The sequence below is a fragment of the Weizmannia sp. CD-2023 genome (assembly GCF_036225245.1).
GTDB classification, from domain to species: domain Bacteria; phylum Bacillota; class Bacilli; order Bacillales; family Bacillaceae_C; genus Weizmannia; species Weizmannia faecalis.
Genome location: NZ_JARTJQ010000028.1, coordinates 1 through 57,671 on the forward strand (window position 1 = coordinate 1; position 57,671 = coordinate 57,671).

Consider the following 57,671-nt stretch of genomic DNA (forward strand, 5'->3'; position numbering starts at 1 on the left):
CGCTTTCCGGATTGATCAGCCTGTTCAGCGAATTCGTCGTAAACCCGCCCGGATTGCCCTTCGCAAGTTCCCCGGCAACTTTTGCATTGAAATACGTACCGAATACAGCGGAACCCGCCGACTGCCCGAGATTCCGGAAAAATGTATTCGAAGCCGTCGCCGCCCCGCGCAAAGACCAGTCCACCGCCGACTGAACCGAAACGAGCGAGATCGTCATCACAATCCCGAACCCGAACCCGGAAATGGCGGAGAAAACGTAAAAACTCCATTCCTGCGTTCCCAATGAAAACAAGCTGAGCCAGGCAGTGCTTCCCAAGATGAAGGCCATCCCCGTTAAAAACGCCAAACGGTCCCCGTATTTCAACTGAAGCCTTCCGCCGGCAAAAGAGCCGAGCATCCACAGGACAGGGCTCGGTGCCAGCATAAGGCCGGAAAGCGTTGCGCCATGCCCTTCAAGCCCTTGGATCCACATCGGAATATACACGTTAATCCCCATCAGAACAGCACTGCCCAAAAAACAAACCAGATTTGAAACCGAAATGGCCCGGACGTGGAACAACGAAAGCGGCATTAATGGATCCGGATGCCGGTACTCAATCCATATAAATAAACCAAGGAGAATGACACTACCAGCTAATAATCCTATAATCACCGGGTTTCCCCAATCGCTTGTATCCCCGCCTTTTTGTAGGGCGTAAAGCAATGCAAGCATCCCGGCGGAAAAGGTGGCAGCCCCCCATACATCAATTGCATTTTCCGTTTTTTCCACCTGCTCATGTAAAAACAGGATGACCATCAAAACGGAAATCAGACCAAACGGCAGATTGATGAAAAAGATCCAGTGCCAGGTGAGCTGGTCGACAAAGAAACCGCCGAAAAGAGGCCCGATGACACCGGCAATGCCCCATGCCGCGCCCATAAACCCGAGCATTTTCGCCCGTTTTTCATGCGGATAAATATCGGCAACAATGGTATTCGTAACCGGCATGATCGCCCCGGCCCCGATTCCCTGAATGGCACGGAACACAATCAGCTGGCCCATCGAACCGGCGAGCCCGCACAATGTCGAACCGGCAAGGAAAACAACGGTGCCGGCCGTGAAAATTTTTTTGCGACCGTACAAATCCGCAAGCTTCCCGAAAATTGGAACCGTTACTGCTGAAGTGAGCAAATAAATGGCAAATACCCAGTTCATCACGCCGATCCCTTTCAGGTCGCTCACAATCCGCGGCATCGCGGTGCTGACAATCGTCCCCTCAATGGCTGTTAAAAAGGTGGCCACAAACAGGGCGATTGTGACCGCCTTGACATTGGTTTGTTTCATAAAAAGTCCTCCATGATTTGTTCGTTCTGCACTTTTTCTAGTATATATCAACTTGCCGCGGAAAAATAGATTTCTAGACTCAGGAAAGAATCTGCATAAAAAGAAATCATTTCCCCATAATAAAGATTGACATCTGACACATCATGAATGATAATTGGTATAGACAACTATATAAATTTTAAAAAAGAGGTGTTTTCCGTTGACGGAAAAAGTGCTGATCCACAGCAATCTTTATACAGGGAATGAACATATTGCAGACGGATTTATCCGGTTTACAGATAAAATCATTGAAACCGGCAAAATGGCAGATTACCGGCCGAAAGCAGGGGAAGAAGTGATCGACGGGAAAGGGATGACAACTATCCCGGGCATGATTGATGTCCATATCCATGGCGGCTATGGCATTGATGCGATGGATGCCGATCCGGAGGCGCTCGTTACATTAAGCCAAAAGTTGCGGCAGGAAGGGGTGACTTCCTTTTTCGCGACAACGATGACCCAGGATTACGGAAAAATCGAAGCCGCCTTGCGCGCCGTTAAAGTGGCAAAAGAAAAAGGGGGCACAACGATCGAAGGCATTCATCTCGAAGGGCCGTTTGTTTCGAAAAAAAGAGCGGGGGCCCAGCCGCTTGAATATATTAAGGCGCCGGACACGGAACTGTTTTTAAAGTGGGTTGAAGCTTCTGGCAATCTCATTAAGCTTGTCACCTATGCCCCTGAAAATGAAGGTGCACGGGCATTTGAAAATGTGATGATTGAACGCGGCATCGTGCCTTCCATGGGCCATTCAGATGCCGTCCGTGCTGAACTTTTACAAAGCAAGGCAACACACGCGACCCATCTTTATAATGGCATGCGCGGCCTGCACCACCGCGAGCCTGGCGTTGCGGGGCATGCGTTGCTGTCGCCTTATGTACAAGTTGAACTGATTGTTGACGGTATCCATGTGCATCCGGATATGGTGAAGTTCACGTATGAAATAAAAGGGCCGGAAAAAATCTCCGTCATTACTGATGCGATGCGGGCGAAAGGGCTGCCGGACGGGGAGTCGGAGCTCGGCGGCCAGAAAGTGCTGGTGAAAAATGGGGAAGCCCGGCTTGAAAATGGTGCGCTTGCCGGCAGCATCTTAAAGATGGACGATGCATTCCGCAACATTATGAAATTTACCGGCTGTTCGATTGCAGAAGCGGTACAGATGACTTCCGTGAACCAGGCGCGCGAGTTTGGCCTCGAACAAAAAGGAAGTCTCACGGCCGGGAAAGATGCCGATTTTGTACTGCTGGATGAACAATTGCAAGTGAAAACAACGTATCACCTTGGAGAGCGGGAATAACGCGCACAGACTGGTGTGAACCAGTCGCGCGATAAAAAAAGTCTTACGGCCAGGAAAGATGCCGATTTTGTACTGCTGGATGAACAATTGCAAGTGAAAGCAACGTATCATCTTGGAGAGCGGGAATAACACACACAGACTGGTGTGAACCAGTCGCGCGATAAAAAAAGTCTTACGGTCGGGAAAGATGCCGATTTCGTACTGCTGGATGAACAATTACGAGCGAAAGCAACGTATCACCTTGGAGAGCGGAAATAACCAGTCGCGCAGTAAAAGAGTCTTACAACCAGTAAAGATCTGGTAAAAAAACATATCATCTTTGAAAGCGGGGATAAAAATGGATGTGCATATTTTTAAAACAAGCGATGAAGCAGCAAAATACGCCTATGAACTGATCGAAAAAGGGATTCGGGAAGGGCAAATCCGCACGCTCGGGCTTGCAACGGGCGGCACGCCGCTGAAGCTGTATGCTTACATGCGGCATGCCGGACTGGACGTTTCAAACGTTACCACTGTGAATCTTGACGAATATGTGGGCCTCAAAGATACCGATGAACACAGCTACCGTTATTACATGGAAAAAGAACTGTTTTCGCATATGAATTTTAAACAATCGTATCTGCCTGATGGAACGGCGGAAGACCTCGAAGAAGAATGTGCAAGGTATGAAAGAATTTTAAAAACGCATCCGGTCGACCTACAAGTGCTCGGCATCGGTAAAAACGGGCACATCGGCTTTAATGAACCGGGCACTTCCTTCGATTCCAGAACCCATATTGTCGAACTGACCGAATCGACGCGGGAAGCAAACCGGCGCTTTTTCGAAAGAGAAGAAGATGTGCCGGATCGCGCCCTTTCGATGGGGATTGCTTCGATTATGGACGCGAAAAAAATCGTACTGCTGGCATTCGGCAAAAGTAAGGCTGAAGCGGTCCGCAGCATGATCAAAGGGCCGGTGGACGAAGCCTGCCCGGCATCCGTTCTGCAAATGCATCCGAATGTCGTTGTCGTTGCCGATGAAGATGCCGCTTCTTTGCTGGAGGATGCCGGGAAGCGCCATGATTGACAAAACCTCCCCGATCCCGATTTACTTTCAAATTCAGGAAGAAATCCGGAAGAAAATCAGGGAGGGGGAATGGAAAACAGGCGAAGCCATTCCGTCTGAACGGGTGTTAAGCGATCTTTTTGAAGTGAGCAGAATGACAGTCCGCCAGGCGGTACAAGGTTTGGTGGATGAAGGCATTTTAATGAGAAAACGGGGAAGCGGCACGTTTATCAGCGAACATAAGGTGGAGCAGCCTTTGGAAGGGCGGATGAGTTTTACGCGGCTGATGGAAGAGCGCGGGATGAAAGCTTCGAATAAAATCGTGGCGTTTTTTGAAAGGGAAGCCTCCGTGCAGGAAATGGAGGCACTCACGCTGAAAGAGCCGGAAAACGTTCTTCATATCGAGCGGCTCCGCTACGGGGATGAGATCCCGATTGTATTCGAATCGATCATCACCCCGGCAAGGATTGCGGCAGGGCTTACTGAAGAAAAATTAAACCGTTCTTTCTACCAGTTTCTTGAACGGGAAAAGGGATTGCGGCTCGGAAAAGGGTACCAGACAATCGAAGCCGTTGCGGCGAGCGCACGGCTGGCAAAACTGTTAAAAGTGGCCCCGGGTTCACCGGTGCTGTCCATTGAACGCGTGACTTCGCTTTCAGACGGTACACCGTTTGAATATGTCAAAGCGCAATACGCCGGCAGCCGCTTTAAATTTTATATGTAAGAAGAATCAAATCGGGGCAAGCCGGTTCAGATGCAAAAAAACCGCGGAAGATCCGCGGTTTTTTTGGTTCAATTTATAGAACATTAATAGAAACGTTTATAGCTGTCAAAATGGGATTTCCAGTACGTGTAGCCGACAGAAGAAACAGATACGCCATCGGAATTCGCGGCGATAAACCGGCCGCCGCCGAGATAGATACCAACATGCGTGATCGCGCTCGGATTGGTTCCATACGTGCCTTCAAAGAAGACAAGATCTCCTGCCTTTGGGCTGTTCACATAGTAAGAACGGTTATAAAGGCCTGCTGCGGACATGCGGGAAATGCTGTACCCGGCTTTTTTGTATACATAATAGATAAAACCGCTGCAGTCAAATCCGGACGGGCTCGTACCACCCCAAACATACGGCGTGCCGATTAAGCTGTTCGCAATGCTGATTAAAGAAGATACAGAATGGGTACTGCCTGAAGTTGTATCGACTGTTGTGACCGATTTGGAAGAATCGGACGGACTGCCGGTTACTTTCAGCTTCTGGCCGGCATAAATCAAGTCGGAACTCAGATTGTTCAAAGATTTAAGCTTACTGACGGTGATTCCGTACTGTTTGCTAATGCCGGACAATGTGTCTCCGCTTTTTACCGTGTATGTAGCCGTAGCCGTGGAACCGGAACTGTTTGAACTTGCAGCGCCTGCCGTTCCCGATGTGGAGGAACCGGATGAGCTGCTACCGGTTACTTTCAGCTTCTGACCGGAAAAAATCAAATCGGAACTTAAATTGTTCAAAGATTTTAGCTTGCTGACAGTTGTCCCAAACTGTTTGCTAATGCCGGATAATGTGTCTCCGCTTTTTACTGTGTATGTAGTCGTGGAACTGGAACTGCCGGTTGAACGCGAACTGCTGCTTGAACTGGACGAGGAAGCGGAATCTGCCCCTTTGGAAACAGCCAATACGTCACCGGGATGGATCAGCGATGAAGAGAGCTTGTTCCAGCTCATTAAGTTTGAAACCGATATGCCGTGGTTTAAGGCAATCGTGCTCAATGTATCCCCCGGCTTGACCGTGTACGTTTTGGCAGAAGAGGATGGGGCCGAAACAGAACGGGCCGAAGCTTTTGCCTTGGACGCTGAAACGTTCAGTACCTGGTTCGGGTAAATCGTGTCAGATGCCAAATGGTTGGTTGATTTCAATGCATCAACGGACGTATTATACTTCTTTGCAATTTTCCAGAGGGAATCCCCTTTTTGGACTTTATATGTCTGGGCAAATGCCTGCGATGTAAACGAAGTGGCCAGAATGGTTGTAGCGGCAACAGAAAAGACAGTTTTCTTTCTCACACTCGTGTAACCTCCATTTATATTTTTATCTCTCTATTTAACATTCTATCAAAATTTTTTCACAATGGTACCCCATTTCGGCATTTTATAGGAAAAGATTGCACTTTTTTCCAATGAAAGCGGCAGAAATAGCGAAATTTGTTAAGATACCCCGGAAAATTGAGGGTCTCCCTTAACCTAGAGCGCGACTACGTTAAGATATCCGCAAAAATTTTCTCGCTTCCTTAACATAGAGTGCGTCTACGTTAAGATACCCGGCAAAATTGAGAGTCTTTCTTAACATAGAGCACGTCTACGTTAAGATATCCATAAAAATTCCGCGTCTTCCTTAACGTAGAGTGCTTCTATGTTAAGATATCCGGCAAAATCGAAGGTCTTTCTTAACCTAGAGCGCGACTACGTTCAGATACCCGTAAAAATTCCGCGTCTTCCTTAACATAGAAGCGTTCTATGTTAAGATACCCGGCAAAATCGAGGGTCTTCCTTAACCTAGAGTGCGTCTATGTTAAGATATCCGTCTGCTAAATCATTTGATCGGCAAATTTTTCCTGCATTTGTTCGGTTTTTGCCCGGAACTGCTCCGCCTGGGCAGCCGCTTCATTGAGCGTTTCTGCAATTGTATGATGGTCATTCGTTAAGCTTTCGATCGTCGCCGACATTTCTTCTAGGCTGGCGGAAGTTTCTTGAATGATGGCCGCGAGTTCGCTTGATGCGCCTTCCACGCCATGCGCCTTTTCGGTCACTTTTTTGGACAACGTATCGAATTCTTTAAACTTCTCAACCTGTCCGTTTAACGTTTTTAATAGTTTACGGAAATAGGTGGTTACATTTTGGCTTGATTCCGCTGTCGTCAAAATTTGTGTGCTGCTTAATTCCAGCTTATCCCGTGCCGCCGCGTTGCTCTGGTTCAAATCAGCCAAATTATGGTTAATTTTTTCGGTGGTTTCGTGTGTCGTTTCCGCAAGGCGCCGGATTTCATCGGCAACAATCGAAAACCCGCGGCCTGCTTCCCCAGCGCGGGCCGCTTCAATCGAAGCATTCAGCGCAAGCAGGTTCGTCTGTTCTGTAATTTGTTTGATGCTGTCGGTGAACGTATTCGTTTCTTCCACTTTTTGCGTTAACACTGTAAATGTGTTGTTCAGCTCCATAATCGTATCTACCACATCACTGATTTCAAGCGTTAAATTTTCTACCGCCTTTTCACCGGCTTTTGCCGTTTCCTGTGCTTCAAGCGATTCGTTTGTCAGTTCACCGGACATTTGTGTTAAAAATTCCATCGATTGCACCGTATCTCCGGCGTGTCCGGCAATTTGCGTAATCTGCTCACTTTGGGTTACACTGCCTTTAGAGATTTCATGAACGGCGGACTTCATTTCGTTTTGGGCATGTAAATTGGTCTGAATATTGTCGTTCACATTGGAAACGCGGTCAAGAATCTCCGCCATTTCCTGCCGGTAAGCCGAGCCTTGATCTTCCATGGTTTGAAGGGTTTTCTTTATGGATAAAAGAAAAGAATCCATCAAATTTTGATGCAGGTAGATCATGGCGTATAATAAAATTGCGGTTAAAACATAGCAGAGCAAAGCGGTCGGGACCAGGTTATGAATGAGGCCCGAATCGGCGGCCGGCACCAAGTAGCTGGCAAGAAATCCGGCAATGCCAAGACCGGCTCCGATAAAGAAAAGGACATTTTCAAACTGCAATGCCGCATAAGCAAGCAGAAAGAAAAACAAAATGTCTACGGAAAAGCTGTTTTGAACAAAAAGGGTGGCATATATTCTGAACAAATAAGAAATGATGACGCTCGCATAAGAAAACAAGCGGAATTTTTTCATGGCGCGCCCGAGTGTAAAATACAGTGCCAGAAGAACAACGATTTCCACGCCGTACAGGACAGCCATTCCGGCCTCTTGTTTGTAAAGATATGTTACAAAAACGACCAGCAGGGCAACAAGCAGGGTAATAAACATGAGAAGACTTTTTTTGCGCATGTTGTCTGCTTTTAACTGTGTAATGATGTCCACGTTCTTACCTCCAAATCTAGTTCTTCTTATCTAACACAAATGTAACACAAAAACCGGCAAACTTCTCCATTTTTTTCTCAAAAGGTGGAAACTTGCCGGTGTCAGGGAGGAGATTTTTTGAGGAAGTATGTATTTATCATCGGTTTGCTGCTCGGGGTTTTGGCGGCCCTTGCCGGTTGCGAAAAAACGCCGACACCGAATGAACGCCTTGCAGATTATGTAAAAGCATGGAAGCAGGAAAAATTTGCGGAAATGTACCATAGTTATTTATCGGCTTCCGCAAAAAATACGTATGCGAAAAAAGATATGGCGGACCGGTACAAAAAAGTGTACGGGGACTTGAATGTTTCAGATTTAAATGTTTCATACCAATCGTTGGATAAAGATGCCTATAAAAACAAAGAGAAAGTTACCGTGCCGGTCAAAATTTCGTTCCAAACCTCAGCCGGCAAAGTCGCCTACAAGGATAAAGTGGCGCTTGTAAAGGAAAAACGGGACAAAAAAGAAAACTGGTATGTCAATTGGAAGCCGGATCTTATTCTCCCGCATTTGGCCAAAGGGGATACGATTAAAGTGTCCGACCAAAACGCTGTCCGCGGGGAAATTTTGGACCGAAACGGAAAAGCGTTGGCCAAAAACGGCAGCGTGTACCAAATCGGCGTCATTCCGGAACAATTGAAAGGGGATAAACAAGCGGATATACAAAAAGCTGCCGGCCTGCTTGGCATGTCAGCGGACGAAATCAAACAAAAAATGGATGAGGACTGGGTGCAGCCTCATTTGTTTGTCCCGTTAAAAAAAGTCCCGATGGAGAAAAAGGATCTCGTGAAAAAAGTTACATCCATCCCGGGCTTTTCTTCGCAAACGGTTGGTGCCCGCGTTTATCCTTATGGAAAAGCCGCTGCGCATTTAACCGGTTATATCGGTGCGATCACTGGCGAAGAACTGAAAAAACTGCAAAAGAAGGGCTATACTGCGGAGAGTGTAATCGGCAAGCGCGGGCTCGAACAGTTGTATGACCAAAAGCTCCGCGGCCAGGCAGGAGAAAAAATTTACATCGAGAAGCAGGACGGCAGCACCTATACCGTTGCTGAGCAAAAAGTGAAAAACGGCGAGAATATCAAAGTCACCATCGATGCCGAATTGCAACAGAAAATTTACAATCAAATGAAGGGGGATGCCGGCACGGCCGCGGCCATCCATCCCAAAACGGGTGACGTGCTTGCCCTTGTAAGCACGCCTGCTTTCGACCCAAATGATTTTATTTCAGGCATGTCTTCTTCCGCTTACACGAAACTTGAAAAAGATCCGGATAAGCCGCTCATTAACCGGTTTGCCCTAACGTATGCGCCGGGTTCAACAATCAAGCCGGTCACTGCGGCTATCGCGCTTGATACCGGGACGACAACAACCGCGGCAACGAAAACCATCACAGGGACTTCGTGGCAAAAGAACGCCGACTGGGGCAGCTATAAAGTGACCCGCGTCCACGCCAATAACAGCCCGGAAAACATGGAAAAAGCGCTCGTGTTATCCGATAATATCTTTTTTGCCCAAACCGCGCTTGATATCGGGGCGGACAAATTTGCAAAGGGCCTGAAGGGTTTCGGATTCGGGGAAGACATTCCGTTTGCGTATCCGTTGAAGGCATCGCAAATTTCGTCCACCGGCAAGTTCAGCAGTGACATCCAGCTTGCAGACACGGGTTATGGCCAGGGGCAGATGCAAATGAATATTCTCCATCTCGCCATCAGCTACACGCCGTTTTTAAACAGCGGCGATGAACTGAAGCCAAATTTGCTTGCAGGTGAAAAAACAAAAGTGTGGAAACATGCCGCAAGCAGTAAAACCACCGGGGAGATTTCCGGTATGCTCCGCCAGGTCGTTGCGGATCCGTCCGGCACGGCGCACGCTGCCAATATCTCCGGAGCGCAGCTTGCGGGGAAAACGGGCACCGCTGAACTGAAAAAGAGCCAAAAAGATCAAAACGGCAAAGAAAACGGCTTTTTCGTCGTATATGACGAAAAGAACCCGAATATGCTTGTTGCGATGCTGATTGAAAATGTTAAACATCGCGGCGGCAGCGGGCTTGTCGTGAACAAAGCCGTAAATCTGTTTCAATAGTTAACTTTGCAAGGGCCATCCCCGCTGCAAAAAAGGTTAAAGCTTCATGCTATATAAATTGAAATAAAATTTGTGACGCGGGATGAGATAAGAAGACTGCGTTCTTTATAACGATCCATTCGGAGGGGAAAGCCTAAGCTCATTTTATATAGCGTGAAAGGGCGGCATCTCGGGGAGCGGCATGGATGCCGGTTGTCCAGCCGCCAAAAAAATTTGTTTGCTGATGCCGGCCACTTAAACAATGCGGTTTTTGTATCTAAAGGTATCCCTGATGTCAAAGTGACCGGGGATGCCTTTTTTTATGTTTTTTGGCGGTTGCTGCGAGAAAAAGCATGAAAAATAGTAGAATCGCTCAAATGTTAGTGGATAAATTGTCGGAGAACAATTATAATGGTTACAGTGAATTTCGGGTAAATATTTTTTTAAGATTGCTTTAAGAAAGTTAAGGTATAATGTTTTTAAGAAGAAGTGAAACGGTTATCATGCTCAGGCATCGATTGCGGGTTCACGAACACTTCAATCCTTATTGGTTTTGATCAACCAAAGGAGGCAGCACATTGATATTCCTGACCTTGTTTATATGCTTTATGCTCACAATACTCCTGACGCCGCTGATTAAAAAACTGGCGATCCGGATCGGGGCAGTTGACAAGCCGAACCAGCGAAAAGTTCATATGAAAGTCATGCCCCGTTTAGGCGGTCTTGCTATTTATATCAGTTTTATCGCCGGCGTGCTGCTGTTTCAACCGGACAGTTCGCATTCGCTGCCTATTTTGCTCGGCAGCTTGATTATTGTCATTACGGGCATGGTTGATGATGTAAGAGAGCTGTCACCGCGCGTCAAACTCATCGGCCAACTGGCAGCCGCACTGGTTGTTGTTTTAAGCGGTATTCATGTCGAATTTATCAATCTTCCTTTCGGCGGACAGCTGGAATTTGGGATTTTCAGTATTCCGCTGACGATTTTGTGGATTGTCGGCGTCACGAATGCCATCAACTTAATTGACGGATTGGATGGGCTCGCTGCGGGGGTTTCCTCGATTGCACTGTTAACCATTTCCGGCATGGCGATCATTATGGGGGACGCCTATGTGACGGTGCTCGGCCTGATTTTAATGGCCAGTACGATTGCGTTCTTATTTTATAATTTTTATCCGGCAAAGATTTTTATGGGCGATACCGGTGCCCTTTTTCTCGGCTACATGATTTCCGTGCTGTCATTGCTCGGTTTTAAAAATGTAACCTTTATTTCCTTGATTATTCCGGCGCTTATTCTCGGTGTGCCGATTTCGGATACTTTCTTTGCAATTATCCGCCGGCTTGTCCATAAGCAGCCTTTATCGGCTCCAGATAAGTCGCATTTGCACCATTGCCTCTTGCGCCTTGGCTTTTCACACCGCCAAGTCGTGCTGATTATTTATGCGATCGCTGCCATGTTCAGCCTCGCCGCCTTTATCTTCTCGATGGCGACGCTTTGGGGCTCGCTCATTTTTATCGGTGTGATCCTGATTACAATTGAAATTTTCGTTGAAAGCATTGGCCTGGTCGGAAAAGATTATAAGCCGCTGTTAAATTTTATAAAAAACCGGTCATAGCCGTCCGGATCCACCGGGGCCGTTCCCGCAATAAATAATCCGGGGCGGTACCTGCACACAACCGCAACTGGCAGTTTCGGGTTTGCGGTTTTGGCAGCCCCTGGTCATTGTAACGATGATGACGTTCCGGCCGGCTGAAAACCTGTTTTGCAAGTCCCAAATTTTACGTCAATCTGGCTGAGATTTCAGTATCTCCCGCCACGGCCGGTTGTGTCCGGCTCAGCGCTTGTTCAGCCGTTTGCGGTATAAAAAAGCAGAAAGCCGGATGACGGGCTTTCCGCTTCTGCTTTTTCCAATTTGTGCGTTTCTCTTTACCGGGCAACATCCGTTTCCAAATAAAGTTTTTCTCCCTCGGCCACATCCGCCTGCCCGTTCGTTAAATCTGAAATCCACGTTTCAAAAGCATGCTGTTCCCCTTCTTTTACATAAATATCCAGCTCCACCTGCCCGAGGTACCGGATTTCTTTTATTTCATAAGGGGAATGGTGCAGCGCATTCTCGACTTTTCCGAGCCACGTATAATCCAGTTTGACATGGAAAGTGGCGGTAAGCGTCCTTTTGACGATGCCGCATGCGTTGATGCCTTCTGAAGCTGCTTTGCTGTACGCACGGATCAACCCGCCGGCTCCGAGTTTAATCCCGCCGAAATAGCGCGTCACCACGACTGCCGTATCCTTCAAATCCTTCTTTTTCAGCACTTCCAGCATCGGAACGCCCGCTGTGCCGGCCGGTTCGCCGTCATCCGCTGCTTTTTGAATAAGATTCTGCTCACCGATCATATAAGCGGAACAGTTGTGATTGGCGTCCCGGTGCTTCTTTTTCACAGAAGCGATGAAATGGAGCGCCTCCTCTTCCGATTCCGCCCGCTTCACATGGGCGATAAACCGTGATTTCTGGATATCTATTTCATGCACAGCCTCGCCTTTGACTGTAAAATATTCTTTTAACATCGCAACCTTCCTTTAGCAAAACCTGTTTTTCCCTCATTATAACATGCTTTTGTATGATATAATTTCAGTATATAAGAATATGTTGAAACTGCCGTATATCGGTTCGTGTTTTCCTACGAAAGTACCTGGGAAAATAGTCCTGATATACGGTTATACTTTATTTTCTGATCGTTTACCGGCGGTTTTCGCGTTAAAATAACATTAGCCGCGTGTGTGCTGTGGCTTGCCCTGCTTTCGGATAAGCCTTTATTATTACTTTTGGGGGAAGTAAGATGACTTTTAAAACATTCGACTCCAAAGCATTGGATGCGATCCTGGAGAAAATGGTTGCAACAGTTGAAGAAAGCAAACACGAAATTTTTGAAATCGGTGAAAGATGCCGCCAGGATTACGATGCGCTCATCAATGAGCTTGAGGAAGTCAAAGCAACAGTGGCTAAAGTTATTGAGCAGACAGATGAGCTGGAAACGAAGTCCAAATTTGCAAGGCGACGCCTGGCGGAAGTAAGCCAGCATTTCCGTGACTTTTCCGAACAGCAAGTGCGCGAAGCATATGAAAAGGCACATACGATCCAAATCCAGCTGTCCATGAACCGGCAGCGCGAACTTCAGCTGCGCGAAAGAAGAAATGAACTGGAACGCAGGCTGCATTCACTAAAGGATACGATTGACCGGGCCAATCATCTCGTCTCGCAAACAACGGTCGTATTAAATTATTTAACAAGCGACTTGCAAAGCATTAGCGAGGCGATTGAAGATGCAAAGCATAAACAGGAATTCGGTTTGCGTGTCATTGAAGCGCAGGAGGAAGAACGGAAGCGTATTTCCCGGGAGATACATGACGGGCCCGCACAAATGCTGGCCAATATGCTGCTCCGTTCCGACCTAGTGGAAAAAGTTTATCATGAAAATGGAATGGAAGAAGCCATTGCTGAAATGCGCACGTTAAAAGAACTGGTGCGCGATTCATTGAAAGAAGTGCGGCGCATTATTTACGATTTGCGGCCGATGGCATTAGACGATCTCGGGCTGATTCCGACGCTCAAAAAATATTTGTCTACGATTGAAAGCTATAAAGGAAGCCCGGTCATTACATACAGGCATCTCGGGGAAGAACGAAGGCTTCCGACTAATTACGAAATCGCGCTTTTCCGTCTCATCCAGGAATCCGTCCAAAATGCGTTAAAGCATGCGAAGGCGACGGAAATCCAGGTGAAATCGGAGCTGAGGAAAAACAGTTTTATCGCGACAGTCAAAGACAACGGCGTCGGTTTTGATATCCGCAGCATCCGCGAAGGGGCTTTCGGGATTGTCGGCATGAGAGAACGTGTCAGCCTTTTAAATGGTGAAATTTCCATTCATTCAAAAATAGGAGCGGGAACATTGGTGATTATCCAAATCCCGATGCAATTAGACTTGGAAAAGGAGAAAAGGTGACCATGACGGTAAAAATTGCGATTATTGACGACCATCAGTTGTTCCGAGAGGGCGTCAAGCGGATTTTGGAATTTGAAAAAACATTTGAAGTGGTAGCCGAGGGTGAAGACGGCGAAGAGGCGCTGGACATTATTGAAAAATACCATCCGGATGTTGTTCTGATGGATATCAATATGCCCCACCAAAACGGGGTAGAGGCAACAAGAAAGCTGATCGAGGCATATCCGGAAACAAAAATTATTATTCTTTCCATTCACGATGATGAATCGTATGTCACACACGCATTAAAATCAGGCGCAACCGGTTATTTGCTGAAAGAAATGGATTCCGATGCGCTGATTGAAGCTGTAAAGGTGGTTGCTGAAGGCGGCAGTTACCTGCATCCGAAAATCACCCATAATTTGGTGGAAGAATTCCGCAAATTGTCGAATCGCTATACACCGGGCGGCGCCTACCAGCAGCCGCCGGCAGTTGTCCCGCCGCTGCATTTGCTCACGCCGCGCGAATGCGAGGTTCTGCAGCTGCTCGCGGACGGAAAAAGCAACCGGGCGATTGGAGATGCTTTATACATAAGTGAAAAAACAGTGAAAAACCATGTAAGCAATATTTTGCAAAAATTAAAAGTGAAAGACCGTACCCAGGCGGTTGTGACCGCCATTAAAAACGGGTGGGTTGAAGTCCGCTAAAACAAGGCCCTGGCCGTACACTTGTGTATGCCAAGGCTTTGAATGGTGCGCAGGCGCCATGCCACAATCATGCAACACCGGCGCAGAAATGAAAATCACCAAGTGCAAATTTACAGGATAGAAAAAGATTCCCGGGCGTATGCGTGCGCCCGGGAATCTTTTTTTGACTTTATGTCTGCTTCAATTTTCCGATATGCGGCCAAGCCGGGGCAGCAATGCTTTTGAGGCGCCCATAAGCCGCTGTTCTTCTATTTCTAAGCCTGCCCGGATACCTGCCCGGCATTCTATGCAGGCGTTCTTTTGTCCGCTGGGCAGGTGTTCCTGTTGTCTCCCTATTTCAATTTTTAACCGGATCAGCCGGTGTTCTGTCATCTTTCCAATGCCCGAGTTCACTGTGCCGATACCCGTATCCGAAATAAATGGCAAGCCCGATGATGAACCATATGAGAAAGCCAATCCAGGTCACTTTCGACAGGTGGACCATTAAATAACCACACGCGATTACTGCCAGCACCGGAATAACCGGGACGAACGGCGTTTTAAAACTGCGTGGGATGTCCGGCCGTGTTTTTCTGAGCACAATGACACTGATCGAGACAACAATAAAAGCAAACAAAGTGCCGATATTCGTCAATTCTGCAAGCTGGTTCAGCGGGACAACGGCTGAGAAAACCGTTGCCATCAGCCATGTCAAGATGATGCTTCTTGTCGGCGTTTTTGTCTTTTCCGTCAGTTTTGAGATCGATTTTGGAAGCAGACCGTCGCGGCTGATCGCAAAGAAAAGGCGCGTCTGCCCGTACATCATGACAAAGAGAACGGTTGTAATGCCAAGAATTGCACCGAGTGAAACAAAGCCTGCCACCCAATTCTGGTGGACAACCCGGAGCGCAAACGCAACCGGATCGCCGACATTCAGCTTGGCATACGGAATCATCCCGGTCAGCACTGCAGATACAGCGACATAAAGGACAATGCAAATCGCAAGAGAAGAAATAATTCCGATCGGCATATCCCGCTGTGGGTTGCGGACCTCTTCAGCCGCAGACGAAACGGCATCAAATCCGATATAAGCGAGGAATGCGGTTGCCGCCCCTTTTATGATGCCGCTAAAGCCATAAGGCATAAATGGCGTCCAGTTCGCTGGTTTGACATAAAAAATGCCGACAGCGAGGAATAAAAGAATGACGCCGATTTTAATACAGACCATGACATTATTGATTTTGCTCGATTCCTTCACGCCGGTCAGCAATACAGCAGACAGGAAGAACACGATCACTACAGCCATCAGGTCAATATACGAACCTTTGGCCGGATTATAAGCGCCGCTTAAAGCGTGCGGCAAATGGATGCTAAATCCGCGTACCAGATCCTGGAAATAGGCGGACCAGCCGCTCGCTACAACTGAACAGGCCAGGCCGTATTCGAGAATTAAGTCCCATCCGAGCACCCAGGCAAACAACTCGCCAAACGTTGCATAACTATAAGTGTACGCACTTCCTGAAGCAGGGATCATAGAAGCGAATTCAGCATAGCATAAAGCTGTTAACGCACAGGCAATCCCTGAAAAAATAAAGGACAGAATGATTGCCGGGCCTGCCGCCTGCGCAGCAACAATACCGGTCAAAACAAAAATGCCTGTTCCGATGACCGCCCCCACGCCAAGCATGGTCAAATCAAAGGGGCCAAGGGCTTTTTGCAGGCTCTTTTTTCCGCGGGCCTGCTTAAGCATGTAATCCATTGATTTTTTCCTGAATAATTCCATGTCGAAAATCTCCTTCTATTTGCAGCCAACCCAGTGATGAAGATGTGATCCAATAATTTTGCCAACGGAGAATTTTCAAATATTTTAAATCTGAACGATACACCTTTTGTCTCTGAGTTGCATGCACCATTTGAGTTACCTTAGACATTCTACAAAATATGACATGATTTGTAAAGGACAGATAAAACAGAAAATTAAGTTTTGAAAAAGGCGAAAACACGAACGTTTTCTGGAAAAGATTCATTTTTCCATCAAAGAAAGCGTCATCAAGTGAATGATTGTATGCTGAACCATATGGATTCTTCCTTTTTTGGCTTCCGGACCTGGTATTATTTACAATTTTGTATCATTTGCGAAATCTTGAAGTGGAAAGGAAATTTTTGCAGTGAAGGGAATCTGCGGCAGGAATGAAAAACATTTTGCACACTTGCAGGAAATTTGAAGGGGGAATTTGGCAAAAAGCACCAGCCACAAAACAGATTTCCATATTGCAGAAAGAAGACGGCTGACAAATGGTTCCTGATTCTATAAAATAAAAATAGGAAAGCGGAAGGGAGATGGAAGAATGAGGACGGCCATTGTGACCGACAGTACCGCTTATATTCCAAAAGAAGTACGCGAAAAATATTCGATTTACATGATTCCATTGAATGTGATTTTCGGGAAGGAAGAATACCGCGAAGAAGTTGACATTACAGCAGATGCGTTTTTTGAAAAAATGCGCATGGCGGACGAGCTTCCAACATCCTCGCAGCCGTCAATCGGCCAGTTTGTCGAACTGTTTGAACAGCTTGCCAAAGACTACGATGCCGCAATCAGCATCCACTTGTCCAAAAAAATCAGCGGGACATACCAGGGTGCCGTAACCGCATCCGGGATGGTGGAAGGGATAAAAGTGTACCCTTACAATTCCGGCTGGAGCTGCATGGCACAGGGATTTTACGCGATTGATGCGGCGAAAATGGCGCTTGCCGGAAAAGAACCGGAAGACATCCTCGCCCGCCTCGATGAATTAAAAGCATCCACGAAAGCCTACTTCATGGTCGATGATCTCACCCACCTTCAGCGCGGCGGAAGGCTGTCCGGATCGCAGGCCGTTATCGGCAGCCTGTTAAAAATCAAGCCGCTATTAACTTTTGTTGATGATGAAATTGTCCCGTTTGAAAAAATCCGCACCCAGAAAAAAGCGCTCAACCGGATTTTTGACCTGCTCGGCGAGGATGCCGCCAAAGGCTTGCCACTAAAAAGCTCCATCATTCATGCCAATCGGGAAGAACAGGCGCTTGAGATCAAAGATGAATTGGAAAAACGCTTTCCAACCGTCGACTTTTCGATCAGCTACTTCGGCCCGGTCATCGCGACCCACCTTGGTGAAGGCGCGATCGGCATCGCCTGGATGCTGAAATAAGAGCCAGGCTGTTCCAAATCGCTGGAACAGCCCGGCATGATGGGATCATCCGGGACAAACTTGGCATAACACACCCGAGGACAAGTCTTGAAACCCGCCGGACAGTCAATCACTTTGGAGGATTTTACCTCTTGGGACAAGTCCAAAAACCCGCCGGACAGCCAATCCGCGATTGAATAAGCGAAAAAGCGGTTGTGATCCATTATCCGTACGGGCTTTTGCCTGCCATTTTCCCGAATCCGTTAGAACAGGGCCGCCCCCATTTTCCACCCCCGCAATTAAAACAAAGGAGTGGTCACTTTGCCTTCTGTTTTCTCCGAACAGCTTCAACGCCACCTCGCCGGGCGGATCCTGCTCGAACCGGAAATCCCTTTTTCACCGGAACTGCTCGAACAGCACTTTAAACAAGGCTGGATCCGCGCTGAACCGGCGATCCAGGGCGAATTCCCGCACTGTGTCTGCTTGCGCTGCGGCAACCGCGCGCCGCATCTTTTTGCCGAATTCCCTTGCGCCCACTGCGGGAAAACGAGCATTTATTGCCGGAACTGCCTGATGATGGGGCGGGTCACCGCATGCAAGCCGCTTATCACATGGGCAGGCCCTGCGCCCGCATTCCACCCGCCCCGGCACCCGCTCCATTGGGATGGCACCCTCTCTGAAGGGCAGCAGGCCGCATCCGAAGCGGTTAAAGCAGCCATTCTTCAAAAAAACGAGCTGTTGATTTGGGCAGTTTGCGGATCAGGAAAAACGGAGATCGTTTTCAAAGGGATTGAAGCGGCGCTTGCAAACGGCGAACGCGTCTGCATCGCAACCCCCAGAACAGATGTCGTCCTTGAACTTGCCCCCCGCATCCGCCGCGTTTTCCCGGATATTCCGATTGCCGCGCTTTATGGCGGCAGCCCTGACCGCCATAAATGGGCGCAGCTCGTCATCTCCACTACCCACCAGTTGTACCGCTTTGCATCCGCCTTTGATGTCGTGATTGTGGATGAAGTGGACGCTTTTCCGTATACTTTCGATGAAACGCTGCAGCGCGCCGTTCAAAAAGCGGCAAAAGACCGCTGCGCCCGCATTTATCTTACCGCAACACCAAGTGAAACATGGCAGCTTGAATGCAAGGCAGGTAAGCGCCCGTTTGTCACGATCCCGGCCCGCTATCACCGCAAGCCTCTCCCCGTTCCTGTATTCAAATGGGCAGGCAACTGGCGAAAAAAGTTTGAGAAAGGCAAGCTCCCGGTTCCGGTTGAAGCATGGGTAAAAAAGAGGCTTGAATCCAGAAAACAGGCGCTTCTTTTTCTCCCAAACATCCGCCTCATGAAAAAAGCAGAGCCGGTTTTTAAACAGCTGCATCCAGCGATTGAATCGGTGCACGCAGAAGACCCGGATCGGAAAGAAAAAGTGGAAAGGATGCGCGCCTGTAAAACGCCACTTTTGCTGACGACGACCATTCTTGAACGCGGCGTCACGTTTCCGAATATTGATGTCTGTGTCGTCGGGGCGGAAGATGCTATCTTTACGGAAGCTGCCCTCGTCCAGATCGCGGGCCGAGCCGGAAGAAGCGCCGATTTCCCAAGTGGGGACGTGACGTTTTTCCATTACGGAAAATCAAATGCGATGGTGAAAGCACAGCGCCATATTCTCTCCATGAATGAAGAAGCGGGAAAGCGGGGGTTGCTCGATGCATGAATATTGCCTGTTCTGCCATCAGCCGCTTACCCATAAACTGTCCTGGCGCACGCTGATTTTTCCGCAGCCCGGACCACTTCTTTGCGAAGATTGCCGCGCGCAGCTTGAAAAAATTGCACCGCCTGTCTGCCCGAAATGTTCCCGACCCCTGGCCAAGCTGGATGCTTCTTATGTGGAGGGAGCTCTGTGCCTTGACTGCGCTAGATGGGAACAAGACCCGGAATGGGCGGGCGTGCTGGATGAAAACATTTCGCTTTATACGTACAACGATTTTTGTAAAGAAATTTTTACCCGTTTCAAATTTCGCGGGGATTATGCGCTCGCCGCCATTTTTGCGGATGGCATCAAAGAGGTACTCAAGTCCCGTGCATTTGACTGCATCGTGCCGGTTCCACTCAGCCCGGAGCGCCTTTCCGAACGGCTTTTTAACCAGGCGGAGGCGCTCGCCCGTGCTGCCGGGTTCGAAACGGCTAACATTCTTCACCGCGTCCACGCCGAAAAGCAATCGAAAAAAACACGGGCTGACCGCATTCATCAAGCCCAAACTTTTTATATAGAAAAAGAAATTTCAATCGAAGGCCGTTCCGTTTTACTGGTGGATGATATTTACACGACAGGTTCGACCGTCCGCCATGCAGCAAAAGCGTTACGTGAAGCGGGCGCCCGAAAAATTGTATCGTTAACCGTGGCAAGAAGTTAAACACAACGAAATTTCTGCCGATATAGAAGATAGAAGACAAATGTGCTGGAAAAGGAGGCGGGCCGAATGGCGGAGTTGGCAAACTGCCCGAATTGCGGTAAATTGTATGTTAAAAATCCCGTCCGCGATGTGTGTGAAGACTGCTACCGCGAGGAAGAGGCTGCATTTGAACGGGTTTTTCAATTCTTGCGAAAACGTGAAAACCGGGCGGCAACAATCGAGACAATTGTTGAAAAAAATAATGTCCCGGAAAAACTGGTTTTCAAATGGGTGCGGAGCGGCCGGCTTTTGATTGCGCATTTTCCGAATCTGGCATATCCTTGCGACCGTTGCGGAAAATTAATCCAGTCCGGAAAGTTATGCGAAGAATGTGCAAAAACGATTGCAAAAGATCTTGAACGTTTTGAAAAAGAAAAGAAACGGCAGGAAGAAATAAGGGAAAAGACTTATCACATCAAGTAAACATTGCGCAGCTTTATCCGATATAATAAACATAATGGAACGGATACTGTTTGAAAAAGGGGTGAGCCGAATGAAAATCAATCCGGTCAATACTTCAGGGATCAATCCGTATCAGCAGCAAGCCAGGCGGGATGTGCAGCAAACCGCCTCCAGCACCCGGAAAACGGATAAAGTGGAAATTTCTTCAGAAGCGAAACAGTTGCAAAAAACGTCCCAGTTTGAGCAGGAACGGAGCCGGAAAATTGAGGCTTTAAAACAACAGGTACAGCACGGAACCTATCAGCCGGATGCGGAAAAAACCGCTGAAGGCATTTTGAAATATTTTACAGGCAAGTAAGGAGGGGCGTAAATGGCTGCGGAAAAATTGATCCGATGTCTTGAAAAATTGCAGAAGCTCCATGAAAGCCTGTTTATCCTTGCCACCGAAAAAACCGAAGCGGTGAAAAAGCAGGAGATAGAACGGCTGCAAAAAATTACGCAGGAAGAACAGGCCCATATCCGTGCAATCGGCGCACTTGAACAGGAACGGGAAACGCTGGCAAAGACGCTTACCGGCGGCAATGGGACGCTGTCGGACTGCATCGCGGCCGTATCGGGGGAAGCACGGTCCCAGCTCGAAACATTGAGGGACAGCCTGATTGGCATCACAAAGAAGCTGAAACAGCAAAATGAGCTGAACCAGATGCTCCTTTATCATTCCCTTCAATTTACCCAATTCATGCTGGATCTGATTTATCCGAAAAATGAACCCACCACATACGGGCCGCCGTCCGGGCAAAAAGCGGCGGCCGCCATGCCGCGGTTCGACTCAAAAGCCTGAAAGAATACGGAGGAGAAGCAAGGTGTCCACTTTCTTTGGATTAGAAACAGCAAAACGGGCTTTGACGGCCCAACAGAATGCCCTGTACACCGTCGGGCAGAACGTGGCCAATGCCAATACCGATGGCTACACAAGGCAGCGGGTAAACTTGCAGGCGTCAGATCCGTACCCCGCTGCTTCGATGAACCGCCCGGCCATCGCCGGACAGCTCGGGACAGGGGTGGAAGCGGGCGAAGTGCAGCGGATCCGCGACAAGTATCTCGATGTTCAATACCGGGAAAACAACAGTGCAGCGGGTTACTGGTCAGCCAAATCTGGTGCATTAAGCAAAATGGAAGCCGTCATGGATGAAACGGGAACGAAAAGCAGTTTGTCCAACACAATGGAAGCGTTCTGGGAATCCCTTCAGGACTTAAGCACGAATCCAGAAGACGTATCTGCTCGCTCGGTTGTTTTGGAACGCGGGCAGACGCTGACGGATACATTCCACTATTTAAACAGCACGCTTTCCCAGTACAAAACGGATGTCGGCAGCGAAATCAGCGTATCGGTCAACGATATCAATTCCACTTTAAAGCAAATCAGTGACTTAAATAAACAGATCGCTGAACTTGAGCCGAACGGTTATTTGCCAAACGACTTGTATGACAAAAGGGACAGCCTTGTCGATAAGTTGTCCAGTTATTTGAACGTCACCGTCGAAGTACAAAAAAGCGGGGGAAATCCAAAAGCAAACGCGGACGGCATTTACAACATTAAAATGACCGCTGCGGATGGCACAAGCGTATACCTTGTCCAAGGTTCAAATTACAATGCAGTTGAAGTACAAGGGGGAACCGACAGCAACGGCGACGGTATCCTCGACGGCCCACCGGCAAACGGGGAAATGACCGGCATCACAATCGGCGGGAAAAATTTTGCGGTCGCGGATACAACCGGCAAGGTCACGTTCCCGCAAGGCAAACTGTTGGGACTGATTGACAGCTACGGTTATCAGTATGCCGGCGCAAACGGCACAGTGGAAGCAGGGGCTTATCCGAGTTTGCTCGACAGCCTGGACAAACTCGCCTACACATTCGGAAACGTATTAAATGCTGTCCACGAAAAAGGGACAGACCTTAAAGGGAATGCCGGGACTGCCTTTTTTACGTTCGGTACCTTAACGGACTACAAAGGGGCCGCGGGTCAAATTGCCGTCAACAGCAGCCTTACATACGATAAAATCGCCGCCTCTTCAAATGGCGATTCCGGCGACGGGCTGAATGCCATTAATCTTGCAAATGTGGTTACCTTTGATTTAAGCAGCCAATCCGTGCAGCTTGAAGGGATCAGTGGCAGGCTTAACATTGCGGCACTCGGTCTGCCGCTTGCATCCGGCACCATCACCAGCAATTACGAAGGCCTCATTGGAAAGCTCGGGGTTGATGCCGAACAGGCAGGCAATATGCAGACAAATACCGCTTCCCTTTTGGATTCGGTGGATATGAACCGGAAGTCCGTCAGCTCGGTATCGGTTGATGAGGAATTAACCAATATGATCAAATACCAACAAGCCTATAATGCTGCAGCAAGGATGATTACTATGACAGACGAAATGCTCGATAAAATCATCAACGGCATGGGTGTTGTAGGCAGATAGGCAGGTGAAAAACGATGCGTGTAACCCAATCGATGCTCGCCAATAATTTCTTAAACAATTTAAACACAAGCTATAGTAAACTCGCGAAATACCAGGAACAGCTGTCTTCCGGCAAAAAGATCAACAAACTTTCGGATGACCCGCTGTCCGCGATGAAAGGCATTTCCTACCGGAGAACCGTCGCCCAGGTGAAGCAATACGAAGACAACTTCGCGGAAGCCAGCACTTGGATTGAATCGACAAATGACGCTCTTGATGAAGCCAATCAGGTGTTGCAGCGGATCCGGGAACTGACAGTGGAAGGGGCAACGGACACGAAGACTCCGACTGACAGGCAGTCGATCGCCGATGAAGTGGAACAACTTCGCGATCAGCTTGTCAATATTGCCAATACGAAAGTCAATGACAAATATATTTTTAACGGCACCCGGACGACGGAGAAGCCGATCAGTGGCGATATCAGCACGTTTGACGGCTCAACCAGCCTCGGCATGAACACCAATCCGGTAAAAATCGAACTGTCAAATGGCATTTATCTGCAAGTCAATGCGAACGGAGCAAATGCTTTTTCTGATGATCTGTTTAAAGACCTGAACCATTTAATCAGCGATTTAAAATCCGGCACATCGGCAAGCGGCTTTGACAGCTATTTGGGCAAAATTGACGGCCATATTGACAATGTGCTGAGCGAACTGTCGCAGGCCGGGGCGCGGAGCAACCGCCTTGATTTGATGAAAGACCGCGTCACCCAGCAGGAAACAACGGCAACGAAGATCATGGCCGGAAACGAAGATGTGGATATCGATAAGGCGTACACGGACTTTTCCGTTGCATCCGGCGCCTATATTGCTGCGTTAAAAGTCGGCGCACAAGTGATCCAGCCGACATTGCTCGACTTTTTGAAATAATACGGGGACACCACCCTGCTTTGCCAGGTGGTGCCGTTTTTTTATCTGAATGTTTTTGAACCGGGCGGGGCAGGAGCGGAACGCCGGTTAGCAGCAGAAACATGCATGCCCCCCCAAAGGTTTAGAAAACGCAAAAGAATATGCCCATCGAAAGGAGAGAAGGCGGTTTTCCCCGGCAGCAAAAGTCGGGGACCCCTCACTAAACATGATGAAGCTTCAAACAAAATACCACGGTGAAGTGGAAATAGAGGATGCAGCTATATGGCATTTTGAAGGCGGGATTCCGGGATTTCCGGATGAGAAATCCTTTGTTTTGCTGCCGCTTTTGGACGACGGCATTTACATGGTCCTCCAGTCAACGGCGTCACCCTATGTCGCTTTTGTCGTCACAAGCCCGTTTTTGTTTTTCCGAGATTATGAATTTAACATTGATGATGCCACGCTTGAACAGCTGTCGATTGAAAAAGAGGAAGATGTGCGGGTTTATGCCATTTTGACGGTCCGTGATCCGTTTTCGGAAACAACAGCCAATTTGCAGGCCCCGCTCATTATGAACGAAAAGAATCATAAGGCGAAACAACTGATTTTAAACGACCGGCATTACCACACAAGGCACCCGCTCTTTGCGGACGGGCCGGACAAGGAAAAGGGGTGAGAAGATGCTGATTTTATCGCGGAAAAAAGGCGAGTCGATCCAAATCGGCGATGACATTGAAATCACTATCGCCGCGATCCATGGCGACCAGGTCAAAATCGGCATCAACGCCCCAAAACATGTTGAAATTCACCGGAAAGAAGTGTACTTGGACATACAGGAAGAAAACGCGAACGCCGCAAAAAATATCGAAGGCCTGCTCCACCTGCTTGCCCAATCCAAGAAAGACAGTGGGAGCGAGAAGAAGAATGATGGATAAAAAAATTCAAAACCAGCTCGTTCAAATCGGCCTTTCAACAGAAAAGGTAAAGAAAATTATCCTTTTCGGCTCGAGAGCGGTCGGAGATAACACAGACCGGTCTGATATTGATTTAGCCATTGTGGCGCCGGAAATGTCAAAAGAAGAATGGGTATTGTTTGCTTTGGACTTGGAAGACGAGCTGGATACTTTACTTTCCTTAGACATCATTAAGTTTGAAGATGCCTCTCAACAATTGAAAAGTGAAATCTTAAAAAATGGCAAGCTTTTGTATCAGGATGACGATATCCCGAATGAGATGGAAAAAGACAATTTTATAGAAAGTCCATAAACTTCATCACATCATTCCATTTTTTACAGACATCTCAAAAAAGGACTGACACCACTTTTAAATTCTTAACGCGGTGCCAGTCCTTTTTCACTTGGTGTTTGATCCCGGGATCGATTTATAATACAGTTATGATAGAGGTGACGACTTTGAAACATAATCGTACGGATGAACAAATATTATTGCAAGCATTAGAAACCATTCATGATGAGACGGAAAAAATGAGGGAGAAGGAAGCAAAAAAAATTTGGTCTGAGATTTCCCTTCCTTTCTCATTGCATGCCGGGCTTTTGCGATATACAAAAGATGAGTTACACGAAATCAGAAAACGGTTGAACATCCGCAATGCAAGCAGCTTAAAAAAAGCGGATTTAACGGCTGTACTAGAAGAACATATTCCGATACTCATGAAAATCATTCTCTGCCAATTAGATGAGCATTTATTTCGCTTGATTCAAAACATGATCCACAATGGGGGCTTTATATTTGCTCCTGCCATGGAAACCTATCAAATCAAGTTTTTACAATCACTTGGGTTTATCTTCACGGGGACGTACAAGGGAGAAAAAGTACTCGCTCTGCCGGCAGATTTAATCGAGCCGCTGTCTTCACTAGAAGGTGACATGAAAGTGAGATCCATTCTAAAAAGGAACACCGAATGGATTCGCCTCACACAAGGCATGCTGTATTATTATGGTGTGTTGAATTCCCAAACCATGCTGGAAAAAATCGAACAATATACAAAAAAGCCGGTTCGTCCAATCGAGTTTTTCAACGTGATGAGGCAGGCTGACGATTTTTATAAAGTGGTTTGCTTGGAATATCAGGGCCTGATACATCAACGTGTATTTGATCCTTTTAAAATTAAAGAAGAGCAGGACAGCAGAAAAGACCTGGATTACTATCCTTTTACGAAAGCACAGTTACTCCAAGCAGGCGCACCTGACTATGTTCCGGAAAATAAAATCACCAAATCATTCAGGCGCTTCCTTCTTGACAATTATCGGATTACCCGTAAAGAAACCGACCAAATCATCATGGAATGTATCTTTGCCATCAAAGTGGGCGAATCAACAAACAATCTTCTTGAATTCATGCAAACCCAGGTTGAAATCGCCGACTTCAAAACTGCAGAAGCGATGATGAACATTTTAATTCAATTAAATAATCATACAAGACAATGGATTTTAAAGGGCTATATGCCAAGCGAAATATTTAAGGAGGAAAAAGAGGCGCTGCATCCCCTCCCGTTGAAAAAAGAAAACAACAAACCTGTAACAACCAGAAAAATCGGCCGAAACGATCCATGTCCCTGTGGCAGTGGGAAGAAATATAAGAAGTGCTGTGGGAGGTAGGGTATAACCAGTAACAGGCACCAAAACAGTAAAAGAAATTTTGCTGTTTTGGTGCCTGTTACTGCAAACACCGGATAACCACAATACATCAGCTCTCCCCCCAGTCCCCCCACACCACCTCCACAGGAAAGAAAAGAAAAAAATTCAGCAAAACTATTAAATCAAAAGTCCTGCTATCCGATATATAAAGTGAGCGGGGGAACAGGGCGGCCGACCTCGAACCCCGTTGATAAATTTCGCCCACAAGGATGTGGGTGCACAACATTCAAGGAGGAAAAACAGATGATTATCAATCACAACATTGCAGCGTTAAACACGTTGAACCACTTAAATGCTGCGACAAACGCACAATCGAAAGCAATGCAAAAACTGTCTTCGGGGCTTCGTATCAACGGTGCTGCTGATGATGCAGCAGGCCTTGCCATTTCCGAAAAAATGCGTTCGCAAATTCGTGGCCTCGACCAGGCAACAAAAAATTCGCAGGATGCCACTTCCTTGCTCCAAACGGCTGAAGGCGCACTGAATGAAACGCATGATATTTTACAACGTATGCGGGAATTAGCGGTACAATCATCTAACGATACAAATACGGATGATGACCGGCAAAACATTCAAAGTGAAATGTCACAGTTGGAAAGCGAAATTGACCGGATTGGCAATACAACCCAGTTTAACACAAAAAATCTGTTAGACGGTTCAATGGGTAAAGCTGTTACGACTGCTGTGGCAAATGAAAATACAAGCGGCATTTTTAAGGATAAAGGAAATGGGAATGCGGCTGCAACAACAGATACTTTGCTTACCGATCTTACAGATAAGGACGGCAATTCACTAGGCATTACGGCTGGGGACAAAGTCACTGTCACTTATGTCAAAAATGGAACGACAACAACAAATAGTGTAACTGTGGCAGCTGATACTAAATTATCGGATATTGGAACGAATTTAGGGGGAACACTTACTGCTAACACAGACGGCTCTCTGAAATTAGCAGCTGCTGCAGCAGGAACGGCTGATGCGATTGAAGGCATCACGATTACCGTCCAAGACCAAAATGGGAATGTCAGAACAGCTGCAACCAACGCCCTTTCTTCTTTTAAAGAAACGCAAGCAGCAGCAGATGTCCGTTCCGACGGTTCTGCAACTTTCTTAATTGGGGCAAACGGAGGACAAAATTTACAAGTAGACATCAATGATATGCGTGCCCAAGCCTTAGGTGTCAGCGGATTGCAAGTGTCGACGCAGACACAGGCAAATGCAGCGATTAAAGTCATTGACAATGCTATTCAAAAAGTATCGGCTGAAAGAGGCAAACTTGGTGCTTTTGAAAACCGTTTAGACCATACAGTTAACAACCTGACAACTTCGTCAGAAAACCTGACTTCTGCTGAATCGCGTATTCGTGACGTTGACATGGCGAAAGAAATGTCTGAACAAACAAAGCAATCGATCCTTGCCCAGGCTGCTCAAGCTATGCTGGCTCAAGCCAATCAACAACCACAGCAAGTATTGCAATTGTTGCGTTAATTTTATATTTCACAAAGGAGGCCTTTTCCGGGGTCTCCTTTATATTTTTGTGTATATTTGATTCCCTTCATGATACTTCTTGATAAGCGTATGGCGTTTTTCCGGCATCTGCTGGATTGAAGTGAAAAAACCTGTTTACACCGGTAAAGATCTCACGTATAAAAGATAAGTACAGTCCAGAAGAAAAAATAGAAATAAGAGGAAAGCATTGGGGCAAATATGCTTTCCTTTTTTTAATGGCTACGGGAAAAAGACACTTTGCCATTTGCTAAAATAACGAATGGAAATCACCCCAAATCGTTAAACCATGAACACAATCGGGGTAAGAAGTATTTGCCAATTCTTTCTATTGACGGCTGAAGGAGAGTTTTTTATGAAGGAATTCCAGCAAGGTTAAAGGAATAAGTACATATAGCATGGTTATAAAAAGGGGGTAATTATTTTGAATATTGTTGATCTTGTTCAATCGCAGGTCATTGCTTCAGTGAAGAAAGAAGAAGATATTGAAAAAGCAGCTTTGAGCCGTGCTAATATTGTATTTCTCTTAACAGGGGATTTGCTGAATACGTCAGATTATCTCGAACAGTTAAGAAAGGCCGGAAAGCATATTTTTATACATATGGACTTTATTGAAGGGTTATCCAATGCAAGGAGTGCTGTCAAATTTGTCGCTCAAAAATGGAAGCCAACCGGAATTATCACCACCAAACATTCTTTAATTAAATATGCAAAAGATGAAAAACTAATGACCATTCAGCGCATCTTTCTCATTGATAAATCCGCTGTCCAGAAGGGAATTGACACGAGTAAAACCTGTAGTCCTGATGCCATTGAAGTACTTCCCGGTCTGATGCCAAACATTATCGACCAGCTGACAAGAAAGGTAAAATTTCCAATTATTGCCGGTGGTTTAATTGAATCAAAAGAGGATATTTTGCAAGGATTAGAGGCAGGTGCACTGGCGATTTCAACAGGGGATCCTTCACTTTGGAATTTTGATATTTAATTTGATAAAAAAGAAACGGCCTTTTGTGCCGTTTCTTTTTTTATCCGCTGATTTCCGACCGCTTGATTTCATTCATTTGAATGATTTCACTATAAATATAAGCAATGCTCGTTTTTTCTCTGACTTTTATTTTTAACTCAAGCTGGTATGCTGCATGTTCCAGATCTTTAATATGGGTTTGGATGATTTTCATATCTTGTTTTTCTAAGGAGCGAATGACTTTTTGGATATCACGGCTGTCCTGTAAGATAAGATTGAGAGAAATCTCTTTTGCGTACAGCTTTTCAAAACCAATTTTTTTCATCAATCCCGGAATGATCTCCACGCTAATGATGAGCAGTACGCCCCCTGCAATTGCTTCCATATAAAAGCCTGAACCGGTGGCAATTCCAATACCGGCTGCCCCCCAAACCATGGCAGCCGTTGTTAAACCGGAAATGGTATCATCTTCTTTCCGTAATATTACGCCCGCCCCAAGAAATCCGATTCCGGAAACAATCTGGGCAGCGAGCCTTAAAGGATCCATTTGAATACGGACAAAATCGGATTGCGGAAACGAATAAGCAGACTGGATGGAAACAATTGTCAATAAACAGCTGACAATTGAAATCACAAGACTTGTTTTTAATCCGAGTGGTTTTCTTTTTATTTCCCGTTCAAGCCCGATTGCCAATCCAAGTATGGAAGACATGACGAGTTTTAGGAGCATTTCGCTGTCAAACTGAAAAAATTCAATCATGCAAAGCACCTCGTCTTTCTGCTTTACAGTCCGTAATCTCGGACATTTGCATAATTTCTTTTACACTTTCAAGAATGTACTCCGGTTGTATCCCTGTTGTTTTGATCGTTTGTTGCGTGCTGATCCCTGTTAAAACCAAAATGGTATGTAAGCCATACACATTTCCCATATGAATGTCAGTTTCGAGGCGGTCACCGACAATATAGCATTGTTCCGGCTTCAGCTTTAATATATGGTTGACAATAAGATCTGTAGCAAACCTCGAGGGCTTTCCCATAATATGGTCAATCTTGATGCCGCTCACGCCTTCAAATGCTCCAATTAATGCACCACAATCCGGAACCGGTCCTTCTGCAGTAGGGCATGTACGGTCAGGATTGGTGGCAATGATCAAAGCATGATTGTTTCGCCATGCCATATATGCCTGCTTCAGTTTTTCATAAGTAAACTGGCGATCCCACCCCAGCACAATATAGTTTGCGAGATTAGCATCTTCTGTAATTAAAATTCCTTCTTTTTCTAATTCATCATACAAAGCTTTTTCTCCGATCACATAGGCAAGCTCTGATGGATTCATTTTTTGCTTTAAAAATCTTGCAGTCACATAGTTTGAATTGATAATGTCTTCAAGTGAGGTACGGATCCCCAAATGGTTCAATTTTTTTACGTAATCAGTTCTGGTGGCAATAGATTTATTGGTAAAAAAAACAACATGGTGTCCCCGATTCTGCAAGAAGTCAATCGTTTCCGCACTCCCTTTTATTAATTGATTGTCGAGATAAATGGTTCCGTCCAAATCAAAAATAAATCCCTTTTTCAATTGCTTTCCCTCCCAGTAAAAGAAAAATCCCCCAGTTTAATAAACCTTGAAAAAGGTTTACTACCAGCTGGGGGTTTCTAAAGTCTCTGCCCGTGTTATTTTTGCTTTTCTCTAAACTTTGCCATATTATCTGCTATATTTTTTAGAGTATATTGATAAGGATTAATTTCGAATACAACCGGCCCTGTAAACTGATACTTTGTCAAAATATCAATCAGTTTTTCTGTATAATGGTTCCCTTCCCCCGGCAGCAAATGCAAATCCGCTTTTCCGTCATTTTCTGATACATGTATCTCTCCCAACAATTCACCAAGCTGTTTTACAGTCTCTTCCAGTTCATTTCCCATGATCGCCAGGTGTCCCGTGTCCAGGCATGCCTTCAAATTACAGGCTTGAAGCAGGCCGGTCCATTCTTCTAAGCTAGAAGCAACATGGTGGCAGTAATTTAACCGGTCAGGGATTAGATTTTCAAGCAACAACACGATCCCCCGCTTTTGTGCCGCTTCATTTAATTTCATGAGCCGGCTTTGAACACGACACAGCGTTTCATCACGTTCTTCAGAGGACCAGGCATAGCCACCGTGCAAAACGGCATGGCTGCCTCCGTATCCCGCTAAAATATCCATCCATTCATTTAATACATGAAACGCCCTTTCATAGATAATCGTGTCCGGCGTGGCAATGTTCAAATCATGGAATGGAAGATGAATGCTCGTTCTTAAGCCAGTTTGCCGGGCATATTCAAAGGTTTCTTTTGCCCGTAAATGCTCTGCCCAAATTTCAACGCCGTCAAAGCCGGCCTTTTGAAGTATTTTAAAATCATCCAGCGTGCTCTCCTGCCCGATTGACCATATACTAAGCCAAGTTTCCATTTTTACCTCCTGCTTCAGCATTTTTTTCATCAAATTCCTGATTAATAAGTTCGAGGTTTTTCCCTTTTGTTTCCGGTGCTAAAATAGCCGAGATAAGAAGTCCCAGCAATCCGGCGGCGGCAAAAAACCAGAGGGCTTTGCTGTTACCCCATGCCACAACAAGGTTTGGGAATACCAAAATGCCCATGATTGAACCAATCCGGCTGACGGCAGTTGCCAATCCGGAAGCGCTTGCACGAATGCCGGTTGGAAATAACTCAGTTGGATATACAAAATTAAGAATGCCGCCACCCATGTTGGCAAATAGTACGGCAAAACTGAATAAGATGACAAGAAAAGCCATTGTCGGAGAAGGGTTCAGTGCTAAAATGATTAATGCAATGGATAAGCCGGTAAAAGAAGTAATGATCAACGGCCTTCTGCCAATTCTTTCAACCAAATTCATCCCGATAATTGCTCCGATTAAGCCCAACAAACTAACCGTTCCGGAACCAATATATACCATCATTTGCGATCCGTGAGTAAATGGTTTTAGAATGGTCGGTGTATACATGGAAATTCCGTAATAGGCAACGGCATAGCAAAACCAGAATCCGCAAACAAAGAAAGTGCGACGGAAAAGTCCTTTCGTGAAAAGGCTGCTAATCTTTTGTTTTGGCTTCATATTTGGCTGAATTTTGACTTTCTGTCCGGTAATTTTCAGCATAATTTCTTCTGCTTCTTTTTCACGCCCCCTTGCAGTAAGCCATCGTGGTGATTCCGGAAGCGTTACACGGAAAAAGAAGACAATGAGAGCAAAAATGGCGCCAGTAAGTAACATGTAACGCCACGCATTTTCGCCGAGCGGGACAAGCAGTATGCCAACCAGATAGGCAACAACCGCTCCGACAAACCACATGGCGCCGAGTGATGTACTGTGCCTTCCCCGGCTTTGCGTCGCACTGAATTCGGATACAAGCGTAGCGGAAATCGGATAGTCTGCCCCGATCCCTATGCCAAGTAAAAATCTGAAGAGGGCCAGTTGCCAAGGTGCCAGGGCAAACGCCGTAAGTGTCGCAAAAACGACAAATGCCAACAAATCAACCACGTACATGGCTTTCCGTCCATACTTATCTGTTAAATTCCCCAGCCAGATTGCTCCGATAAAAGAGCCAATGACAGCTGAGGAAGTAATCAGTCCCTGCATGCCCGGCCCGAATTCCCAGTGATCAAGGATCAGCGGCATGGCAACAGCAATTACCGTTAAATCAAAGCCATCCAAAAAAGTACCGCCGGCAGACAAAAGTGTGACTTTCCTTTGGAAGCGCTTTAACTGTGGCGAGTCTAAATGCTCAAAACTCATTTTTCTCTCCCTTTCTTTTCCGTATAATCCTGCCGAAAAATAAAAGCCATAGCCAAAAAAACATTTGTCATGTTTTTGGCTATGGCTTCTCATCGTCTCCAGCCATAGAGATTATACGTTTTTTGTTGTTAAATTATTTATACAAGATTTAGGCTAGGCTGTCAATACAAAAAAACAAAATTTTTTATCAGTTCAGATTTTACTCCTCCTTCTTTTCCTTCCTGTCCATTGTCCCGTCCGTCAGTGTTTTGTCAGCCAGCTTCTTCGTTTTCTTCTTTTCATTTTCTTCTTCGTTCTTCAACTGTTTATCGGACATGGTTTCACTTCCTTTTTGTCGTTAGTATACCCCGAGGATCGGAAGCTGAAACATCCGCCGGTTTTGTTTAAACGGTTGGGCAAAGGGTATGCAGACAAAAAAGCGAATGGAGTTGGAAGGATGGAGAATGACAGAAAACAGGGCAATCATTTAAGCCGGTCGCTGAAAAACCGGCATATTCAGTTTTTGGCATTAGGGGGCGTCATCGGCGTCGGTCTGTTTTACGGCGCTTCGCAGGCAGTGAAAATGGCGGGACCGGGCGTTTTGGCGGCGTATATTGCGGCCGGCCTGGTTGTCGCCATTGTCATGCGGGCGCTCGGGGAAATGACGGTTGAAAAACCGGTGGCCGGATCATTCAGCAAGTATGCGCATGATTTGTTCGGCGAGCGGATGGGCTTTGTTTCAGGCGGCATGTGGTGGTTTTTATGGGTGGCGACTGTGATGTCGGAGCTTGCCGCGATCGGAAAGCTGGTCCAGTTCTGGTTTCCGCATTTTCCGGCCTGGATTCCAGGATTTTTGGCACTCATTTTATTCACAGTTTCTAATTTACTGGCTGTAAAAATTTTTGGCGAGATTGAGTTTGTGTTTGCGATTTTAAAAGTCTTTGCGATTCTCGCCTTTATGGTTTTCGGCGCGCTGATGATTTTTACCGGTTTATTTAATGGTGGAAAAATCGTTGGCTTTTCGAATCTTTGGGCGCACGGCGGGTTTTTCCCGGCCGGGTGGTTCGGCGTTTTCCAGGCGGTTGCGATTGTGATTCAGGGATACGCCGGCATTGAAACGCTCGCCGTGGAAGCAGGCGAATCGGACAACCCGCGCCAGTCGATGCCGAAAGCATTCAGAAGTGTTACATACCGGATTTCCTTTTTCTATATCGGATCCATTTTGATCATGTTGTGCGCGTATCCGTGGACGCAACTTGCGGGGCATGACGGCAGCCCGTATGTTCTTCTTTTCTCGCAAGTCGGCATTCCGGTTGCGGCGGCGCTGATGAACCTGATCATTATTTTCTCCGGGCTCTCATCGTGCAATACCGGCGTTTACGGCGGCAGCCGGCAACTTTACAGTATGGCGAATGAAGGATTGCTCCCGCGTTCCCTCAACAGACTCAACAAACAGCGGATTCCGTACGCCGGCGTGTTTGCAACTGCTGTGGCCATGTCGGTTGGAACCATCATGACGTATCTTGCGCCGGATACTGTCTATGTTTGGATCACAAGCGCTTCCGCCTTTTCGGCTATTTTTATCTGGGCACTGATCCTCGTGCTGGAACTTGTGAACCGGGCCGCATCCAAAGACAAAGGCGCAAGTTTTCATTACAAAATGCCGTTCTGGCCGGTTTTGCCAATTGCCGGGCTGGCCATGCTTCTTTTGGCTTTTATCGCGATTGCCATTTCACCGTTAACCCGCATATCCGTTTTCGCCGGTGTTCTCTGGCTCGTCTTTCTGCTTGTATACTACCAAATCGTAGTCGCCCCGAAAGTGCGCGCGGAGAACACGCCACTCAGGAAAACGCCTGTAAAAGATTACTAAGCTCTGAAGTGAACTGCTCCGGATCGAACCGGAGCAGTTTTTCGTGTTTCGATATTTGGTCCTGGAAGATTGCGGCTGCTCTGCGTTTTTCCTGCCGCGAAATGCCCGGGTTCTTCGCAATGTTTGCGCGTTTTCCCTCTGCAAATTTTCGCTCTGGATGTGCTGCCATAGAATGCCAAAAAATCTTTTTCAGGATGTTCCTGCTTTGGGAAAAAACAGATTTTTCCTGTCACCTGGTGAAATGCCGGAGAAAAATGAACACAACAGATTCCGTTTTAAAAATGTTCACTTTTTGACATGCCGCCATTTTGCAGGAATTCCGAAAAAAATGTCGAAATGCTACAGGAAGAGCATTGCCTATATTGGGAGGGATTGCAATGAATCAGGAAGAATATGAAACAGTTTTATCCGTACACCGTGTGCCTGTCTCATCCTTACGTTCGGAATGCAACCCGGACGAGTTTCCGTTTGAAACGACAGATGAGTTGGAAACGCTGCCGAATGAAATGATCGGGCAACAGCGGGCGGAACAGGCGATGGATTTCGGTTTGTCTGTCGAGCAGTCCGGTTACAATTTATTCGTCGTCGGGCCGTCCGGGACGGGGAGAATGACGTATACGCAACACAGTGTCGAAAAGCTCGCATCCGAACAGCCTGTGCCGGATGACTGGTGTTATGTCAACAATTTTGAAAATCCGGACCGGCCGCTTGTCATCAATTTGCCGGCTGGAAGCGGTCTCCGTTTTCAACGCAAGATGGAAACCCTTTTGATTGATATTGAACGGGAACTCCGCGCCACTTTTTCAAATGAAGAAACGGAAAAGAAGAAGCGGAATATCATTGACGCGTCGCAAAGCCAGGTTGAGGCACTTTGGAAAGAAACGGAAACGTTCGCGTCCGGGCTGAATTTTAAATTGGAACGGACCCCGGCCGGCATTCAAACCCTTCCGCTTTTTTTCGGCCGGCCGATGGAAAAAGAAGAATACGAACGGCTTTCCGATGCTAACAAAGAAAAATTGAAAGAACGGGAAAAACAGCTTGAGGAAAAAATCAATGAAACGGTGTACCAGATCCGGAAAATTGAAGAACAGCTCCGGAAAAATCTCGATCGTTTTCATAAAGAGACGGCTGCTTTTACAATTGAAGGCCTGTTCCAGCCGCTAAAAGAAGCTTACCGTGATTTTCCAAAAGTTCTCCGCTATCTTGAAGAATACAACCATGATGTTGTCGAGCATTTTTCGCTGTTTTTAACCGACCAGGAAGAAGGAAATGCCGTCGTTCAGGCGTTAACCGGCAGCAAAGAACAGCAGCTCCAACGCTATGCCGTCAATCTCCTTGTCAGCCATAAAAACGGACAGGGTGCGCCTGTCATCTATGAAACGAACCCGACGTACCAAAACTTATTCGGAAAAATCGAGTACCGCGGCGCGTTCGGCAGCTGGACAACCAATTTTACGCTCGTCAAACCGGGCGCAATCCATCTGGCAAACGGGGGCTATTTGATTTTGCAGGCTGCTGAACTGCTTTCACAGCCGTATGCATGGACCCTTTTAAAACGCGCGCTACAAACGGGGAAAATCCAGATTGAAGACCCGTTTGCCGAAAGGGGCGCTTTCCCGACGAGCGGCCTTAAGCCTGAGCCCGTCCCGCTCAATATCAAAGTGATCATCATCGGGTCTTACTATTTATACGATTTGTTATCAAGGGTGGATGAAGATTTCCATAAGCTGTTTAAAGTGAAAGTCGAGTTTGACACGGTGATGAAGCGGGATGCGGAAAACCGCAGGAAAATGGCTTATTTTATCAAAAGCTATGCGGATCGGAAAAATCTTCTCCCGTTCCACCGGCGTGCTGTTGCGAAAATCATTGACCACAGTGCGCGCCTTGCCGAGGAACAGGAAAAGCTGACAGCGCGTTTCCAGGACCTGACAAAAATCCTCGTCGAATCGGGTTACTGGGCGAAAAAAGAAGGGAGCCCCTTTGTAGACAGCCATCATATCCGCAAAGCGTTGGAAGAGCAGGCAAACCGGACGAACCATATTTCCGAGCAATACCGTGAAATGATCCATAACGGGACGATTATGGTGGATACGGACGGTGAACGGGTGGGCCAAATTAACGGCCTGGCTGTGATGGGGACAAGGGATGCAACATTCGGCATTCCGACAAAAATTACGGCGCAAACGTTTGTCGGGAAAAGCGGCATTATGAACATTGAACGGGAAACCTCTTTAAGCGGACAGATTCATAACAAAGGGCTGCTCATTTTAACCGGATTTTTATCCGGCATGTTTGCAAAAAACAAGCCGATCCCGCTTTCGGCAAGCATCACATTTGAACAGACGTATTCGCTTATTGATGGGGACAGCGCTTCCAGTACCGAATTGTATGTGCTTCTTTCATCGCTTGCCGGAGTACCGATCAAACAGGGCATTGCCGTTACCGGTTCAGTGAACCAGTGGGGCGAGATTCAACCGATCGGCGGTGTAAATGAAAAAATAGAAGGCTTTTTCGCCATTTGCAAAGATCGCGGGCTGACAGGGCGCCAGGGCGTCATTATTCCGCAGCAAAATATTTGCAATTTGATGCTGCATGATGAAGTCGTGGATGCCGTAAAAACCGGCCAATTCCACATATGGGCTGTTCGCCATATTTCGGAAGGGATTGAAATTTTAACCGGCGAAAGCGCGGGAGCAGAACGCACTTCAGGAGACCGCTTCCCGGACGGCACCATTTTTGCAAAAGTGGAAGCCCGTTTTCAAAAAATGTATGAATCTGTAAAAGAAACGAAACAATAATGTAATCTGGCGGGCAAAGAGAGCCCGCCTTTATTATAATTTTTCGGCAAGAACTAGTCTGAAAGTATCATTTCCGTTTTACGCTCTATAATGCTTCCTTCCTTTGCGGTTATAATAATAAAACAGGCAAATGTGAAAAATTTTCATCATCCCGTTTTTAATCGTTTCAAATCCGTATTGCATAAAGGGGGAAGGGGGGGGCGCTGCTGTGGCAATGCAAAAAAAGATACAGAGCGTGCAGCCCGGCATCTGCATAGTCGTGTAGAAAGGATTTGAGTTTGAAATTGAGCAAAACATCAAGTGAAGATTTAAAAAAAATTCCGTTGAGTGAGAATCAAATCAGAGGAATTCTCCACTCTTTCATGCATTCGTTTGAATCGATTGAAGTGCAGACAAGCAAAGACAGGCACCGGGAATTGACAATCGAGCAAGCAATCGATTTGCTTGTCCGCAATATGAGCAGGGAAAGTATACTCGATTTTATCCAACAGCTTAACATCATCCGCGAGCGCCGTTCGAGCGTGCTGGCTTATGTGAAATACATTTTAACCGCATTAGTCGCACGCCTCGAACAAAGCGGAAAAAGGGATATCAATCGTTATCATTGAATTGAGATGGATGCCTTTTCCCCGTCTCTGGTAACTGCTGTAACGTAACCGTTATCGTGGCAGGGAAGATCCATTTTTTGAATGTGCAAAGGAAGCTTTGAATGGAAAACATTTTTCCATTTCGGTTTATAATAAGGGAACGGTGTATAGGTTTTAAAACGAAGGAACCATTGCTGGATGGAAAGATGCGTTTGGTTCCGGATTCCGCAATCGCAGCAGCGTAGCCGTTATCGGTGGTGGGGGTTTTTTTAAAAGCGTGCGGGATATCCATTGTTGCCATTTCATGGGAAAGATTTTCATTCCGGTTTCCGTTCGTATTGCACGTAACCGTTATCGTGGCAAGGTATGTTTAAAAATACGAAGGAACCATTGCTGAATGGAAAGATGTTTTTGTCTCCGGCTTCAGAATGGGTGGGAAGAAAGGGGCCTTCGAAGCGTTCGGGATGTCAAACGTTCATTGCATAGAAAGAGTGTTCATTCCGGTTTTCGCTTATGCTCGGCGAAACCGCTGTCGAAAAATGCATGTTTAAGCGCATGAAAGATCCTTTACTGCACGGAAAGATGCTTTTTGGCTGGATACTATAGGATATGGAGTTAAAGTGCCCTTTGCCGGGTATCATGACTGTACGGAAAGTAGCGCCCCAGATAGAAAGGAGGCATTCAGGTGAGAAAAACCCCGTTGCTTATGCCTTTACCGGCGGATTTTTTTAAAAAAGATACGTTGGAGCTGGCACGTGCCCTTCTCGGTTGCCTGCTCGTCAAAGAGACGGAAGAAGGAACGGCGGCCGGTTTTATTGTCGAAACGGAAGCATACATGGGTGCATCGGACAGGGCCGCGCACAGTTATGGAAACCGGCGGACGAAAAGAACGGAAATCATGTACCATGGCCCGGGCCACGTGTATACATACCAAATGCATACCCATTGCCTCGTGAATGTCGTCAGTGGCCGGGAAGGCACTCCGGAAGCCATCCTGATCCGCGCCGTGGAACCTTTTATGGGAACGGAGCTAATGTTTGCCCGTCGGAAAGTCAAGGAAGCAAAGCAGCTTACAAACGGTCCGGGGAAATTGGCGAAAGCGCTCGGCATTACAATGGAAGACTACGGGCGCGTATTTTACGAACGCCCGCTCTTTATTGCGGAAGGATACGAACCGGAACAAATCGAAACCGGCCCGCGTATCGGGATCGATAACACCGGTGAAGCCAAACATTATCCGTACCGGTTCTGGATAAAAGAAAACCGTTATGTATCGAGGCGGGCGTAAACGGTAGGGTGGTGCGTGAAGAAAGTGCCGAAGAGAAAAAACACCGGCATGTAGCCGGTGCCGAACGATTTTATGAAAGCGAATTTTTCTCATCCCCTGAGTCCTACGATCATCGCTTATCCAAACGAGCAAATGATCCGTTTTTCTATTTTTTAATGGAGGCCGGCAAAATTGGGATAAGCCGGCCTCTTTCGCCAGTCTACCAGAAAAACCCGTAGCCGTACGGGAAGCCGTATCCGCCGTAAAAAGCCGGTCCGAGCAATGCCGATGTTGCTAGGCCGCCTGCAAACCCTCCAAGGAACGGGCCGAAACCGAATCCCCACGGTCTGAAACCCCATGGCCGGAAACCCCATGGCCGGAAACCCCATGGCCGGAAACCCCACGGCCGCAATCTTACATCTTCTTGGTGAAATGTTTCATAATAAGGAACTCCCTGATAATCTGTATTCAAAGTTTTTTCCTCCTCAACCCCATTATTTTTTGTACGATAAAGCATATGTGAAAAAACCGGTGTCTGTATGGGTATCTGCCTTTTATCCCAAAAATTTGCGCTGCATCCCCCGTGCGGCTCAAGTAAGGCATTCGCCAACGTGAAATTTTAAAGCGGCGGATGTTAAAAACGGCTGGAAATATCCGATACAAATAGTAGACAAAAAAGCGGTTTTGTTCCGCCATGAAACAAGGGGCGGGACACGCCGGAAAATAAGGAGATACTTGCTATGATTGGAGCGACGCAGTGGCAGGCTGCGCATCCGCCTCTTGCAAACAGCACACCGCAGGCACAAAAGGCAACCGAGGCGGATCAGGCCAGGCCAATTGTGACAAAAGAAAACAGGGAACAAAGCCTTCCCGCCAATGAAGAAACGAAAGAAAAAGTGAAAAAAGCGGTGGACCAGCTGAACCATTTCTTGTCCGGATCATCCACCCATTTAAAATTTCAATTTCATGACCAGCTGAAAGAATATTATGTTACGATTGTCGACGACAAGACGGACCAGGTGATTAAAGAAATTCCGCCGAAAAGGATTTTGGATACGTATGCCGATATGCTGCACCATGTCGGGATTCTGGCCGATGAAAAGGTATAAGGAGGGAATTGAATGACATCCATACAAAGAATCACAGGGCTTGCGAGCGGCATGGACATCGATTCCATTGTCGAAAAAATGATGACCGCGGCAAAACAGCCTTTGGTCAAACTGCAGCAGCAAAAGCAAATTTTGGAGTGGCAGGAAGAAGACTACCGGACGCTGAACCAAAAATATTTTGACTTCCGCTCCACGCTGTCCAACATGAAATTGACAACCAAGTACAGGGTGCGTACGACAACCTCGTCAAACGAAAATAATGTGACGGCCACTGCGGCAAATAATGCTGCACTCGGATCAGCAACCATCCAAAGCGTTACGCAACTGGCAACGGCTGCGACAAAAATCAGCGGATCAGGATCTGAAACGGCAACAACGATTTCCAAATCCGGTGCCAAAATCAAAGCGGACGCAAGCCTTTACAGCCAGACCGGGAACTTTTTAAACGGCATTACTTGGAACAACGGGGTCGTGGTCTCCCAGTCTTTTTCAGGAGACGGGGATGCGACGGCATCGGTCAAACTGTCCAATCCGCCTGTTTCAACAACGACGGACGGTATTACCTATTATGCTATGAATGTAAAAGTAAATGGCAAAACCTATCAGGTTGTAAATGATAAAAGCAATATTCCTGACAATGAAAAAGGCAATTATGCCGTTTATAACGCGGAAAGCGGCGTGTTGACATTTGACAGTGCGGTATCTTCGGGATCCAGCATCAATGTGGAGTATGTCGCGGGGGCGGTGACAGAAACAAAAACATTGGCCCAGGGTACGGCAACGATGCAGCTGGGGCATGGCTTGATCGCAACGGATGCGGGCGGAGATCAGGCGTTCAGCTTAAAAATCAACAATACAAACTATGTGCTCGAAAACGACAAACTGTACGCAGAATCCGATACAGGAAAAAGCAGTCCGATCGGTACGCTGGATGCTTCAACCGGCCTGATCACGTTTACGGATTCATCTGTATTAAGCGGAGAAAGCAACACAGTTTCCGTCACTTATTCATCAAAATATGCCACCATGTCACTCGGAAGTTATAATGAAGACGGAAGTATAAATAAAGCGACTTTTTATATTGATGGCACGGATTCTTTAAATACTGTCATGGCAGATGTAAACAACCATTCGACACTTGGGATCGGCATGTACTATGACGCAAATGCGGACAGGGTTTCGCTCACAAGAAAATCGACTGGAGACCTTAACAAAGACGGTGATGAAATCATCATTGGCGGGTCTGGCAATGATTTCTTAAATCAAACATTGCAGTTTAATGGCAGCAAAGAATCCGGCGGTGAGAATGCAAAATTTACGATGAACGGCCTGGAAACAGAACGTACGTCCAACACGTTCGCCATCAACGGCGTAACGTACACCCTTAAAAGCAAATTTGATACACCCGTCACGGTTACGGTCTCTAACGATACGGACACCATTTTCAAAAACATTAAAGATTTTGTGGGCCAGTATAACAGCCTGATTGATGCCGTGCAGTCGAAGCTGAATGAAGACCGCTACCCGGATTATGCGCCGCTTACGGACGACCAACGCAAGGAATTGACGGACACGCAGCAGGACCAATGGGATAAAAAAGCGAGAAGCGGCCTTTTAAGGAATGATATGACGCTGAAAAGTTCCCTGTCGAACATGCGGTCATTGATTTATTCAAAAGTAAATAACGCCAATATTTCATCCGAATACAGCCAATTATCAAGCATCGGCATCACGACAACTTCCGACTGGCTGGAAGGCGGCAAGCTGGAAATTGATGAAGACAAGCTGAAGGCTGCGATCCAAAACGATCCGGATTCGGTTGAACTCCTGTTTCGCGCGTCCGGTAGCACAACATCGGAAAAAGGCATTGTCCAAAGGCTGTACGACAGCGTCAATCAAACGTATAACACGATCGTTGACAAAGCCGGAAAGTCCACTTATGTGAACACCCAGTTCACGATTGGGAAAAACATCAACGATTTGACGGATAAAATTAGTGACATGAATGACAAACTGGACAAGCTTGAAGACCGTTATTATGCGCAGTTTACAGCGATGGAGCAAGCGATCCAAAAATATAACAGCCAATATACTTATTTATCCAGCTTTTTCAGTCAGTAATAGTTAAAGGAGGGGCCGCAAATGGCAACACGTAATCCATACCAGGCGTATCAGAACAACTCGATTGCAACCGCATCGCCGGGCGAGCTGACATTGATGCTGTACAATGGCTGCCTGAAGTTTATCCATTTGGCGAAAAAAGCCATTGAAAACAAAAATTTTGAAGAAAAAAATAAAAACATCCAAAAAGCGCAAAACATCATCCGTGAATTGATGATGACGCTCGATACGGGCAAATTTGAAGATGCAGAAAAGATGCTTTCCCTTTACGATTTTATCCTGCGCGAACTGATCCAGGCCAATGTGAAAAATGATATGTCAAAACTCGATACAGCGGAAGAGTTGGTAACGGGTTTCCGCGACACCTGGAAGCAGGTCATCCAGGCGAACCGCCGGCAAACATACGGGCAAGGCGGCAAAGTATGATGGGCGATCTAGCCGCCTGCCTGGAGCTAACGGAAGCGCTGCTTTCGGAATTTCATAAAGAGCAGCCGAGGGATACCTTGATCCAAAACGTCCACCGGCTCCTTGACCGACGCGGCGCGCTGCTTGCTGCCATGAAACCGCCTTTTTCCGCTGAAGCGCAATTGCTTGGAAGAAAAATCATGGATCTTGACAAACAATTGAAGCCCCTGATGCAGGAAACGCTGTCCGGCATCCGGAGCGACATCCAACAAGCTGCGAAAAAGAAAACGTCCATGAAGCAGTATATTAATCCGTACCAGTCCCTGCAGTTAAATGATGGAAGGTTTTATGACCGGAAAAGATAGGAGTTCTGATCAATGCAGAACTTCTTTTTTTCAGGGAAAGCCGTGTAAACTGCTTTTTACAGCACCATCGGAGGGGGATGACAAATATTTCTAAGAAAAATTCGCCAAAAAAGAAGGAATTTAGACAGGCAATGTGTAAATATATAAGTGTAAGATTATTAGAGAAGGCAGCGCTTTCACTGTTCAAAGTGAAAGTACGAGCATACCGCGGTATGCAAGGGGCTGCCAGTTATGAGGAGGGGTCCACATGATGAACTACAACATTCGTGGCGAAAACATTGAGGTAACTCCGGCGATTCGGGATTATATTGAGAAAAAAGTGAACAAGTTGGATCGGTATTTCGTAGAAACGCCAGACACTTCCGTCAATGTAAAACTTAAAGTCAATCCGGATAAAACTTCCAAAGTGGAAATTACGATTCCGATGCCGCAGGTTGTATTGCGTGCGGAAGAAACCAATGAGGATATGTATGCGGCAATTGACCTGATTGCTGACAAATTGGAGCGGCAAATCCGCAAACATAAAACAAAAGTAAACCGGAAACTGCGCGAAAAAGGAAGCACGAGGGAACTGTTCACTACTCAGGACACCGGACTTAAAGAAAAACAAGCCAGGAAAGAAGAAGACTCAGAACTGCAAATTGTGCGGACCAAACATTTTAACTTAAAACCGATGGACAGTGAAGAAGCAGTGCTGCAAATGAACCTTCTGGGCCATAACTTCTTCATTTACACCGATGCGGAAACAAATCATACGAACATCGTATATCGCCGCAAAGACGGCAAATACGGGCTGATTGAAACAAAATAAGGAACGGACGAAACAAGCACCCGCGGTGAATCCGCGGGTGCTTTTGCAGCGTGGGCCCATCCGGTGAATGCAAAACGGGCCCGGTAAAGCCGGGGGCGGTTTTTAAGCAAACAACGCAAGCCGAAAAGGAACGCGGCATCGGCAGAAGGATGAAAATCAGCCGGCGCATAGGTTTAGGGATAAAGAAAATGGCAAGGTAGGCAGGAGAAAAGCCCGGATGACAGACTGAAAACCGGAGCGGACGAGCAGCCGGCAAGGCCTACACTTGCGAACAGGAAAAAAGAGTGCATTTTATACGAGGGGGGAAAATGATGAACCTGGATTACTTGTATCATCCTTATGTATCCACCAGAAATACCATTTTTGCCAAAAAAGGAATGGTTGCCACTTCACAGCCGTTAGCTGCCCAGGCCGGCCTTGAAGCTTTACAAAAAGGCGGCAATGCGATTGATGCCGCTATTGCCGCAGCCGCCGCCTTAACGGTCGTGGAACCGGCTTCGAACGGCATCGGTTCAGATGCATTCGCCATGGTTTGGACGGGCGGGAAGCTGCATGGTTTAAATGCAAGCGGACCTGCCCCGCAGTCGATTTCCATTGAGGCTGTGAAAAAACAGGGGTATGAAAAAATGCCGGCTTATGGTGTGGTCCCGATTACGGTGCCGGGCGCGCCGGCAGCATGGGCGGCTCTATCGGAAAAATTCGGTCGGCTCCCTCTGACAGACGTTCTGCAACCGGCAATCCGGTATGCGGAAGAAGGGTACCCGCTGTCTCCGGTTTTGGGAAAATACTGGGAAAGGGCATTCCGCCGTTTTCAAACGATTTTTAAAGAAGAAATGTTCCGGCCATGGTTTGACACGTTTGCGCCGGACGGCACGGTGCCTGCAATCGGAGAAGTGTGGAAATCGCCCGGGCATGCCGCGGCATTGAAGGAAATTGCGGAAACGAAAGCAGAAAGTTTTTACAGGGGGCCGCTTGCAGAAAAAATCAGTGCCTTCATCCGGAAATGGGGCGGTTTTTTAAGCAGGGAAGATTTGGAAGCCTATCATCCCGAATGGGTGGAGCCGATTTCCACCAGCTACCGCGGTTATGAGGTGTGGGAAATGCCGCCGAACGGCCAGGGGCTTGTTGCGTTGATGGCGCTCAATATTGCGCGCGGATTTGAATTCCGTGAAAAAGACTGCGTGGATACCTATCATAAACAAATTGAGGCAATGAAACTCGCTTTTACGGACGGTAAAGCGTTCATTACAGATGCCGGGGAAATGAAGGCGGACATTGCACATTTGCTTTCGGAAGGCTATGCTGCAAACCGGCGCAGGTTGATCGGGGATCTGGCGCTGGATCCGGAACCGTATGAACTGCCAAAGAGCGGCACTGTCTATTTGGCGGCGGCGGACGGGGAAGGAAATATGGTTTCTTATATCCAAAGCAATTATATGGGATTCGGCTCCGGTATTGTCGTTCCGGGCACAGGCATTGCCTTGCAAAATCGGGGGCATGATTTTTCTTTGGATGAAACGCATGTGAATGCATTGAAAGCCGGGAAAAAGACGTATCATACGATTATTCCCGGCTTTTTAACAAAAGACGGGGAAGCTGTCGGGCCGTTTGGCGTAATGGGTGGCTATATGCAACCACAGGGCCACTTCCAAGTGATCATGAACACGATTGATTTTCATCTTCATCCGCAGCAGGCGCTGGATGCCCCGAGATGGCAATGGACGGAAGGGAAAAAAGTGCTGGTGGAACCCCATTTTCCGAATCACCTTGTGCAAGGGCTGATTCGAAAAGGGCATGATGTTCAAGTGGCTGCGGATACGGGAGGTTTCGGCCGCGGTCAGATCATCTGGCGGAATCCGGACACGGGCGTACTGATGGGCGGCACGGAATCGCGTGCGGACGGCATGGTTGCGGCCTGGTAAAACGCTTTTCTAATTTTAAATGAGTGCGCGCGCCGCTTCAATTTTATTCAGCACAGTGGCCTGAACATTCCAAACAGGAAAAGCCGGAATCGGTTGTCCGACCATGTAAAAGGAATCTAACCATTTGCATCAAGTCCGGGCACGATGTCTTTTTACAGCAGGCAACAGCGCAGCAATATTTTGTTCATTTTATATAGCCTTAAGCACCGGCAGCACCCTCAATCCGGTCTCTTCCGCCCGGGCCTGCTGCCCACCCCGGGTTCTTTTGTTGTATGCACTCCGTTTCAGTGTTAAAATACAATAAGGTATATTTCAGGAAACAAAATACACGGACCCGGCTGCATCCGGGACTGTATCATCGGAATTTTCCTCAAAAAGCATGGAAACCCTGGTTTGACACGGCCGGGAAAACCCGGCGAAAAAAGAGACGCAGAAAAGAAACTGTGCTATAATTAAAATTTAAAAGTCATGGCAATTACAATGATAGGGCCGAAACAGTCCTGTTTTGATACTGAAATAAAGGAGCGTTTTGAATGGTGGCTTTTTTGGACAAAGTTTTTGATGCCAACAAACGTGAACTGAAACATCTTGAGAAGATCGCAAACCAGATTGAGGAATTGGCGTCGGATATGGAAAAGCTGTCGGATGAGCAGCTGCGCGACAAGACGGAAGAGTTTAAGCAGCGTTACCAAAACGGCGAGAGCCTTGATGACCTGCTTGTGGAAGCTTTTGCGGTTGTCCGGGAAGGCGCCAGACGTGTGCTCGGGCTTTATCCTTATCATGTCCAGCTGATGGGCGGTATTACGCTCCATGAAGGAAATATTGCCGAAATGAAAACCGGTGAAGGAAAAACGCTGACCGCGACGATGCCGGTTTATTTGAACGCCCTGTCCGGAAAAGGCGTCCATGTCGTCACAGTGAACGAATACTTGGCGAAGCGGGATGCCGAGGAAATGGGCAAGCTGTACCAATTTCTTGGGCTTACTGTCGGCCTGAATTTAACCAATATGTCGAACGAAGAAAAACAGGCCGCATATGCAGCAGATATCACATACGGGACGAACAATGAATTCGGCTTCGATTATTTGCGCGACAATATGGTGCTCTACCAAGAACAAAAAGTGCAGCGGCCGCTTTATTTTGCGGTCATCGATGAAGTCGACTCGATTTTAATCGATGAAGCGCGGACGCCGCTTATTATTTCCGGACAAGCCGAAAAATCGACGGCACTGTATACACAAGCGAACGCATTTGTGCGTACATTGGAAAAAGAAAAAGATTACACTTATGACGTGAAAACGAAGAGCGTACTGCTGACGGAAGATGGCATCACGAAAGCCGAAAAATATTTTCATATCGACAACCTGTACGATATCCGCAATGTGACAATCAACCACCATATTAACCAGGCGCTGAAAGCCAATGTTGTGATGCACCGGGATGTCGACTATGTTGTGCAGGACGGGGAAATCATCATCGTCGACCAGTTCACCGGCCGCCTGATGAAAGGCCGCCGTTTCAGTGAAGGGCTCCATCAGGCGATTGAAGCAAAAGAGGGCGTGGAGATCCAGAACGAAAGCATGACGATGGCCACGATCACATTCCAGAACTATTTCCGGATGTATGCGAAGCTGGCCGGGATGACCGGTACAGCGAAAACGGAAGAAGAAGAATTCCGCAACATTTATAACATGCGTGTTGTCGTGATCCCGACAAACCGCCCGATCATCCGCGATGACCGGCCGGATTTGATTTACAAAACGATGGAAGGCAAGTTCAGAGCGGTTGTTGAGGATATAAAGCAGCGGCACGACCTTGGCCAGCCGATACTTGTCGGGACGGTGGCGATCGAAACGTCTGAATTGATTTCCCGAATGCTGAAAAAGAAAGGCGTCCCGCATAACGTGTTGAACGCGAAAAACCATGCGCGTGAAGCGGAGATCATCAAACAGGCCGGGCAAAAAGGCGCGGTCACGATCGCGACGAACATGGCCGGGCGCGGTACCGATATCAAGCTTGGCGACGGTGTCGTGGAACTGGGCGGCCTTGCCGTTATCGGAACTGAACGCCATGAATCAAGGCGGATCGACAACCAGTTGCGTGGGCGTTCCGGACGCCAAGGAGATCCCGGGATCACACAGTTTTATCTGTCAATGGAAGATGAACTGATGCGTCGTTTCGGATCGGATAATATGAAGAGCATGATGGAACGGCTCGGCATGGATGATACGCAGCCGATCCAGAGCAAAATGGTGTCGCGCGCCGTTGAATCTGCACAAAAACGGGTGGAAGGCAATAACTTCGATGCCCGGAAACAACTGCTCCAATATGATGATGTTCTCCGGCAACAGCGTGAGATCATCTATAAGCAGCGCGATGAAGTACTGACGGCGGATAATTTGCGTGAAATCGTTGAAAAAATGATCCGCTCGGTCGTAGAACGCGTTGTCAACGCTAATGCACCGCTTCATGAAGATGAGGAAGAATGGAACTTGCAGGGCATTGTCGATTATGTCTTGACCAATCTGCTTCGTGAAGGCGACATCTCACGGGAAGACTTGCTCGGAAAAGAACCGGACGAAATGGTTGACTTGATCATGGCAAAAGTGAAGATGCGCTATGATGAAAAAGAAGAAGCATTCGGGCCGGAACAGATGCGCGAATTTGAAAAAGTCATTTTGCTGCGCTCTGTTGACTCAAAATGGATCGACCATATTGATGCGATGGACCATCTCCGCGAAGGGATCCACTTGCGCGCGTACGGCCAGATCGACCCGCTGCGCGAATACCAGTCGGAAGGCTTTGCCATGTTTGAAAATATGGTTGCATCCATCGAGGAAGATACGGCAAAATATATTATGAAAGCAGAAATCCAAACCAATCTGGAGCGCCAGGAAGTGGCAAAGGGCCAGGCTGTCGTGCCGGGCGGGGAAGAAACAATTGTGAAGAAAAAACCGATCCGCAAAAAAGTGCGCATCGGCCGGAATGACCCTTGCCCGTGCGGTAGCGGCAAAAAGTATAAAAACTGCCACGGCCGGCTTGAGGCTTAAAATCAGGCAGGCATACGTAAAAAAGGAGGGGCAAAACGCCGCCCTTCTTTTTTGCGGAAAACAGCAGAAAAATTTAATGAGGTGAATGGAATGGAGTTATCAGAAATTAGAGCGGAATTGGAAAATACAGCTAAGAAATTAGCGGGTTTCAGGGGGTCTCTTTGAATTAGAAGAAAAAGAGACACGTATTGCTGAACTGGAAGAAAGAATGCTGGAACCGAACTTTTGGGACGACCAGCAGGAAGCACAAAAAATTATTAATGAATCCAATGCTTTAAAAGAAATGGTAAACGGCTACCGTGAACTCGAGTCGCAACAGGAGGATCTCGAAGTCACGCACGAACTGGCCAAAGAAGAAAATGACTCGGAACTGAAAGAAGAGCTCGAGGCTGAGCTTGAAGCGTTCACGGAAAAATTAAATGAATACGAGCTGCAGCTGCTTTTAAACGGGCCGTATGATGCGAACAATGCAATTTTGGAGCTGCACCCAGGAGCGGGCGGTACGGAATCCCAGGACTGGTGTTCCATGCTGCTCAGAATGTATACACGCTGGGGCGAGAAAAAAGGCTTTAAAGTCGAAACCCTTGATTACCTCCCGGGCGACGAAGCCGGTGTGAAAAGTGTCACCCTTCTTTTCAAAGGGCATAATGCGTATGGTTATCTTAAAGCGGAAAAAGGCATTCACCGTCTTGTCCGGATCTCGCCGTTTGATGCAGCCGGCCGGCGCCACACTTCGTTCGTCTCGTGCGAAGTGATGCCGGAAATAGACGACAATATTGAAGTGGAAATCCGGCCGGAAGATTTGCGTGTCGACACATACCGGGCAAGTGGTGCAGGCGGCCAGCACATTAACAAAACATCTTCAGCTGTCCGGATGACCCATATTCCGACCGGGATTGTCGTCTCCTGCCAATCGGAACGTTCGCAAATTCAGAACCGCGAACAAGCCATGAAAATGCTGAAAGCGAAATTGTACCAAAAAGAAGTAGAAGAAAAAGAAAAACAATTGGCAGAAATCCGCGGTGAACAGAAAGAGATCGGATGGGGCAGCCAAATTCGTTCTTATGTGTTCCATCCCTATTCGATGGTAAAAGATCACCGCACAAATGTTGAAACAGGGAATGTCCAGGCGGTGATGGATGGCGAAATTGATCCGTTCATTGACGCTTACCTGCGTGCGCATATTTCGTAATGAGAAAAAGTTTTTCTGAAAAATTGAACGCATGACAGGCCGGATGCCACAATGCCAGAAAATATAGAGGGGTGCGAAACAAGCGGTCCTGTATATTGGTGTGTGGCATCCGTTTTTTTATGAAAAGGGGGAGGGAAATGGCAAATAAAAGGAGAAAGCCGGAGAACAAATACTGGACGATGCTGAAAGAATACATTTATATCCTTGCTGGATCAGCGATCGTTGCCATTACATTTAATGTTTTCCTGCTTCCAAATAATATTGCGTCCGGCGGCGTCAGCGGGATCAGCACGATTTTGCACGGATTGTTCGGATGGAAGCCGGCTTACGTGCAATGGGGGCTCAACATTCCGCTATTTATTGCCGGCCTCATTTTTTTAGGTTACCAATTTGGCATTAAAACACTTGTTGGCACCGTGTTTTTGCCGTTTGTCGTTTTTTTAACGGAAGATTGGCAGCCGTGGACGCATGACGCATTGCTGGCCGCACTTTTTGGTGGAATCGGCGTCGGGGCTGGGCTCGGGATTGTGTTTCTTGGCAGGGCTTCAACCGGCGGAACCGATTTGGCCGCGCAAATTATCCATAAATTTACCGGCATCTCACTCGGGAAATGTGTACTTGCGATTGACGGGCTTGTTGTCCTGTCAGCAGCTGCCGTTTTTGATATTGAAAAGGGTTTGTATGCAATCATCGGGCTGTTTGTCACAAGCAAGACCATTGACCTCGTCCAGGTCGGACTGAACCGTTCGAAAAATGTGCTCATTATTTCCGACAAATACGAGGATATCCGGAAAGAGATTTTGTTCCAGATCGACCGCGGGGTTACAAGGCTCCCTGCATATGGCGGATTTACCGATCAGGAAAAACCGATTCTGATGTGTGTCGTCGACCAGTCTGAATTTATTAAGTTAAGAAACCTTGTCAAAACCATTGACGGGAAGGCATTTGTTGTTGTGATGGATGCCGCCGAAGTGCTGGGCGAAGGTTTTAACATGCCGTAGCCGCGCGTTTACGCGTTTTTCGTATTTCTTGCCAAGCCCGGGCGGCCATCCGGTATAATGGAAGAAGAATGTGCACAGGAGGGAGGGCTTCGTGTGAAAAAATGGCGCGCAGCTTTGGCGGCGGTTCTGCTTGCAGCCGGGCTTGCTGCCTGCGGGAACGGGTCTCCATCATCAGGCGGCGGGAAAAACACGGCAAGTGGCGGCGATGCCGAAAAACTGGCAGACCAAAAATGTTCTGCCTGCCATGGCGACCAATTGCAGGGGAACGTCGGGCCGAATTTGCAGCATATCGGTTCTAAGCTCAGCGAAAAACAGATTTTAAATGTCATTGAAAACGGAAAAGGAGACATGCCGAAAGGGCTTTTAAAGGGAGACGATGCCCAAAAAGTCGCGAAATGGCTTTCCAAGAAAAAATGACAAAAACGGACCGGAAAACCGGCCCGTTTTTTGATATAAGTGGAAATTTTTCTACAGCAACTGCAAAAATACCGGCTCAGTATGGGCTAAAAAGGCAAGCGTTACGCGACCTTTTTGAAAAAACGAAAAAATAAAATTAAACGTTTACAAATATAAAAGCCGTGTGTTATAATGTAAAAAAATTTCCAATAGGTTGTAATACAGGAAATAAATTCACATCATGTTTCTGTTATTCGTTTGTACCTTTGTACTACTTCTAACCATACGGAGATGGGTTTACAAAAACGGGAAGCCAAAGAGATAATGGATCTTTATGGAAGAATGGGGGAGAAAAATCATGGGGTTTTGGGTCATGCTTTTTTGCTTTGTTGTCGGAATTGTTCTTCTTGTGAACAGCTTTAAGTACAGGAAAAACAAGACAGCCAGATTTGGGATTGAACTTGTAGTCGGGTTCATTTTTTTGGCAATATCAGTATATATGGCACTGCCAAAATGAGAATGCTTATGATATAAAGGAATCATTTGTAACCATGCTATCTATATTACAATTGATTAGTAGTGGTTAGGTTCAGGCATTATTATGATCTTCGTACCAACTAACATTACAGGTCAAGGATATAATGAAAATAGATGAATAGGGACATTTTTAGTGGCGGACTGTGTTGTAAGCGTAATTTCTTTTATTACCGGGTTTTTTTCGAAAAAGTGAATGCGAGGACACAGTGAATGAAAATAGGGATTCCCATACGACGGGAATCCCTATTTTTTGTCGAGGGAGGGAGAATGATGGGGAAGTGTCAACGGTATTCATTTATAGTTTCAGACAAGGCTTAAAAAGTTCCAAAATGCGAAGCGATCCTCAAAAAAATGTTCACCCCCATTAGAAAATTTGAAACAAAACTGTAATGTCGCTCAAGGGTAGGGATGCTATAATAATAAATGTGCGAATTTCGAGCAATTATGCGAATTCTCGCGCGTTGAAAAGAGAAAAAAGTCAAATTTTTATGCGGAAAGGTTTTCACACAGCCTTTTCTTACAGCAAATCATCCTGTACGGCTCTTTTACAGGGACGGGTGTGCAGGGAATGCAAAAATTGGCGTTTTTTGCCGGTGCCGTTGACACATTTTTCATTCCGGCACGTTACATTGAAAAAAAGCTAGGTGAGGAAATGATAGAATTAAAGGACGTCTATAAAAAGTACCCGAACGGCGTCATGGCTGTGAGCGGGTTAAATATAAAAATCAACCAGGGCGAATTTGTTTATATCGTTGGCCCGAGCGGCGCGGGTAAGTCCACGCTCGTCAAACTGATTTACCGCGAAGAAAAGCCGACAGCAGGGACCGTCACTGTAAACGGCATCAATCTTTCAAAACTCCGGGACAAACGAATCCCTTATTTCCGACGGCAGATCGGTGTCGTATTCCAGGATTTTAAGCTGCTACCGACATTGACTGTATATGAAAATATCGCGTTTGCTCTCGAAGTGATCGAGCAGGAACCTTCTTATATCCGGAGCCGCGTCATGGAAGTACTCGACCAGGTCGGGTTGAAAAATAAAGCAAGAATGCTGCCTTCTGAGTTGTCCGGCGGTGAACAGCAGCGGGTTTCCATCGCGCGTTCCATCGTCAACATGCCGAAAGTGGTCATTGCCGACGAGCCGACAGGAAACCTCGACCCGGAAACTTCATGGGACATTATGAAAATCCTCGAAGACATCAACGTAACCGGGACAACGGTTGTCATGGCTACCCATAACCGTGATATTGTAAACACAAACAAGCACCGCGTCATTGCCATTGAAGGCGGGAAAGTGGTGCGCGATGAGCAGCTGGGAGGTTACGGTTATGAAGATTAATACGCTTAAACGCCACTTCCGGGAAAGTTTTAAAAGCCTTGGCCGGAATGGCTGGATGATGTTTGCATCGGCAAGTGCCGTAACGATTACCCTGCTTCTTGTCGGCGTATTTTTCGTGATCATCCTGAACATGAATAAATTTGCTTCCGATATTGAAAACGACGTGGAAATTCGCGTCCATATCGACTTAGCGGCGAAGGCTGCCGACAGGGAAAAACTGGAAAGCGAGATTGAGAGTCTGAATGCCGTCAATTCCGTCAAGTTTTCTTCTAAACAACAGGAACTAAAAGAATTGATTAAAAGAATGGGTGATGACTTTAAACTGTTCCAGCAGGACAACCCATTGTATGACGTATTTATTGTCAAAACAAAGCAGCCGACGGACACGCCAAAAGTTGCGGCGCAAATTCAAAAAATGGACCATGTCGAATCCGTCATTTATGGTAAAGGAAAAGTGGAAAAGCTGTTCCATGTTTTAAGTATCTGCCGCAATGTCGGGCTTGTGTTAATCATTGCCCTGCTGCTTACGGCGATGTTCCTTATCTCAAATACGATTAAAATTACGATTTTTGCCAGAAGAAAAGAAATCGAGATTATGAAACTGGTAGGGGCGACAAACTGGTTTATCCGCTGGCCGTTTCTTCTCGAAGGGCTCTGGCTCGGAATCCTGGGGTCCATTCTGCCGATTGTGCTGATTTCCTTCGGCTATTACTCTGTTTATAAAATCGTAGAGCCGAAGCTGCAAAACAATATTATCCATATGCTTGATATCAGCCCGTTCATTTACGGCGTAGACGGCCTGCTGCTTGTACTTGGCGTCTGCATTGGAATCTGGGGCAGTTCGATGTCGATCCGCCGTTATTTGAAAGTGTAACGGGAACGGCCGGGATGCATTCCACTCCCGTCCGCCTGATTTTTTATTCTATACCCTTTCTGTTCATTTTAAAACACAGGAAAAACGGGGCGTTGCGTCCCCGGATACATAAAACAAAAACATTTTGCTTTGAGGGGGAAAAAGATGAAGAAGCGTTCCATTCTGCCTGCTGCCGTTGTGTTCACGCTCAGCTTGGGCGGCATGCTTGGCTACCAGTCCAATGCTGCTGCGGCCGGCGATTTGCAGCAGAAAAAAAGCGAGATTGAGAGTAAACTTTCCAATGTCGAATCAGAGATGAACAAAAAAGAAAACCAGATTTCCGACATTCAAGACAAGCAGGCTTCTCTCGGCGGCCAGCTTGAGGCCATTGAATCGAAAATTCAATCGGCGAACAAAAAAATCAGCGAGCAGGAACAGAATATCAGCACAACGAAAGACCAGATTGCTGATTTGAAGAAAAATATCGCTGAAATCAAAAAGCGGATTGAAGACCGGAACGCTATTTTAAAAGACCGCGCCCGTGCCATGCAGAAAAACGGCGGCGGTTCGGTCAATTATTTGGATGTTTTTCTTGAAGCGAAAAGCGTTGGTGATTTTATTGACCGCTTTTCAGCAGTGAAGACATTGGTTGAAGCAGACCGGCAAATTTTGGAAGAACAGAAAAAAGATGAACAGGATTTAAAGGACAAACAGGCTTCAGTGGAAAAGAAACTGTCCGATTTGGAATCGATGCTGTCTGATTTACAATCATTAAAAGACAGTCTGAAACAGGATGAGAGCGAGAAATCGGCATTAATCAAAAAGCTGGAAAAACAAAAAGACAGCCTTAAAGAAGAGAAAATGTCGCTGAGTGAACAAAAGAGCATCCTGGCTGACCAAAAAGCTTCCATTGAAAAAGCCATTGCGTTTGCGAAAAAGCAAGCGGAGGAAGAAAGAAAGGCTGCAGCAAAAGCAGATGCAGCAGCAAAGGCACAAACGAATGCAGGATCAACAGGATCAGCAGGATCAAACGCAGGGACAACCCGCTCTGCATCGGTCAAGTCAAGTTCCGGGAGCCATTCCGGCGGATCCCTTCCGCAAGTATCTTCCGGGTCCTTTACGCGACCGGCATCCGGATATATTTCATCTGAATTCGGCGGGCGTTCCGGCGGGTTCCATCCGGGCATTGACATTGCCAACAGCATCGGGACACCGGTTGTCGCTGCAGCCGACGGTGTCGTGTTCAGGGCGTACCACTCTTCTTCATACGGGAATTGCGTCATGATCACCCACTATATTAACGGGAAGTTGTACACAACCGTTTATGCCCATTTGAGCTCGTACAGCGTCAGCACCGGGCAGCACGTCAGCAAAGGGCAGCAGATCGGAGCAATGGGAAATACCGGGGAATCAACAGGACCGCATCTTCACTTTGAAATTTATAACGGCCGCTGGACACCACCGCCACATACCGGTGCCCAAAACCCGAGAAACTATGTTAACTTTTAATAAGGACGAAAAAAAGAACCGTATCCATTGGTGCGGTTCTTTTTGCATGCAATGGCAGGGAAAGTGCTGTACGATAGGTAAGGCGCAAATATTATGGTATGATACAATTGTTATTTTTGCTGCGCAAACATATCCTATATCAATTCCAAAACACTTCACCGTGTTCCCGGATACCGGCCGGGAACAAACCTCAAGCAGGAACAAAGGGTGTACGAAAAGGAGAACGCAATGATTATAACGGTACTACTGGTTATCTTGTTTCTTTTGAATTTTATTCTGGCGGGAACCGTTATTTTCCTGGAACGGCGAGATGTCGGCGCAACTTGGGCATGGCTTTTGGTGCTATTATTCCTGCCGATTGCCGGCTTTATCCTGTATTTGGTATTCGGGCAAAATTTAAGCCGCCGGAAAATTTTTGACTGGAAGGTACAGGAGAAGATCGGCATTAAGGAAATTTCCCAGCAGCAAATTGAACTGCTGCGCGAAAACCGGTTTCCGTTTCATGATGAGCGGACAATCCAGTACAAGGATCTCGTTTATATGCTGCTGATGAATGACGGGGCAATCCTTTCCCAGGACAATCATGTCGATATATTTACAGACGGCAGGAAAAAATTCGAGGCTTTATTTGAAGACATCCGGAATGCAAAAGACAGTATTCATCTTGTATATTATATTTTCCGGAATGACCGCCTCGGCCATGAATTGATTGAACTGCTGTCGCAAAAAGCAAGAGAAGGCGTAAAGGTGCGGCTGCTTTATGATGATATGGGGTCGCGGATGCTGTTCCGCCGCAAATTTTTCCGGCCGCTTGTTGTTGCTGGTGGGGAAGTGGCGTCCTTTTTTCCTGCCCGGATCCCGCTCGTCAATTTGCGCGTCAATTTCAGGAATCACCGGAAATTGGCGATTATTGATGGGCAGATCGGATATATCGGCGGTTTTAATGTCGGGGATGAGTATCTTGGCCTGAATAAGAAATTCGGTTACTGGCGGGATACGCATCTACGGATTGTAGGGAGTGCTGTTTATGCCATGCAGACCCGCTTTATTTTGGACTGGAATCAGGCGTCACCGCATGATGTAAGAGATGAAGAACGTTATTTCCCGGTCATCCCATCGCAGGGTGAAACCGATATCCAAATCGTCTCAAGCGGCCCCGATTCTGAATGGGAGCAGATTAAAAACAGCTATATTAAAATGATCAATTCCGCCAAAAAATATATTTATTTGCAAACACCGTATTTTATTCCGGATGACAGCCTCCTGAATGCGCTGACGCTTGCCGCCTTATCCGGAGTGGATGTTCGGATTATGATTCCAAATAAACCGGATCATATGTTTGTCTATTGGGCGACGCTTTCCAACATCGGCCAGCTGTTAAAAACGGGCGTCAAAGTGTACATTTATCAAAAAGGGTTCATCCATGCGAAAATGATTGTCGTAGACGGGAAAATTGCTTCCGTTGGGACGGCCAATATCGATGTGCGCAGTTTCCGTCTCAATTTTGAAGTGAACGCCGTGCTGTACGACCGTGAGCTTTCCGGCACACTTGCCGGCGTTTTCCGGGACGATATGGCCGAATCAACCGAATTAACGCTCCATGATTACCAGAACCGGCCGCTTTATGTGCGGTTTAAAGAGTCCATTTCCCGGCTATTGTCGCCAATATTGTAGAAGAAAAAGAAAATTTTTTCAAA

Annotated in this window: 49 protein-coding genes; 39 read left to right on the forward strand and 10 right to left on the reverse strand. The window is 46.9% G+C overall.

Annotated features, from left to right (window positions below; genetic code table 11):
• Window positions 1-1,324, reverse strand: a 1,324-nt coding sequence (locus P9687_RS03335; protein ID WP_328228864.1) for an MDR family MFS transporter, incomplete at its 3' end; no start/stop codon positions are given.
• Window positions 1,325-1,523: 199 nt separating this feature from the next.
• On the opposite strand from P9687_RS03335, the gene nagA reads away from it, so the two are divergent.
• From nagA to P9687_RS03350, 3 genes are all read left to right on the forward strand, one after another.
• Entirely contained in the window at window positions 1,524-2,657 is a 1,134-nt protein-coding gene (gene nagA, locus P9687_RS03340; RefSeq protein ID WP_014095905.1) for an N-acetylglucosamine-6-phosphate deacetylase, read from the forward strand.
• Window positions 2,658-2,994: 337 nt separating this feature from the next.
• Window positions 2,995-3,723, forward strand: coding sequence for a glucosamine-6-phosphate deaminase (gene nagB, locus P9687_RS03345; RefSeq protein WP_014095904.1), 729 nt, complete (start codon window positions 2,995-2,997; stop codon window positions 3,721-3,723).
• Window positions 3,716-4,426, forward strand: coding sequence for a GntR family transcriptional regulator (locus P9687_RS03350; protein WP_014095903.1), 711 nt, complete (start codon window positions 3,716-3,718; stop codon window positions 4,424-4,426). Before nagB ends, P9687_RS03350 begins: the two co-directional genes overlap by 8 nt.
• An 83-nt stretch (window positions 4,427-4,509) precedes the next feature.
• On the opposite strand, the gene P9687_RS03355 is transcribed toward P9687_RS03350, so the two are convergent.
• Together P9687_RS03355 and P9687_RS03360 are read right to left on the reverse strand one after the other, a co-directional pair.
• On the reverse strand, window positions 4,510-5,760 hold the full coding sequence (locus P9687_RS03355) for a C40 family peptidase (RefSeq protein ID WP_014095902.1): 1,251 nt from the start codon (window positions 5,758-5,760) through the stop codon (window positions 4,510-4,512).
• A gap of 521 nt (window positions 5,761-6,281) precedes the next feature.
• On the reverse strand, window positions 6,282-7,784 hold the full coding sequence (locus tag P9687_RS03360) for a methyl-accepting chemotaxis protein (protein WP_035182261.1): 1,503 nt from the start codon (window positions 7,782-7,784) through the stop codon (window positions 6,282-6,284).
• A 117-nt stretch (window positions 7,785-7,901) separates the two neighbouring features.
• On the opposite strand from P9687_RS03360, the gene P9687_RS03365 reads away from it, so the two are divergent.
• Together P9687_RS03365 and P9687_RS03370 are read left to right on the forward strand one after the other, a co-directional pair.
• Window positions 7,902-9,908 carry a penicillin-binding transpeptidase domain-containing protein gene (locus P9687_RS03365; protein ID WP_328228536.1) on the forward strand — a complete coding sequence of 669 codons (2,007 nt, stop codon included), beginning with the start codon at window positions 7,902-7,904 and terminating at the stop codon, window positions 9,906-9,908.
• A 557-nt stretch (window positions 9,909-10,465) separates the two neighbouring features.
• Window positions 10,466-11,503 (forward strand): glycosyltransferase family 4 protein, encoded by a 1,038-nt coding sequence (locus tag P9687_RS03370; RefSeq protein WP_328228537.1) that lies wholly within the window; start codon window positions 10,466-10,468, stop codon window positions 11,501-11,503.
• Window positions 11,504-11,814: 311 nt separating this feature from the next.
• Here the strand turns inward: P9687_RS03370 and P9687_RS03375 are convergent, their stop codons facing one another.
• On the reverse strand, window positions 11,815-12,453 hold the full coding sequence (locus P9687_RS03375) for a YigZ family protein (protein WP_328228538.1): 639 nt from the start codon (window positions 12,451-12,453) through the stop codon (window positions 11,815-11,817).
• A gap of 272 nt (window positions 12,454-12,725) precedes the next feature.
• On the opposite strand from P9687_RS03375, the gene P9687_RS03380 reads away from it, so the two are divergent.
• Together P9687_RS03380 and P9687_RS03385 are read left to right on the forward strand one after the other, a co-directional pair.
• Window positions 12,726-13,889 (forward strand): sensor histidine kinase, encoded by a 1,164-nt coding sequence (locus P9687_RS03380; protein ID WP_328228539.1) that lies wholly within the window; start codon window positions 12,726-12,728, stop codon window positions 13,887-13,889.
• Window positions 13,890-13,891: 2 nt separating this feature from the next.
• A complete protein-coding gene (locus P9687_RS03385; RefSeq protein ID WP_026684742.1) occupies window positions 13,892-14,575 on the forward strand; it encodes a response regulator in 684 nt (227 codons plus the stop codon).
• 337 nt (window positions 14,576-14,912) lie between these two features.
• Here the strand turns inward: P9687_RS03385 and P9687_RS03390 are convergent, their stop codons facing one another.
• Window positions 14,913-16,337 carry an amino acid permease gene (locus P9687_RS03390; RefSeq protein WP_328228540.1) on the reverse strand — a complete coding sequence of 475 codons (1,425 nt, stop codon included), beginning with the start codon at window positions 16,335-16,337 and terminating at the stop codon, window positions 14,913-14,915.
• Window positions 16,338-16,902: 565 nt separating this feature from the next.
• Here P9687_RS03390 and P9687_RS03395 point away from each other — a divergent pair.
• The 14 genes from P9687_RS03395 (at window position 16,903) to P9687_RS03460 (ending at window position 29,090) form a co-directional block, all read left to right on the forward strand.
• Entirely contained in the window at window positions 16,903-17,745 is an 843-nt protein-coding gene (locus tag P9687_RS03395) for a DegV family protein (protein ID WP_328228541.1), read from the forward strand.
• Window positions 17,746-18,045: 300 nt separating this feature from the next.
• On the forward strand, window positions 18,046-19,431 hold the full coding sequence (locus P9687_RS03400; protein WP_328228542.1) for a DEAD/DEAH box helicase: 1,386 nt from the start codon (window positions 18,046-18,048) through the stop codon (window positions 19,429-19,431).
• Complete coding sequence (locus P9687_RS03405) at window positions 19,424-20,131, forward strand: ComF family protein (protein ID WP_251460336.1); 708 nt, start codon at window positions 19,424-19,426, stop codon at window positions 20,129-20,131. The genes P9687_RS03400 and P9687_RS03405 overlap by 8 nt, the downstream gene beginning before the upstream one ends.
• Before the next feature lie 66 nt (window positions 20,132-20,197).
• Window positions 20,198-20,593: a TIGR03826 family flagellar region protein gene (locus P9687_RS03410; protein WP_328228543.1), complete on the forward strand. Its 396-nt coding sequence runs from the start codon at window positions 20,198-20,200 to the stop codon at window positions 20,591-20,593.
• A 70-nt stretch (window positions 20,594-20,663) separates the two neighbouring features.
• Window positions 20,664-20,930 carry a flagellar biosynthesis anti-sigma factor FlgM gene (flgM, locus tag P9687_RS03415; protein WP_014095890.1) on the forward strand — a complete coding sequence of 89 codons (267 nt, stop codon included), beginning with the start codon at window positions 20,664-20,666 and terminating at the stop codon, window positions 20,928-20,930.
• Window positions 20,931-20,942: 12 nt separating this feature from the next.
• Entirely contained in the window at window positions 20,943-21,413 is a 471-nt protein-coding gene (locus P9687_RS03420; RefSeq protein WP_014095889.1) for a flagellar protein FlgN, read from the forward strand.
• A gap of 22 nt (window positions 21,414-21,435) precedes the next feature.
• Window positions 21,436-23,052, forward strand: coding sequence for a flagellar hook-associated protein FlgK (gene flgK / locus P9687_RS03425; RefSeq protein ID WP_017551636.1), 1,617 nt, complete (start codon window positions 21,436-21,438; stop codon window positions 23,050-23,052).
• A gap of 14 nt (window positions 23,053-23,066) precedes the next feature.
• A complete protein-coding gene (gene flgL / locus P9687_RS03430) occupies window positions 23,067-23,960 on the forward strand; it encodes a flagellar hook-associated protein FlgL (RefSeq protein WP_013858614.1) in 894 nt (297 codons plus the stop codon).
• Between the two features lie 205 nt (window positions 23,961-24,165).
• Window positions 24,166-24,615, forward strand: a complete 450-nt coding sequence (gene fliW / locus P9687_RS03435; protein WP_014095887.1) for a flagellar assembly protein FliW — start codon at window positions 24,166-24,168, stop codon at window positions 24,613-24,615.
• A 4-nt stretch (window positions 24,616-24,619) separates the two neighbouring features.
• Window positions 24,620-24,874, forward strand: coding sequence for a carbon storage regulator CsrA (csrA, locus tag P9687_RS03440; protein ID WP_017551637.1), 255 nt, complete (start codon window positions 24,620-24,622; stop codon window positions 24,872-24,874).
• Window positions 24,864-25,205 (forward strand): type VII toxin-antitoxin system MntA family adenylyltransferase antitoxin, encoded by a 342-nt coding sequence (mntA, locus tag P9687_RS03445; protein WP_017551638.1) that lies wholly within the window; start codon window positions 24,864-24,866, stop codon window positions 25,203-25,205. Before csrA ends, mntA begins: the two co-directional genes overlap by 11 nt.
• Before the next feature lie 137 nt (window positions 25,206-25,342).
• On the forward strand, window positions 25,343-26,557 hold the full coding sequence (locus tag P9687_RS03450) for a YecA family protein (RefSeq protein WP_328228865.1): 1,215 nt from the start codon (window positions 25,343-25,345) through the stop codon (window positions 26,555-26,557).
• 282 nt (window positions 26,558-26,839) lie between these two features.
• A complete protein-coding gene (locus P9687_RS03455) occupies window positions 26,840-28,084 on the forward strand; it encodes a flagellin N-terminal helical domain-containing protein (protein WP_017551640.1) in 1,245 nt (414 codons plus the stop codon).
• Between the two features lie 442 nt (window positions 28,085-28,526).
• Window positions 28,527-29,090, forward strand: a complete 564-nt coding sequence (locus P9687_RS03460; RefSeq protein ID WP_017551641.1) for a glycerol-3-phosphate responsive antiterminator — start codon at window positions 28,527-28,529, stop codon at window positions 29,088-29,090.
• Between the two features lie 40 nt (window positions 29,091-29,130).
• Here P9687_RS03460 and P9687_RS03465 read toward each other — a convergent pair whose 3' ends face one another.
• The 4 genes from P9687_RS03465 to P9687_RS03480 form a co-directional block, all read right to left on the reverse strand.
• Complete coding sequence (locus tag P9687_RS03465; RefSeq protein WP_017551642.1) at window positions 29,131-29,829, reverse strand: MgtC/SapB family protein; 699 nt, start codon at window positions 29,827-29,829, stop codon at window positions 29,131-29,133.
• A complete protein-coding gene (locus P9687_RS03470) occupies window positions 29,822-30,649 on the reverse strand; it encodes an HAD-IIA family hydrolase (RefSeq protein WP_017551643.1) in 828 nt (275 codons plus the stop codon). Before P9687_RS03470 ends, P9687_RS03465 begins: the two co-directional genes overlap by 8 nt.
• 95 nt (window positions 30,650-30,744) lie before the next feature.
• Complete coding sequence (locus P9687_RS03475) at window positions 30,745-31,521, reverse strand: sugar phosphate isomerase/epimerase family protein (protein WP_017551644.1); 777 nt, start codon at window positions 31,519-31,521, stop codon at window positions 30,745-30,747.
• The gene (locus tag P9687_RS03480) at window positions 31,505-32,863 is read right to left on the reverse strand and encodes an MFS transporter (RefSeq protein WP_110134285.1); all 1,359 of its coding nucleotides are present in this window, start codon (window positions 32,861-32,863) and stop codon (window positions 31,505-31,507) included. Before P9687_RS03480 ends, P9687_RS03475 begins: the two co-directional genes overlap by 17 nt.
• 436 nt (window positions 32,864-33,299) lie before the next feature.
• Here P9687_RS03480 and P9687_RS03485 point away from each other — a divergent pair, with 436 nt between their 5' ends.
• The 4 genes from P9687_RS03485 (at window position 33,300) to P9687_RS03500 (ending at window position 39,385) form a co-directional block, all read left to right on the forward strand.
• Complete coding sequence (locus P9687_RS03485) at window positions 33,300-34,712, forward strand: amino acid permease (protein WP_017551647.1); 1,413 nt, start codon at window positions 33,300-33,302, stop codon at window positions 34,710-34,712.
• 377 nt (window positions 34,713-35,089) lie between these two features.
• The gene (locus tag P9687_RS03490; RefSeq protein WP_035182240.1) at window positions 35,090-37,510 is read left to right on the forward strand and encodes a Lon protease family protein; all 2,421 of its coding nucleotides are present in this window, start codon (window positions 35,090-35,092) and stop codon (window positions 37,508-37,510) included.
• Window positions 37,511-37,794: 284 nt separating this feature from the next.
• Window positions 37,795-38,118, forward strand: a complete 324-nt coding sequence (locus P9687_RS03495) for a hypothetical protein (RefSeq protein WP_225620970.1) — start codon at window positions 37,795-37,797, stop codon at window positions 38,116-38,118.
• 685 nt (window positions 38,119-38,803) lie between these two features.
• Window positions 38,804-39,385: a DNA-3-methyladenine glycosylase gene (locus tag P9687_RS03500; RefSeq protein WP_035189113.1), complete on the forward strand. Its 582-nt coding sequence runs from the start codon at window positions 38,804-38,806 to the stop codon at window positions 39,383-39,385.
• Between the two features lie 199 nt (window positions 39,386-39,584).
• On the opposite strand, the gene P9687_RS03505 is transcribed toward P9687_RS03500, so the two are convergent.
• The gene (locus P9687_RS03505) at window positions 39,585-39,836 is read right to left on the reverse strand and encodes a hypothetical protein (RefSeq protein WP_017551656.1); all 252 of its coding nucleotides are present in this window, start codon (window positions 39,834-39,836) and stop codon (window positions 39,585-39,587) included.
• Between the two features lie 268 nt (window positions 39,837-40,104).
• Between P9687_RS03505 and flaG the strand changes: the two genes are divergently transcribed.
• From flaG to cls, 14 genes are all read left to right on the forward strand, one after another.
• Window positions 40,105-40,473 carry a flagellar protein FlaG gene (gene flaG / locus P9687_RS03510; protein WP_017551657.1) on the forward strand — a complete coding sequence of 123 codons (369 nt, stop codon included), beginning with the start codon at window positions 40,105-40,107 and terminating at the stop codon, window positions 40,471-40,473.
• A gap of 12 nt (window positions 40,474-40,485) precedes the next feature.
• Window positions 40,486-42,594, forward strand: a complete 2,109-nt coding sequence (gene fliD, locus P9687_RS03515) for a flagellar filament capping protein FliD (protein ID WP_326244082.1) — start codon at window positions 40,486-40,488, stop codon at window positions 42,592-42,594.
• Window positions 42,595-42,615: 21 nt separating this feature from the next.
• The gene (gene fliS, locus P9687_RS03520; protein WP_014095877.1) at window positions 42,616-43,020 is read left to right on the forward strand and encodes a flagellar export chaperone FliS; all 405 of its coding nucleotides are present in this window, start codon (window positions 42,616-42,618) and stop codon (window positions 43,018-43,020) included.
• Window positions 43,017-43,364, forward strand: a complete 348-nt coding sequence (locus P9687_RS03525; RefSeq protein ID WP_026104639.1) for a flagellar protein FliT — start codon at window positions 43,017-43,019, stop codon at window positions 43,362-43,364. Before fliS ends, P9687_RS03525 begins: the two co-directional genes overlap by 4 nt.
• Window positions 43,365-43,611: 247 nt before the next feature.
• Entirely contained in the window at window positions 43,612-44,175 is a 564-nt protein-coding gene (gene hpf, locus P9687_RS03530; protein ID WP_017551661.1) for a ribosome hibernation-promoting factor, HPF/YfiA family, read from the forward strand.
• Window positions 44,176-44,486: 311 nt separating this feature from the next.
• Window positions 44,487-46,097 (forward strand): gamma-glutamyltransferase family protein, encoded by a 1,611-nt coding sequence (locus tag P9687_RS03535; protein ID WP_328228544.1) that lies wholly within the window; start codon window positions 44,487-44,489, stop codon window positions 46,095-46,097.
• Window positions 46,098-46,630: 533 nt separating this feature from the next.
• Window positions 46,631-49,147 (forward strand): preprotein translocase subunit SecA, encoded by a 2,517-nt coding sequence (gene secA / locus P9687_RS03540; protein ID WP_328228545.1) that lies wholly within the window; start codon window positions 46,631-46,633, stop codon window positions 49,145-49,147.
• Between the two features lie 90 nt (window positions 49,148-49,237).
• Window positions 49,238-50,339 (forward strand): peptide chain release factor 2 gene (gene prfB / locus P9687_RS03545; protein ID WP_100183734.1). Its coding sequence is split into 2 segments (ribosomal slippage): window positions 49,238-49,309 and window positions 49,311-50,339, totalling 1,101 coding nucleotides; the frame shifts between segments, so codons are not numbered across the junction.
• 137 nt (window positions 50,340-50,476) lie between these two features.
• Window positions 50,477-51,340: a YitT family protein gene (locus tag P9687_RS03550; protein WP_328228546.1), complete on the forward strand. Its 864-nt coding sequence runs from the start codon at window positions 50,477-50,479 to the stop codon at window positions 51,338-51,340.
• A gap of 57 nt (window positions 51,341-51,397) precedes the next feature.
• The gene (cccB, locus tag P9687_RS03555; protein ID WP_328228547.1) at window positions 51,398-51,757 is read left to right on the forward strand and encodes a cytochrome c551; all 360 of its coding nucleotides are present in this window, start codon (window positions 51,398-51,400) and stop codon (window positions 51,755-51,757) included.
• Window positions 51,758-52,925: 1,168 nt separating this feature from the next.
• Window positions 52,926-53,612 (forward strand): cell division ATP-binding protein FtsE, encoded by a 687-nt coding sequence (ftsE, locus tag P9687_RS03560; protein ID WP_026684159.1) that lies wholly within the window; start codon window positions 52,926-52,928, stop codon window positions 53,610-53,612.
• Window positions 53,602-54,486, forward strand: a complete 885-nt coding sequence (gene ftsX / locus P9687_RS03565) for a permease-like cell division protein FtsX (RefSeq protein WP_014095867.1) — start codon at window positions 53,602-53,604, stop codon at window positions 54,484-54,486. The genes ftsE and ftsX overlap by 11 nt, the downstream gene beginning before the upstream one ends.
• A gap of 144 nt (window positions 54,487-54,630) precedes the next feature.
• Window positions 54,631-55,974, forward strand: a complete 1,344-nt coding sequence (locus P9687_RS03570) for a murein hydrolase activator EnvC family protein (RefSeq protein WP_017551671.1) — start codon at window positions 54,631-54,633, stop codon at window positions 55,972-55,974.
• A gap of 228 nt (window positions 55,975-56,202) precedes the next feature.
• Window positions 56,203-57,648 carry a cardiolipin synthase gene (cls, locus tag P9687_RS03575; RefSeq protein ID WP_014095865.1) on the forward strand — a complete coding sequence of 482 codons (1,446 nt, stop codon included), beginning with the start codon at window positions 56,203-56,205 and terminating at the stop codon, window positions 57,646-57,648.
• Window positions 57,649-57,671 lie beyond the last annotated feature (23 nt).

What these genes read in the sequence shown, in the direction of transcription:
- P9687_RS03350 (WP_014095903.1), top strand. Translation starts at nt 3,716, where the DNA reads ATGATTGACAAAACCTCCCCGATCCCGATTTACTTTCAAATTCAGGAA.
- P9687_RS03405 (WP_251460336.1), top strand. Translation starts at nt 19,424, where the DNA reads ATGCATGAATATTGCCTGTTCTGCCATCAGCCGCTTACCCATAAACTG.
- P9687_RS03420 (WP_014095889.1), top strand. Translation starts at nt 20,943, where the DNA reads ATGGCTGCGGAAAAATTGATCCGATGTCTTGAAAAATTGCAGAAGCTC.
- P9687_RS03465 (WP_017551642.1), bottom strand. Translation starts at nt 29,829, where the DNA reads ATGATTGAATTTTTTCAGTTTGACAGCGAAATGCTCCTAAAACTCGTC.
- nagB (WP_014095904.1), top strand. Translation starts at nt 2,995, where the DNA reads ATGGATGTGCATATTTTTAAAACAAGCGATGAAGCAGCAAAATACGCC.
- P9687_RS03455 (WP_017551640.1), top strand. Translation starts at nt 26,840, where the DNA reads ATGATTATCAATCACAACATTGCAGCGTTAAACACGTTGAACCACTTA.
- P9687_RS03380 (WP_328228539.1), top strand. Translation starts at nt 12,726, where the DNA reads ATGACTTTTAAAACATTCGACTCCAAAGCATTGGATGCGATCCTGGAG.
- P9687_RS03525 (WP_026104639.1), top strand. Translation starts at nt 43,017, where the DNA reads ATGATGGGCGATCTAGCCGCCTGCCTGGAGCTAACGGAAGCGCTGCTT.
- hpf (WP_017551661.1), top strand. Translation starts at nt 43,612, where the DNA reads ATGATGAACTACAACATTCGTGGCGAAAACATTGAGGTAACTCCGGCG.
- flgM (WP_014095890.1), top strand. Translation starts at nt 20,664, where the DNA reads ATGAAAATCAATCCGGTCAATACTTCAGGGATCAATCCGTATCAGCAG.
- secA (WP_328228545.1), top strand. Translation starts at nt 46,631, where the DNA reads ATGGTGGCTTTTTTGGACAAAGTTTTTGATGCCAACAAACGTGAACTG.
- P9687_RS03395 (WP_328228541.1), top strand. Translation starts at nt 16,903, where the DNA reads ATGAGGACGGCCATTGTGACCGACAGTACCGCTTATATTCCAAAAGAA.
- P9687_RS03535 (WP_328228544.1), top strand. Translation starts at nt 44,487, where the DNA reads ATGAACCTGGATTACTTGTATCATCCTTATGTATCCACCAGAAATACC.
- P9687_RS03375 (WP_328228538.1), bottom strand. Translation starts at nt 12,453, where the DNA reads ATGTTAAAAGAATATTTTACAGTCAAAGGCGAGGCTGTGCATGAAATA.
- fliW (WP_014095887.1), top strand. Translation starts at nt 24,166, where the DNA reads ATGATGAAGCTTCAAACAAAATACCACGGTGAAGTGGAAATAGAGGAT.
- P9687_RS03570 (WP_017551671.1), top strand. Translation starts at nt 54,631, where the DNA reads ATGAAGAAGCGTTCCATTCTGCCTGCTGCCGTTGTGTTCACGCTCAGC.
- P9687_RS03485 (WP_017551647.1), top strand. Translation starts at nt 33,300, where the DNA reads ATGGAGAATGACAGAAAACAGGGCAATCATTTAAGCCGGTCGCTGAAA.
- P9687_RS03475 (WP_017551644.1), bottom strand. Translation starts at nt 31,521, where the DNA reads ATGGAAACTTGGCTTAGTATATGGTCAATCGGGCAGGAGAGCACGCTG.
- flaG (WP_017551657.1), top strand. Translation starts at nt 40,105, where the DNA reads ATGATTGGAGCGACGCAGTGGCAGGCTGCGCATCCGCCTCTTGCAAAC.
- P9687_RS03490 (WP_035182240.1), top strand. Translation starts at nt 35,090, where the DNA reads ATGAATCAGGAAGAATATGAAACAGTTTTATCCGTACACCGTGTGCCT.
- ftsE (WP_026684159.1), top strand. Translation starts at nt 52,926, where the DNA reads ATGATAGAATTAAAGGACGTCTATAAAAAGTACCCGAACGGCGTCATG.
- ftsX (WP_014095867.1), top strand. Translation starts at nt 53,602, where the DNA reads ATGAAGATTAATACGCTTAAACGCCACTTCCGGGAAAGTTTTAAAAGC.
- mntA (WP_017551638.1), top strand. Translation starts at nt 24,864, where the DNA reads ATGATGGATAAAAAAATTCAAAACCAGCTCGTTCAAATCGGCCTTTCA.
- P9687_RS03500 (WP_035189113.1), top strand. Translation starts at nt 38,804, where the DNA reads ATGCCTTTACCGGCGGATTTTTTTAAAAAAGATACGTTGGAGCTGGCA.
- P9687_RS03550 (WP_328228546.1), top strand. Translation starts at nt 50,477, where the DNA reads ATGGCAAATAAAAGGAGAAAGCCGGAGAACAAATACTGGACGATGCTG.
- cls (WP_014095865.1), top strand. Translation starts at nt 56,203, where the DNA reads ATGATTATAACGGTACTACTGGTTATCTTGTTTCTTTTGAATTTTATT.
- fliD (WP_326244082.1), top strand. Translation starts at nt 40,486, where the DNA reads ATGACATCCATACAAAGAATCACAGGGCTTGCGAGCGGCATGGACATC.
- P9687_RS03480 (WP_110134285.1), bottom strand. Translation starts at nt 32,863, where the DNA reads ATGAGTTTTGAGCATTTAGACTCGCCACAGTTAAAGCGCTTCCAAAGG.
- fliS (WP_014095877.1), top strand. Translation starts at nt 42,616, where the DNA reads ATGGCAACACGTAATCCATACCAGGCGTATCAGAACAACTCGATTGCA.
- P9687_RS03410 (WP_328228543.1), top strand. Translation starts at nt 20,198, where the DNA reads ATGGCGGAGTTGGCAAACTGCCCGAATTGCGGTAAATTGTATGTTAAA.
- flgL (WP_013858614.1), top strand. Translation starts at nt 23,067, where the DNA reads ATGCGTGTAACCCAATCGATGCTCGCCAATAATTTCTTAAACAATTTA.
- P9687_RS03385 (WP_026684742.1), top strand. Translation starts at nt 13,892, where the DNA reads ATGACGGTAAAAATTGCGATTATTGACGACCATCAGTTGTTCCGAGAG.
- cccB (WP_328228547.1), top strand. Translation starts at nt 51,398, where the DNA reads ATGGAAGAAGAATGTGCACAGGAGGGAGGGCTTCGTGTGAAAAAATGG.
- csrA (WP_017551637.1), top strand. Translation starts at nt 24,620, where the DNA reads ATGCTGATTTTATCGCGGAAAAAAGGCGAGTCGATCCAAATCGGCGAT.
- P9687_RS03390 (WP_328228540.1), bottom strand. Translation starts at nt 16,337, where the DNA reads ATGGAATTATTCAGGAAAAAATCAATGGATTACATGCTTAAGCAGGCC.